The 56085-nt window shown below is 68.5% G+C and carries 56 protein-coding genes (1 of these 56 cut by a window edge); 29 read left to right on the top strand and 27 right to left on the bottom strand.

The features are described 5' to 3' along the window. On the top strand, positions 1–872 hold the 3' portion of the coding sequence (locus ACFSJG_RS13820; RefSeq protein ID WP_378485770.1) for an NtaA/DmoA family FMN-dependent monooxygenase. 463 nt of this gene lie to the left of the window's left edge; only the last 872 of its 1335 coding nucleotides appear in the window; its start codon lies beyond the left edge, outside the window; it ends in the stop codon at positions 870–872. 4 nt (positions 873–876) lie between these two features. Continuing rightward, a complete protein-coding gene (locus ACFSJG_RS13815; protein WP_378485769.1) occupies positions 877–2703 on the top strand; it encodes a flavin-containing monooxygenase in 1827 nt (608 codons plus the stop codon). Positions 2704–2780: 77 nt separating this feature from the next. Here the strand turns inward: ACFSJG_RS13815 and ACFSJG_RS13810 are convergent, their stop codons facing one another. The 6 genes from ACFSJG_RS13810 to ACFSJG_RS13785 form a co-directional block, all read right to left on the bottom strand. Then, a complete protein-coding gene (locus tag ACFSJG_RS13810) occupies positions 2781–3575 on the bottom strand; it encodes an IclR family transcriptional regulator (RefSeq protein ID WP_378485768.1) in 795 nt (264 codons plus the stop codon). 152 nt (positions 3576–3727) lie between these two features. Then, positions 3728–4384, bottom strand: a complete 657-nt coding sequence (locus ACFSJG_RS13805) for a 3,4-dihydroxy-2-butanone-4-phosphate synthase (RefSeq protein ID WP_378485767.1) — start codon at positions 4382–4384, stop codon at positions 3728–3730. Positions 4385–4388: 4 nt separating this feature from the next. Next, on the bottom strand, positions 4389–4688 hold the full coding sequence (locus ACFSJG_RS13800; protein ID WP_378485766.1) for a hypothetical protein: 300 nt from the start codon (positions 4686–4688) through the stop codon (positions 4389–4391). A gap of 20 nt (positions 4689–4708) precedes the next feature. Further along, entirely contained in the window at positions 4709–7117 is a 2409-nt protein-coding gene (locus ACFSJG_RS13795; RefSeq protein WP_378485765.1) for a CaiB/BaiF CoA transferase family protein, read from the bottom strand. Positions 7118–7184: 67 nt separating this feature from the next. After that, positions 7185–8162, bottom strand: coding sequence for an enoyl-CoA hydratase/isomerase family protein (locus tag ACFSJG_RS13790; protein WP_378485764.1), 978 nt, complete (start codon positions 8160–8162; stop codon positions 7185–7187). 469 nt (positions 8163–8631) lie between these two features. Then, positions 8632–9318 (bottom strand): TetR/AcrR family transcriptional regulator, encoded by a 687-nt coding sequence (locus ACFSJG_RS13785; RefSeq protein ID WP_378485763.1) that lies wholly within the window; start codon positions 9316–9318, stop codon positions 8632–8634. A 505-nt stretch (positions 9319–9823) separates the two neighbouring features. Here ACFSJG_RS13785 and ACFSJG_RS13780 point away from each other — a divergent pair. The 5 genes from ACFSJG_RS13780 (at position 9824) to ACFSJG_RS13760 (ending at position 15183) form a co-directional block, all read left to right on the top strand. Then, positions 9824–10690 carry an SDR family NAD(P)-dependent oxidoreductase gene (locus ACFSJG_RS13780; RefSeq protein WP_378485762.1) on the top strand — a complete coding sequence of 289 codons (867 nt, stop codon included), beginning with the start codon at positions 9824–9826 and terminating at the stop codon, positions 10688–10690. Beyond that, entirely contained in the window at positions 10687–11874 is a 1188-nt protein-coding gene (locus ACFSJG_RS13775; RefSeq protein WP_378485761.1) for an NAD(P)/FAD-dependent oxidoreductase, read from the top strand. Before ACFSJG_RS13780 ends, ACFSJG_RS13775 begins: the two co-directional genes overlap by 4 nt. 92 nt (positions 11875–11966) lie before the next feature. Beyond that, positions 11967–12161, top strand: coding sequence for a ferredoxin (locus ACFSJG_RS13770; protein WP_378485760.1), 195 nt, complete (start codon positions 11967–11969; stop codon positions 12159–12161). A 38-nt stretch (positions 12162–12199) separates the two neighbouring features. Then, positions 12200–13429 (top strand): cytochrome P450, encoded by a 1230-nt coding sequence (locus ACFSJG_RS13765; RefSeq protein WP_378485759.1) that lies wholly within the window; start codon positions 12200–12202, stop codon positions 13427–13429. Then, a complete protein-coding gene (locus ACFSJG_RS13760) occupies positions 13426–15183 on the top strand; it encodes an FAD-binding protein (RefSeq protein WP_378485758.1) in 1758 nt (585 codons plus the stop codon). The genes ACFSJG_RS13765 and ACFSJG_RS13760 overlap by 4 nt, the downstream gene beginning before the upstream one ends. 71 nt (positions 15184–15254) lie before the next feature. On the opposite strand, the gene ACFSJG_RS13755 is transcribed toward ACFSJG_RS13760, so the two are convergent. Continuing rightward, positions 15255–15872, bottom strand: a complete 618-nt coding sequence (locus ACFSJG_RS13755) for a maleylpyruvate isomerase family mycothiol-dependent enzyme (protein ID WP_378485757.1) — start codon at positions 15870–15872, stop codon at positions 15255–15257. Positions 15873–15934: 62 nt separating this feature from the next. On the opposite strand from ACFSJG_RS13755, the gene ACFSJG_RS13750 reads away from it, so the two are divergent. Beyond that, a complete protein-coding gene (locus ACFSJG_RS13750) occupies positions 15935–16591 on the top strand; it encodes a dihydrofolate reductase family protein (protein ID WP_378485756.1) in 657 nt (218 codons plus the stop codon). Here the strand turns inward: ACFSJG_RS13750 and ACFSJG_RS13745 are convergent. Genes ACFSJG_RS13745 through ACFSJG_RS13735 form a run of 3 tightly spaced genes read right to left on the bottom strand, consistent with a single transcriptional unit; the run spans position 16528 to position 20054 of the window. Then, positions 16528–18054: a bifunctional 3-(3-hydroxy-phenyl)propionate/3-hydroxycinnamic acid hydroxylase gene (locus ACFSJG_RS13745; RefSeq protein ID WP_378485988.1), complete on the bottom strand. Its 1527-nt coding sequence runs from the start codon at positions 18052–18054 to the stop codon at positions 16528–16530. The two genes, ACFSJG_RS13750 and ACFSJG_RS13745, sit on opposite strands and share 64 nt — an antisense overlap. Further along, positions 18054–18728, bottom strand: coding sequence for a YceI family protein (locus ACFSJG_RS13740; protein WP_378485755.1), 675 nt, complete (start codon positions 18726–18728; stop codon positions 18054–18056). Before ACFSJG_RS13740 ends, ACFSJG_RS13745 begins: the two co-directional genes overlap by 1 nt. 39 nt (positions 18729–18767) lie before the next feature. Next, a complete protein-coding gene (locus ACFSJG_RS13735; protein WP_378485754.1) occupies positions 18768–20054 on the bottom strand; it encodes a glycosyltransferase in 1287 nt (428 codons plus the stop codon). A 177-nt stretch (positions 20055–20231) separates the two neighbouring features. Between ACFSJG_RS13735 and ACFSJG_RS13730 the strand changes: the two genes are divergently transcribed. Further along, complete coding sequence (locus ACFSJG_RS13730; RefSeq protein WP_378485753.1) at positions 20232–21281, top strand: type III polyketide synthase; 1050 nt, start codon at positions 20232–20234, stop codon at positions 21279–21281. 217 nt (positions 21282–21498) lie between these two features. Beyond that, positions 21499–22581 (top strand): N-acetylmuramoyl-L-alanine amidase, encoded by a 1083-nt coding sequence (locus ACFSJG_RS13725; protein ID WP_378485752.1) that lies wholly within the window; start codon positions 21499–21501, stop codon positions 22579–22581. 70 nt (positions 22582–22651) lie between these two features. Here the strand turns inward: ACFSJG_RS13725 and ACFSJG_RS13720 are convergent, their stop codons facing one another. Further along, the gene (locus ACFSJG_RS13720) at positions 22652–23377 is read right to left on the bottom strand and encodes a hypothetical protein (RefSeq protein ID WP_378485751.1); all 726 of its coding nucleotides are present in this window, start codon (positions 23375–23377) and stop codon (positions 22652–22654) included. Positions 23378–23717: 340 nt separating this feature from the next. Here ACFSJG_RS13720 and ACFSJG_RS13715 point away from each other — a divergent pair, with 340 nt between their 5' ends. Next, positions 23718–24755, top strand: coding sequence for a CobW family GTP-binding protein (locus ACFSJG_RS13715; protein ID WP_378485750.1), 1038 nt, complete (start codon positions 23718–23720; stop codon positions 24753–24755). 98 nt (positions 24756–24853) lie between these two features. On the opposite strand, the gene ACFSJG_RS13710 is transcribed toward ACFSJG_RS13715, so the two are convergent. From ACFSJG_RS13710 to ACFSJG_RS13695, 4 genes are all read right to left on the bottom strand, one after another. After that, the gene (locus ACFSJG_RS13710; protein WP_378485749.1) at positions 24854–26431 is read right to left on the bottom strand and encodes a DEAD/DEAH box helicase; all 1578 of its coding nucleotides are present in this window, start codon (positions 26429–26431) and stop codon (positions 24854–24856) included. Positions 26432–26808: 377 nt separating this feature from the next. Beyond that, positions 26809–27222 carry a molybdenum cofactor biosynthesis protein MoaE gene (locus ACFSJG_RS13705; protein WP_378485748.1) on the bottom strand — a complete coding sequence of 138 codons (414 nt, stop codon included), beginning with the start codon at positions 27220–27222 and terminating at the stop codon, positions 26809–26811. Continuing rightward, a complete protein-coding gene (moaCB, locus tag ACFSJG_RS13700) occupies positions 27215–28159 on the bottom strand; it encodes a bifunctional molybdenum cofactor biosynthesis protein MoaC/MoaB (RefSeq protein WP_378485987.1) in 945 nt (314 codons plus the stop codon). The genes ACFSJG_RS13705 and moaCB overlap by 8 nt, the downstream gene beginning before the upstream one ends. Before the next feature lie 41 nt (positions 28160–28200). Continuing rightward, positions 28201–29385 (bottom strand): molybdopterin molybdotransferase MoeA, encoded by a 1185-nt coding sequence (locus tag ACFSJG_RS13695; RefSeq protein WP_378485747.1) that lies wholly within the window; start codon positions 29383–29385, stop codon positions 28201–28203. A gap of 144 nt (positions 29386–29529) precedes the next feature. Between ACFSJG_RS13695 and moaA the strand changes: the two genes are divergently transcribed. Continuing rightward, on the top strand, positions 29530–30585 hold the full coding sequence (gene moaA / locus ACFSJG_RS13690; protein ID WP_378485986.1) for a GTP 3',8-cyclase MoaA: 1056 nt from the start codon (positions 29530–29532) through the stop codon (positions 30583–30585). Next, entirely contained in the window at positions 30578–30871 is a 294-nt protein-coding gene (locus tag ACFSJG_RS13685) for a MoaD/ThiS family protein (RefSeq protein WP_378485746.1), read from the top strand. The genes moaA and ACFSJG_RS13685 overlap by 8 nt, the downstream gene beginning before the upstream one ends. Here the strand turns inward: ACFSJG_RS13685 and ACFSJG_RS13680 are convergent, their stop codons facing one another. Together ACFSJG_RS13680 and nadE are read right to left on the bottom strand one after the other, a co-directional pair. After that, a complete protein-coding gene (locus ACFSJG_RS13680) occupies positions 30872–31645 on the bottom strand; it encodes an SDR family oxidoreductase (protein WP_378485745.1) in 774 nt (257 codons plus the stop codon). It lies immediately after the preceding gene. A 4-nt stretch (positions 31646–31649) separates the two neighbouring features. Next, positions 31650–32489, bottom strand: coding sequence for an ammonia-dependent NAD(+) synthetase (nadE, locus tag ACFSJG_RS13675; protein WP_378485744.1), 840 nt, complete (start codon positions 32487–32489; stop codon positions 31650–31652). 52 nt (positions 32490–32541) lie between these two features. Here nadE and ACFSJG_RS13670 point away from each other — a divergent pair, with 52 nt between their 5' ends. Continuing rightward, positions 32542–33096, top strand: coding sequence for a nucleosidase (locus tag ACFSJG_RS13670; RefSeq protein ID WP_378485743.1), 555 nt, complete (start codon positions 32542–32544; stop codon positions 33094–33096). A 49-nt stretch (positions 33097–33145) separates the two neighbouring features. Here ACFSJG_RS13670 and ACFSJG_RS13665 read toward each other — a convergent pair whose 3' ends face one another. Beyond that, on the bottom strand, positions 33146–33928 hold the full coding sequence (locus ACFSJG_RS13665; protein WP_378485742.1) for an META domain-containing protein: 783 nt from the start codon (positions 33926–33928) through the stop codon (positions 33146–33148). A 36-nt stretch (positions 33929–33964) separates the two neighbouring features. Beyond that, positions 33965–34543, bottom strand: a complete 579-nt coding sequence (locus ACFSJG_RS13660) for a TetR/AcrR family transcriptional regulator (protein ID WP_378485985.1) — start codon at positions 34541–34543, stop codon at positions 33965–33967. A 115-nt stretch (positions 34544–34658) separates the two neighbouring features. Between ACFSJG_RS13660 and ACFSJG_RS13655 the strand changes: the two genes are divergently transcribed. Further along, positions 34659–35222: an NADPH-dependent FMN reductase gene (locus ACFSJG_RS13655; protein ID WP_378485741.1), complete on the top strand. Its 564-nt coding sequence runs from the start codon at positions 34659–34661 to the stop codon at positions 35220–35222. Between the two features lie 76 nt (positions 35223–35298). Here the strand turns inward: ACFSJG_RS13655 and ACFSJG_RS13650 are convergent, their stop codons facing one another. Then, the gene (locus ACFSJG_RS13650) at positions 35299–35787 is read right to left on the bottom strand and encodes an FBP domain-containing protein (RefSeq protein ID WP_378485984.1); all 489 of its coding nucleotides are present in this window, start codon (positions 35785–35787) and stop codon (positions 35299–35301) included. A gap of 92 nt (positions 35788–35879) precedes the next feature. After that, on the bottom strand, positions 35880–36173 hold the full coding sequence (locus ACFSJG_RS13645) for a hypothetical protein (protein WP_378485740.1): 294 nt from the start codon (positions 36171–36173) through the stop codon (positions 35880–35882). Positions 36174–36344: 171 nt separating this feature from the next. On the opposite strand from ACFSJG_RS13645, the gene ACFSJG_RS13640 reads away from it, so the two are divergent. Next, entirely contained in the window at positions 36345–37334 is a 990-nt protein-coding gene (locus ACFSJG_RS13640; RefSeq protein WP_378485739.1) for an AurF N-oxygenase family protein, read from the top strand. Between the two features lie 2 nt (positions 37335–37336). Here ACFSJG_RS13640 and ACFSJG_RS13635 read toward each other — a convergent pair whose 3' ends face one another. The 3 genes from ACFSJG_RS13635 to ACFSJG_RS13625 all read right to left on the bottom strand — a co-directional run bounded on the left by ACFSJG_RS13635 (position 37337) and on the right by ACFSJG_RS13625 (position 39521). Next, positions 37337–38065 carry a TetR/AcrR family transcriptional regulator gene (locus ACFSJG_RS13635; RefSeq protein ID WP_378485738.1) on the bottom strand — a complete coding sequence of 243 codons (729 nt, stop codon included), beginning with the start codon at positions 38063–38065 and terminating at the stop codon, positions 37337–37339. A 9-nt stretch (positions 38066–38074) separates the two neighbouring features. Next, positions 38075–38839: a putative protein N(5)-glutamine methyltransferase gene (locus tag ACFSJG_RS13630; protein ID WP_378485983.1), complete on the bottom strand. Its 765-nt coding sequence runs from the start codon at positions 38837–38839 to the stop codon at positions 38075–38077. Positions 38840–38954: 115 nt separating this feature from the next. Continuing rightward, on the bottom strand, positions 38955–39521 hold the full coding sequence (locus ACFSJG_RS13625; protein ID WP_378485737.1) for a TetR/AcrR family transcriptional regulator: 567 nt from the start codon (positions 39519–39521) through the stop codon (positions 38955–38957). Positions 39522–39646: 125 nt separating this feature from the next. Between ACFSJG_RS13625 and ACFSJG_RS13620 the strand changes: the two genes are divergently transcribed. The 5 genes from ACFSJG_RS13620 (at position 39647) to ACFSJG_RS13600 (ending at position 45371) form a co-directional block, all read left to right on the top strand. Next, on the top strand, positions 39647–40624 hold the full coding sequence (locus ACFSJG_RS13620; protein WP_378485736.1) for a phosphotriesterase family protein: 978 nt from the start codon (positions 39647–39649) through the stop codon (positions 40622–40624). Next, positions 40621–42267 (top strand): AMP-binding protein, encoded by a 1647-nt coding sequence (locus ACFSJG_RS13615; protein WP_378485735.1) that lies wholly within the window; start codon positions 40621–40623, stop codon positions 42265–42267. The genes ACFSJG_RS13620 and ACFSJG_RS13615 overlap by 4 nt, the downstream gene beginning before the upstream one ends. Before the next feature lie 152 nt (positions 42268–42419). Beyond that, entirely contained in the window at positions 42420–43802 is a 1383-nt protein-coding gene (locus ACFSJG_RS13610) for an MFS transporter (protein ID WP_378485734.1), read from the top strand. Between the two features lie 138 nt (positions 43803–43940). Then, on the top strand, positions 43941–44612 hold the full coding sequence (locus ACFSJG_RS13605; protein ID WP_378485733.1) for a TetR/AcrR family transcriptional regulator: 672 nt from the start codon (positions 43941–43943) through the stop codon (positions 44610–44612). A 111-nt stretch (positions 44613–44723) separates the two neighbouring features. Continuing rightward, a complete protein-coding gene (locus ACFSJG_RS13600; RefSeq protein ID WP_378485732.1) occupies positions 44724–45371 on the top strand; it encodes an HAD family hydrolase in 648 nt (215 codons plus the stop codon). A 51-nt stretch (positions 45372–45422) separates the two neighbouring features. Here the strand turns inward: ACFSJG_RS13600 and ACFSJG_RS13595 are convergent, their stop codons facing one another. Continuing rightward, positions 45423–46421, bottom strand: coding sequence for an NADP-dependent oxidoreductase (locus tag ACFSJG_RS13595; protein ID WP_378485731.1), 999 nt, complete (start codon positions 46419–46421; stop codon positions 45423–45425). Beyond that, entirely contained in the window at positions 46418–47917 is a 1500-nt protein-coding gene (locus ACFSJG_RS13590) for an AMP-binding protein (RefSeq protein WP_378485730.1), read from the bottom strand. Before ACFSJG_RS13590 ends, ACFSJG_RS13595 begins: the two co-directional genes overlap by 4 nt. Before the next feature lie 290 nt (positions 47918–48207). Between ACFSJG_RS13590 and ACFSJG_RS13585 the strand changes: the two genes are divergently transcribed. After that, the gene (locus ACFSJG_RS13585; RefSeq protein ID WP_378485982.1) at positions 48208–48825 is read left to right on the top strand and encodes a TetR/AcrR family transcriptional regulator; all 618 of its coding nucleotides are present in this window, start codon (positions 48208–48210) and stop codon (positions 48823–48825) included. A 44-nt stretch (positions 48826–48869) separates the two neighbouring features. Here the strand turns inward: ACFSJG_RS13585 and ACFSJG_RS13580 are convergent, their stop codons facing one another. Next, on the bottom strand, positions 48870–49346 hold the full coding sequence (locus ACFSJG_RS13580; protein ID WP_378485729.1) for a MaoC family dehydratase: 477 nt from the start codon (positions 49344–49346) through the stop codon (positions 48870–48872). Positions 49347–49521: 175 nt separating this feature from the next. Between ACFSJG_RS13580 and ACFSJG_RS13575 the strand changes: the two genes are divergently transcribed. From ACFSJG_RS13575 to ACFSJG_RS13545, 7 genes are all read left to right on the top strand, one after another. After that, positions 49522–50337, top strand: coding sequence for an SDR family oxidoreductase (locus ACFSJG_RS13575; protein ID WP_378485728.1), 816 nt, complete (start codon positions 49522–49524; stop codon positions 50335–50337). Between the two features lie 63 nt (positions 50338–50400). Beyond that, on the top strand, positions 50401–51627 hold the full coding sequence (locus tag ACFSJG_RS13570; RefSeq protein ID WP_378485727.1) for an acyl-CoA dehydrogenase family protein: 1227 nt from the start codon (positions 50401–50403) through the stop codon (positions 51625–51627). A gap of 3 nt (positions 51628–51630) precedes the next feature. Next, entirely contained in the window at positions 51631–52431 is an 801-nt protein-coding gene (locus ACFSJG_RS13565; RefSeq protein WP_378485726.1) for an SDR family oxidoreductase, read from the top strand. Between the two features lie 19 nt (positions 52432–52450). Then, positions 52451–53467 (top strand): phosphotransferase family protein, encoded by a 1017-nt coding sequence (locus ACFSJG_RS13560; protein WP_378485981.1) that lies wholly within the window; start codon positions 52451–52453, stop codon positions 53465–53467. Positions 53468–53508: 41 nt separating this feature from the next. After that, the gene (gene fabG / locus ACFSJG_RS13555; RefSeq protein ID WP_378485725.1) at positions 53509–54267 is read left to right on the top strand and encodes a 3-oxoacyl-ACP reductase FabG; all 759 of its coding nucleotides are present in this window, start codon (positions 53509–53511) and stop codon (positions 54265–54267) included. Positions 54268–54311: 44 nt separating this feature from the next. Further along, a complete protein-coding gene (locus ACFSJG_RS13550; RefSeq protein WP_378485724.1) occupies positions 54312–55304 on the top strand; it encodes an NADPH:quinone oxidoreductase family protein in 993 nt (330 codons plus the stop codon). Positions 55305–55339: 35 nt separating this feature from the next. Next, a partial coding sequence (locus ACFSJG_RS13545) for an SDR family oxidoreductase (RefSeq protein WP_378485723.1) occupies positions 55340–56085 on the top strand: 746 nt, incomplete at its 3' end.

Raw genomic sequence — 56085 nt, 5'->3', positions numbered from 1 at the left:
ACGAGTTCCTCGACGTGGTCAAGGGGTTGTGGGAGAACCGTGAGCTCCGCTTCGACCCCGACGGGATCCGGCGCTTCTACGCGGATCCGATCAACCACCAGGGCAAGCACTTCCAGGTGCTCGGTCCGCTCAACGTCGCCCCGAGCCAGCAACTGCGTCCGCTCATCGCGCAGGCGGGTGGCTCCGGACCGGGGATCCGGGTCGCAGCCAAGCACGCCGAGATGGTGTTCACGAACGCGAACACCTACGAGCAGGCCGCCGACTACCGCGCTCAGCTCGACGCAGCGCTCGTCGAGGCGGGACGGCCCGCGGGGACGGTTCCGGCGATCCCCGGCCTGATCCCGTTTCTGGGCCGGACCAAGGCGGAGGCGGAGGAGAAGCTGCGGGCGCTCGACGACCACGTGCCCTACGAGATCTACGCACCGTTCGCGTTGATCCAGTTCGGCCTCGAGTTCACCTTCGACAGCATCGACGACCCGTTCCCTCTCGACCAGATCCCGAAGCCCGAAGACGTGCAGGACACGATCAAGAGCACCTACGGAAACTACGTCGGGCTGTACACCTGGATCACCGACAACCCGGGTGTCACCGTGCGCGACGTCACCGCCCAGTCACTTGCCCGCGGAGGCGCACAGCACCGCAAGTTCGTCGGCTCGTACGACGAGTTCGTCGACGATCTCGCCGGCTGGCACGCCCAGGGCACGGTCGGCGGGTTCAACGTGATGTTCCCGTCCGGCGTCCTCGACATCCGTTCCTTCGTGGACGAGGTGATCCCGCGCCTGATCGATCGTGGAATCTATCGCGGCACACCCGATTCACGACCCTTACGGGAGCGGTTCGGCAGCGAGATCCGCCTCAAGGGAGAGAAGTGAGCAGATGACAGTTACCGTTCAGGATCCGGGTCCACAGCCCGATTCCTTCGACCCCGAATGGGTACGGGCGAAGCACGCCTTCGAGCGGGCGAAGCGACTCCGGACCGACGCGGTCGACCAGTTCATCGAGGTGACGGCCGAGTTCTCACACTACGCGGACGACCCGTACACCGCGTTCGCCGAGCGGGACCCGGTGTCCGACGAGGTCGAGGTGCTGATCATCGGTGCGGGACTGGGCAGCCTGCTGGCCGCCGTGCGGCTGCGCCAGGCCGGTTTCGAGGACATCCGGATCGTGGACAAGGCCGGTGACGTCGGCGGAACGTGGTACTGGAACCGCTATCCGGGCGCGCAGTGCGACATCGAGTCGTACATCTACCTGCCGCTGCTCGAGGAACTCGGCTACATCCCTTCGCGCCGCTACGCATTCGGGCCCGAGATCCGCAAGCACTGCATCGCCATCGCGAAGCAGTTCGACCTCTACCGCAACTCCCTGTTCCAGACCGCCGTGACAGGAATGGAGTGGAACGACGACACCCGCAGGTGGACGGTGTCGACGGATCGGGACGACGCGATCACGGCGAACATCGTTCTCGTGTCCCCGGGTCCGCTGAGCCGACCCAAACTGCCTGGCATTCCCGGGATCAACGAGTTCCGCGGCCACACCTTCCACACCAGTCGATGGGACTACTCGTACACCGGCGGTGACGAATCCGGCGAGCTCACGGAACTGGGCGACAAGACGGTCGGCATCATCGGGACCGGTGCCACCGCACTCCAGTGTGTTCCTCATCTGGGGAAGGGCGCTGGCAAGCTGTACGTCTTCCAACGGACGCCGGCTGCGGTGGACGCACGCGGGGACCGACCCACCGATCCGGACTGGGCGGCGAGCCTGCAACCGGGTTGGCAGCGGGAACGGATGGAGAACTTCACCCGGATGACCGCCGGTGCGGGCGCGAACGTCGACCTGGTCGACGACGGGTGGACACAGGTGTCCGACGAGCTGACCACTCCGGCGGTGATGCGGGAGTTCCAACGGCGCGGTGGGCAGATGACCCTGGAGGAGATCGGAGACTTCCTCTTCGAAGAGGACTACAAGTCCATGGAGAAGGTGCGGAACCGGATCGCCTCGATCGTGGAGGACCCGGACACCGCCGAGAAGTTGAAGCCCTGGTACAAGCGACTGTGCAAGCGCCTCAGCTTCCACGACTCCTACCTGCAGACGTTCAATCGCGACAACGTCGAACTCGTCGACACGAACGGCAAGGGCCTGGATCGGCTGACCGCCGACGGTGTGGTGGTCGGAGACGTCGAGTACAAGGTCGACGCCCTCGTGTTCGCAACGGGATTCGAGGTCGGAACGAGCTACACCAGGCGTTCCGGATTCGACATCGTCGGGCGCGGCAGTGTGCGACTGAGCGACAAGTGGGCGAAGGGCCCCCGGACCTTCCACGGCTTGCAGTCGCACGACTTCCCGAACTGCTTCTTCCTGGGCTACACCCAGACGGGAATCGCGCACAACTACGTCCACACCGCCGAGGAGCGGGCCCGTCACCTGGCCTACATCCTCACCGAATGGCGGGACAGGGGAGGCTCCCTCGTGGAGGCCGACCAGCAGGCCGAGGACGACTGGGTTCGGACGATGGCCGAGACCACCGAGATGGGCAAGCAGTTCTTCGCGGACTGCACCCCGAGTTACCTGGACTCGGAGGGCGACACCCACAACCCCGACAGCCTGCTCTCCGCCGGCTACGGAGGAGGTCCGGTGGCGTTCTTCGAACTCCTCGAGCAGTGGCGAGCCACCGGCAGCCTCGATGGTGTGACGATCGCGTGACACACGAGAGGGCTCCGTTCACGCACACCGAGCGTGAACGGAGCCCTCTGGGTGTGGATCCCGTGCGGTCGCGCGGCTCAGCAGGCGCTGCGGTTCGCGGTCAACCGCGCCGAAATCGTTTGTGCGGCATGGACGACCATGCGGGCAAGCGGCTCGATCGGGTTCTCGCGCCGGGTGGCGATGGAGATGCCGCCCACAGGCCCGTCCTGGCTACGGATGGCGGCGCCGACGCAGGCCAGACTCGCGTAGCACTCGCCGCGTTCGATGGCCAGCCCGTTCCGGCTCCGCACGCCGGCGAGTTCGTGGTGGAGCCGGGTCATGTCACGAATGCTGTGCGCGGTACGCACGACTGCGAACGAACCGGTGTACTGGTTGTCGACGTACTCGGGACTGAGATCGGCCAGCATGGCCTTCCCCACGGCAGTGCAGTGCGCAGGTACCCGACTGCCGACCTGAGACGCCGACTGCATGCCCTGTCTCCCGGCGAACATCTCGAGGAACTGGACGTCACCGCCCGCGAGCGTCGCGATGTGCACGCTGGCACCGGTACGCATGGCGAGGGACTGCGCGATGTCGGACGCCGCGGAACGCAATTCGTGCTGTGCAAGTTCACGTCCGCCGAGGGTCAGCGCTCGGCTGCCGAGGCTGTAGTGCGTCTTGGTGTGGGTTATCCAACCGCAGCGGACGAGTTGATCGAGGATCCGGTGCGCAGTGGAGCGCGGGAGTCCGGTGTGCTGGTTGACGTCGTCGAGGGTCAGTTGCGCCAGTGGCCGGTCGAAGGCCTCCATGATCAGGGTCACGCGCTCGACCATCGAGGGCGGCAGCGGCGTTGGCGTCTTCGTGGGTGCGGAGTCCGACAGCAGAGTGGTCATGTTCACCGTCCAAGGGAGAAGGCCCAGAGTTCTGGGTCGGCGGATGGGATCGCGATCGAGCGCGATGAGTGGGTTCGATCGAGCGTCGTCGTGGTGGAGTTCCGGATCCGCGACGGGGACTGTGTGGTTGGGGCTGTGCGCACGGTCACTCCTCACGCCGAGCGCGCTCGGGAGACCTGGGTGGAGCGCACGACGGCGAGGCCGTGGAAGGCTGCGAACTCCACGGACTCGCCACGGGTCGGCAGGCCGGTGGCGTGCCGACCGGAGTCGACCAGGGTGGCGAACACCGCGGCGTTGGAGCCGCTCATCTCGACCAGTGCCAGTGCGAGAGAGGCGGTGTCGTGCTGTGACGATCCATTCGCCACACGGACGGTGACGACGTGGCCGGGACGTGTGAAGTCCGATGCGATCGCGTCGGGTGACCCGAGTCGGTTGATCGTGCGGGTTCGATCCGCGGCCGATATCCCGGTTCCGACGCCGACCGCCGCGTCCACGGCGACACACTGCTGCGAGGACAGGCGGTCAGTGCCCGGTGCGACCGGGGGGATCTGCAGCCGGTGACAGACGGGATCCCGCAGTGCCACCTGGAGGAATCCCGATGTGTGCCTGACCAGGAAGGCCGTTCGCCGCATGGTCAGGCGGTCTGCCGCGCACACCAGATCACAGGTTGTGGGCGACCCTCCATCGTCACACACCATCACGATCTCGCCTGCGCGGAGACGGGTGACCGCCTCGTGGACCGCGCACGCGTCCTCACGGATTCGAGTCCGTGCGTGGAGCGCGACGTCGACGAGTGATCCGGCGGCCATCATGTCAGTCCGATGCCGGAAGGGGAGTGGCGGACTTGATCCCCAGCACCACACCGTCGATGGCCAACTCGCCCTCGCCCGGTTTCGTGCAGAGCAGCTCCACGGAGCCGTCGCCGGTGGTGTATCGCTTGCCGAGTTGGGTGGCGCCTGCCTTCGGGGGCAGGCCCGGTGCGGCCTTCGGATCCGCGTCGGTCATCGGCTGTCCGCCACAGGTGAGATCGAGGTCTGCGTCGCCCCATCGGATGACCACCACCGTCGTCGAGTCGACGGTGCTGAAGAGTGACTTTCCAGGTGTCGGTTTCATCGTGAACCTTTCCGATCCGTTTAGAAGGCCAGTTTCCGGCCGATGACCCTGTCGTTCTCGAGTTGTTCCAGCTGGTCGGTGGCGACCCCGATGCCGGCGAGGACCTCGGTGTTGTGCTCGCCGAGGAGCGGTGCCGGACGCATGTCGAACTGCTCGGACGTCGACGTGAACCGGACAGGCAGCGTCGTGTGCCGGGCGACGCCGTTCACCGGGTGATCGACCTGGGCGAAGAACTTCCTCGACTCCAGTTGTGCCAGTTCGGTCTGCCGATGCGGCTGCATCACCTTCGCGACGGGAACCCCTGCGTCCCACAGCACCTCGACGATGTCGTCGGCGCTGCGTTCCCGGCACCACTGCGCCAGCTTCTCGTCGACGAGATCGTGCTGCCTGCGTCGGCCCTCCGCCGACTCCAACACGGGATCGAGGGCCCAGTCGGGCGACCCGACGGCACCGCGCAGGGCGACCCACTGGGTGTCGGTGGCGACGGCGATCGCAACCCAGCAGTCGTCGCGACCGAACTCGTCGATGCCGGCCGACTGGTAGAGGTTCTGGGGTGCAGCGACCGGGCCCCGGTTGCCGTCGCGGTTGAGCATCTTCCCGTACGCCGAGAACTCGACGACCTGCTCCGCCGACACGTTCAGCGCGGCTTCGATCATGCTCGCCTCGACCAGGGTCCCTTCGCCCGTGCGATCGCGATGGGCGAGCGCGATGAGCAGACCGTTCAGTGCGTGGATTCCGGCGTTCGGGTCGCCGATGGAGTACGGCTCGACCGGATCCTGGTCGGGATGGCCGGTCAGCCAGGTCAGTCCGGACGCGTCCTCGATGACGTAGGCGAACGCGGCCTTGTCACGCCAGGGGCCGTCGAGTCCGAATCCCGGCATCCGGACCATGATGATGTCCGGGCGCAGCGCCTTGACCGACTCGTAGTCCATGCCGATCTGGTCCAGCACCCGCGGGGTGTAGTTCTCCACGAGGACGTCGCAGGTCTTCACGAGTTCCTTGAGCAACTCGCGACCGCGTTCGGTCTGGATGTTGAGCGTCACGCCCTTCTTGTTGGTGTTCAGCCCGGCGAAGATCGGGGACTTCTCCCACCAGCTGTCGTCCGTCATGGGAACACCCGCGATGAATCGGGTCATGTCGGGCCTGGTCGTGGACTCGACGTGGATGACCTCCGCACCGAGGGTGGCGAGGATGTGCGTACACGAGGGGCCGGCCCAGAAGGCGGTCATGTCGAGCACCCGCATACCCGCGAACGGCTTGCCGGCAGGCGGGGCCTCCCGTCGGTCGCGGTTCCGCACGGGGGCGGCGAGTTCCGCGGTCACGGCTGCGGTGTGTTCGCCGAGCCGGGGCGCCGGTTCGGGCTGGTGGAGTTCGAACGAGCTCATCCGGTAGGGATGGCCCGGCTGACTGAAGCCGTGTGTGGGGTTCTTGACGAAGGAGCCGCGCTCCTCGTGGTGCACCATGTCGGTGAGGTTCGCGCCGTTGCCGACGGCGGCGTTGGGAATCCGGAAGGTGGTCGCCGCCTCGCAGACCCCGTCGACCGTGCGAGCGCCGATCCACTCGTAGATCTGGGGCGCGAACTGTGCTGCACGAGTGGCGATCTCGAGCGGCTTGTCGTCCTCGATCCACTCCGGGTGACCGACCATGACGCACAGGTCGTTCCACTGCTGGGCGGTGGCACATCCCAGTGCCACCATTCCGTCCGAGGCCTGCGAGACACCGGGGACGAAGATCGACCGCTCCGACCGGAACGGGCGGTCGCGCAGTTCCTGGAAGGTGACGGAATGGTAGGTGAGACCCTGGATCTCGGTCTCGAGCATGGACAGGTCGACGAGCTCGCCCGCACCGCCGCGAAGCAGCGACGCGAGGGTCGCCGCCGACGCGTAGGCGCCGGCGAACCATTCGCCGATCCGTCCTCCCACGTGTACCGGTGCGCGATCGGGGGCTCCGCGACCGAGGCCGACGATCCCGCCCGACCACGCCTGCAGTGTGAACTCGGTCGCCGCGCGATCGCTCCACGGCCCCTCGAGACCGAACGGGGTGATGGCGGTGACCACGAGGTGCGGGTGGGCGGAGCGGATCGCCGACGGCGCGAAGGCGGGCAGACTCGCGAGCCGGGACTCCGGCGACCACACCACGGCGTCGGCGCTGTCGAGCAGGCGGTGGAGCAGCTCGATCCGGTCGGAGTCGTCGGGATCGACGACCAGGCTCTTCTTTGAGCATGCGAGATGGCTGAACAGGGCACCGTCGGTGCCGGTGTTCGCGGCGGAGCCGGATGCGGACCAGCCGCGAAGCGAATCCCCCTCCGGCGGCTCGACCGTCACGACCTCGGCACCGCCGTCCGCGAGAATCTTGGTGCAGTACGCGCCGGCGATCCCGTCCGACATGTCGACGACGAGGAAGTTGTCCAGAGGGGGTTGTTCGGACATCGGCAAACCTGGCCTTTCGAAAGTGATCTCGGAGTGTGTCGGATCCGGCTGGCTGTGTGCGGGGCGCTCAGGGGCGGCGTCTGCCCGACTTGCTGAGCCGGAAATCCGGAGGGAACTGGTCGTCGTTGCTCTTGACCGCGTTGTTGATGCCGGCCGAGAGGGTCTCCTCGTCCAGGCTGAGGTCCTCCGCATCCGGCATCGCGGTTCCGCCGAGCGATTCGAACAGGGCGGTGATCATGCTGCCCATGTACTCGCCCTGCTGCTGCTTCATCAGTTCGAAGAACACCTTCTGCATGAACACCGTGTCTGTGGGCCGGGTACGCGCACACGCCAGTGCGTACTTCTCGACCTCGGCCTCGAGCTCGTCGCGAGGGACCACCCGGTTGGCGAAGTTGCAGTCGTACATCTCCTGGGCGGTGAAGGGGCGACCGGTGAACACCATCTCCTGGAACTTCCGAATCCCCATGGTCTGCGCCCAGGTCCACATGCGTGGTCCGAACCCGATGTAGCGGAATGCCGGGTGCCCGAACAGGGTGTCGTCGCTCGCGATCACGAGGTCGGCGTCCGCCGCCTGGTAGAAGTGCCAGCCGTAGCAGTAGCCCTTCGTCTCGACGATGCTGATCTTCTTGAAGTCCTGCAGGCTGCGGCAGCCTGCAGCCGAGTTCGCGTACCACTGGGTGATCGAGGCACCGCGCCGGTACGACCCGGGTGGGGGGAAGTTGACGGCGTCGGCGTCGTCGATGCGCAATTCGCGCATCCGGCCGGAGGCGGTGGGGTCCATCTCCATTTCCATCGCCTCGGGCAGGTCCGCGCCGGAACCGAAATCGGACCCCACGCCGCGGATCACCACGACCTTGACGTCGTCGTCGATCTCGGCGCGGTGCAACAGATCCGCGTAGCGCAGACGGGCGTCGGCCGTGGGCGCGTTGAGGTGATCCGGACGGTTGAAGGTGATGGTCGCGATCTTCGTCTTCGGATCCTTGTCGTAGAGGATGATCTCCTCCGCCGACGGGCGATCGTCCTGGGTCACCGCGGTTTCTGTCATGTGGCTACCTCCGTGTCCATCAGGTGTCCGCCGACGGTGATGCTCGAGTCCGTTGCCGGAATCGGCGGGAAACCGTGATCAGTGCATCGAAATGATTTGGGGTGCAAGCAGTCTGGCGAGGATCGAGGAGGTCGTCGGCCGAGTGCGCCGATGCCGGCCGCTCGCGTCCGGATGGGCGCCGTCGAAGCTGGAGTCGGTGTGCGGCACGGGCCGTGCTGCCGGCCCTCGATCCTGGTGCCAAGTGAACCGCATCACAGTGGCAAAGTCAATCAACTGCTTGATTGATGGCCGAACGGGAGTGAAGACGCAGGTCAACACACCAGGCTCGCCTCGAATGCATGCGAGGCGAGCCTGGTGTGGGGATGCGGGAGGGTCGCGCAGTGCGGAGGTGAATCACCCACGGGGCGACGGTGCGCGGCATCGGAGATGCCCGCCGCGGTGCGGATCGGGTGGCGAGTGGGCTGTGGCGTCAGGCCGGCGTGACCGGTGCGGTCCACACTCCGACCAGCGCGTCGACGAGTCCGGTCGCCAGTTCGTTCCATGTCGACCTGATGGTCGGAACGCCGTCGGCCAAGGCTCGTTCGTGCTGCGCGCACATGTGAATGATGAGGAACAGTGCGCAATCCTGGCGCTCGGGCTGGATCTGCGCCGGGAGGAACGGAAGGCACGAGAGGAGGCCTTCCTGCAGTTCGTGCAGGGATTGCGAATCGCCCCAGGACTCCGCGAGCAGAATGCCTCTCAGTTCGGGGTCGCCGATGAGCTGTGCGCCGAATCGTGCGAACCAGGTGGGGGAGCCCAGTTCTTCGAAGCGCAGGGTGATCGGCAGGACCTGGCACTCGATCCAGTCGCGGACGTTGGTCGACCCCATCGCCTGCGCGACGACCTCGTTCCGCTTCGGTTCCACGCTCTCGTGAAAGCGGCGGACCAGTGCGCGAATGAGGTCGGTTCGGCTGCCGAAGTGATAGCCGACCACGGCGGTGTTCCCCTGACCTGCGGCTTCGGCGATCTGCCGGTTCGACACCGTGTAGATGCCGTTCTCGGCGAACAGGCGTTCGGCGGTGTCGAGAATGAGCTCCTGCGTTGCTTCCTTCTTGCGCTGACGCGTGGCCGGCCCCGCGACGTACCCCTCTTCGGGGGCGGTCGATGCAGTCGCCACGTGTCTGACCTCGCTCTTGTTCGCTGTGACTCGGTTCTGGCAGCCGGACGGCGCGCAAACCGCGGATCGGCCGCGTCCGTGCGCGTGCTGCCCGGTTCTTTGCCAGCCTACACGTGAATCAATCGATTGAGTGGATCGGGCCCGCAGGCCGGGACGATGCACGTCATGCGGGTCGATCGGGCGTCGAATCTCGGGTCCGCCCCGATTTTCGCCGCGTTGTGGTGGCTGCGCCCGTCGTCGGGTCATCGAGACACAGGTGCAGGCAGGAAAGTTTCAATCAATCGCTTGACAAGGTTGTGTGACGCTGCCACCCTGGGTGCCACAGTGAGACCTGGAACACACCCACGGGGGGTGTCGGGTCTCGCCCGCGAGCGAGGGTCGGTACGAACCGGCCACTCGACGGTTCTCAACGGTTTCGAATCCCGACTGCTGTCGCGACCAGGCCCGGTCCGCGAATTCTCCTGAACCCATCCGCATTTCACATCAGATTCGAAGGGCGCCGCACATGACCAACGAGTTGTCAGGGAAGATCGTCGTCGTCACCGGTGGTGCCTCGGGGCTCGGTCAGGGCATCGTCGAGAAGTTCGTGGCCGAGGGCGGCCGCGTCGTCATCGCCGACGTCGACGAGGAGGCCGGCCGCGCGCTGGCCGCCGCACTCGGCGATGCGGCCGAGTTCGTGCGTACCGACGTCGCGGTCCCGGCCGAGGTCGCGGCAGCCGTGGATCACGCGGCCGAGAAGTACGGACGGCTCGACGTCATGGTCAACAACGCAGGAGTCTCCGGGACGATGCACTCGAGCTTCCTGGACGACGACCTCGCCGATTTCGAGAGGGTGATGAGCGTCAACCTTCTCGGAGTCATGGCCGGTACGAAGTTCGCCGCGGTCCGGATGGCCGAGACGGGTGGCGGTTCGATCGTCAACATCTCGTCGATCGGCGGCATCCAGGCGGGCGCCGCGGTCATGACCTACCGGGCGTCGAAGGCCGCCGTCATCCACTTCACCAAGTCCGTCGCAATCGATCTGGCGCAGCACGACATTCGTGTCAACTGCATTGCGCCCGGCAGCATTCCGACGCCGCTGCTGGCCAAGTCCGCAGTGGCCATGGGGGCCGATGCGGACACGTTCATTGCGATGGTGCGCCAGATGATGGCCGCGAACCGGCCGCTGAAGCGTGACGGCTCGAGCGAGGACGTCGCGGACGCCGCCCTCTACTTCGCCTCCGACAGGTCCCGATACGTGACCGCGACCCTGTTGCCCGTCGACGGCGGCACCTCGGCCGGTCAGACCACACAGGTTCAACAGGGCGGAGGGCAGCAACAGAAGGCCGACGAGTCCGAACTCGTCGGTTCCGGTCAGAGCGGCGAGGCATGACGACGGAGACCGGTGTCCTCGTCGTCGGCGCTTCCGCGGCCGGCCTGTCGACCGCGGAAGCGCTGCGGCGCGGCGGATACGACGGAGAGATCACCATGATCGGCGCCGAGGTGCACGCGCCGTACGACCGGCCCCCGCTGTCGAAGCAGGTGCTCGCGGGCGACTGGGCTCCCGACCGTGCCGTGCTGCGCGCCGAGGACCACATCGACGGGCTCGGCATCACCGTCGCGCTCGGCGAGACCGCTCTCTCGCTCGACGCCCGGACCCGGACCGTGCGCACGTCCCGGCGTGAGATCTCGGCGGATCACGTCGTGATCGCCACGGGAGCCCATCCGCGTTCGCTGCCCGGTCAGCCTGTGATCGACGGTCTGCATTCGTTCCGCTTCGTCGACGATGCGACCGCACTGCGGGCCGACCTGCTGGAGGCCCGGCGACTGGTGGTGGTCGGGGACGGCGTCCTCGGCGCCGAGATCGCCGCAACGGCACACGAGATGGGTGTCGACGTCACCGTCGTGGGCCCGCAGGCGGGATTGATGGAATCGCAGCTCGGTGGCGGGATCTCGTCGGTGCTGACCGAACTCCACGCCGCGCAGGGGGTCGGTCTCCGCCTCGGCGAGGCGGTGGTCGGATTCGCCGAGTCGGGCGGCCGGGTCGGCGGGGTCGAACTCGCGACGGGGGAGACACTTCCCGCGGACGTGGTGGTCGTCGCCGTCGGCGCGGCACCCGTGACGGACTGGCTGCGGGACAGTGGACTCGACGTGGACGACGGCGTCCTGTGCGACAGCGCGTGCCGGGCCGCCGAGGGAATCTATGCGGCCGGGGACGTGGCGCGTGTGCGTGACGCGGTGACGGGCACCAGCCGCCGGCTGGAGAATCGAACCAACGCGACCGAGCACGGACTGACCGTCGCCGCCGAGATACTCGGGCAGCCCCGCGGTCCCGTCGGAGCCCCGTACTTCTGGACCGACCAGTTCGCGACGAAGATCCAGGTGCACGGCGTGATCCCGAGAGGCGCCGAGATGACCGTCGTGGAAGGCGATCTCGCGGCCGGACGATTCGTCGCCGCCCTGTCCATCGACGGAACCGTCGCCGCGATCGTCGGGTGGAACATGGCCAAGCAGTCGCGCCGACACGTCGGTCGGATCGGACACACGGTCCACGAGGACCAGGTGGGCGTCGGGTGACACCCGGCGACCGACGGGTCCGAATCCCAGGACCACGTGTGCGCCCGACAACTCTCGCCGCCGTCACAGCGGCTCCCGGCTAGGAGACATCCATGAAGATCACCATCGACCAGGGCAAGTGCATTGCGGCCGGCCAGTGTGTCGCTGCCGCGGACACGGTCTTCGACCAGAGGGACGACGACGGCATCGCGTTCCTCATCGACGAGGATCCGCCTGCCTCGGAAGCCGCCGACGTCAGGCACGCCGCCGCGGTGTGTCCTGCCATGGCCATCGTCGTCGAAGACTGACCCACTCCGTTCACAGCTGACCAGCGAAGGACACCCCGATGTCAGAAGCAGTCACCGAATCACTCACCGAGACACCCTACTTCCCGATGGAGCGCGATCCGCGGTGCCCCTTCGACCCGCCGGAGGGAACCAAGAAGCTCCGCGAGATCAACCCCGTCAGCCGGGTGGAGATCTGGGACGGCTCGAAGCCCTGGCTGATCACCGGACTGGAAGCGCAGAAGGAGCTGCTCGGTGATCCGCGCATCAGCGTCGACGAGAAGCTCCCCGGCTTCCCGCACTGGAACGAAGGTATGGCCGCGAACGTGGGCATCCGGCCCAAGTCGGTGTTCAACTCGGACGGCGAGGAGCACGCCCGGTTCCGCCGCATGATGACCCGCGCGTTCACCGTGAAGCGGGTGAAGGCGCTCCGTCCGTTCATCCAGCAGACGGTCGACGAGCTGATCGACGCGATGGTGGCGGGGCCGAAGCCCGCCGATCTCGTGGAGAAGCTCGCACTTCCGGTTCCGTCGATCGTCATCTGCCAGATGCTCGGCGTTCCCTACGAGAACCACGACTTCTTCCAGGAGAACTCCGTCCAGGCCGTCGACCGGTACGCCACGCCGGAACAGAACATGCAGGCATTCGCCAACATGTTCATGTTCATGCTCGAGATCGTCCAGAAGAAGATGGAGGATCCGGCCGACGACGTGCTCAGCGACTTCGCCGGGTACGCCAGGGACGGCGAGATCGACGCCGCGGAAGCCGCCCAGATGGGCCTGGGCATGCTCATCGCCGGACACGAGACGAGTGCGAACATGATCGCCCTCGGCACGCTGGCGCTGCTCGAGAACCCGGACCAGTTGGAGATGATCCGCGACGCGGAGGACGACACGGTCGTCGCCGACGCAGTCGAGGAACTGATGCGCTACCTGGGCATCATCCACAACGGTCAGCGCCGGATCGCACTCGAGGACATCGACATCTCCGGGCAGCACATCAAGGCCGGCGACGGCGTCATCATCGAGCTCAGCTCGTCCAACTGGGATCCGGCGGCATTCCCCGAGCCGGAGAGACTCGACATCACACGTTCGGCTCGCCTGCACACCGGCTTCGGGTTCGGTCCGCACCAGTGCATCGGCCAGCAGTTGGCGCGGGCCGAACTGCAGATCGTCTACAGCACCCTGCTCAAGCGACTGCCGGACCTTGCCGTCGCGATTCCGGCAGACCGTGTCGAGTTCAAGTCCGACCGCCTCGCGTACGGCGTCTACTCGCTGCCGGTGACCTGGTGAGCACGCGCGAAACCGGCACGGACGGCGACGAATCCGAGAACGGAGGCCAGGCCGGGACCGAATGGGACCACACCACCGACCTGCTCGTCGTCGGGTCGGGCGGCGGACTCGTCGGAGCTCTCCGCGCGTCCTCGCTCGGCCTCGACGTGGTCGTCGCCGAGAAGACGGACAAGGTGGGCGGCTCCACCGGTATGTCGGGTGGCGTCATCTGGCTGCCCGACAACCCGATGCTTGCCCGCGTCGGTGTCCCGGATTCGTACGACAAGGCCGTCGCGTACTTCGACACCGTCGCGGGCAAAGCCGAAGACTGCAGTCCCGCCTCCTCCACGGCCCGTCGTCGGGCGTATCTCGTGTCCGGGTCCGAGATGTTCACCTTCCTCGAGAACGAGGGAGTGGAGTTCATCCACTGCGAGGGCTACAGCGACTACTACTCGGGAGTCCGCGGGGTCGAAGGCGGGGTGGCACGGTCACGTTCGGTCGAGGCGACGGCCTTCGACACGCGGCAACTCGGTGAGTGGGCGCAGCGACTTCGTCCTCCGGTGGCAGGCAATCTCACGCTGTACACCTACGAGGCCGCGTACGTGTCGAGTCTGTTCACCCGCACGGGCGTCGCCCGGATGTCGCGGGTGATGGCGCGGACCGTGGCCGGAAGGCTGCGGGGGCGGAAGAACGTCACCAACGGCGCGGCGCTGATCGGTTACGTGCTCAAGGCGCTGCTGACGCGTGGTGTCCCCGTGTGGACGGAGACCGCATTCGTCGATCTCGTCGTCGAGGACGGCAAGGTGGTCGGCGCAGTTCTGGAACGGAACGGCAAGGAGATCCGCGTCCGCGCCCGGAAGGGTGTGCTGCTGTCGGCGGGCGGGTTCTCGCGCAACCAGACGATGCGTGAGGAGTTCTCGCGGGACCAGCCGGGCCGGGTCGAGTGGACGAGCGCGAACCCCGGTGACACCGGCGAGGCACTCCAGGTCGCGATGAAGCACGGCGCGGCAACCGACATGATGGACGAAGCGTGGTGGCTGCCCTCGTGGATCATGCCCGACGGCGTGCCGTCGATGTGCATCAGCGAACGCAGCAAGCCGGGGTCGATCATGGTCGATGCCCAGGGCAACCGGTACTTCAACGAGGCCGTCGCGTACCAGGAGGCCGGCCAGTCGATGTTCGCGCAGGAGAAGGCGGTCGGCGGCGCGCTGCCGTCGTGGCTGATCGTCGACTCCCGGCACCGGTCGCGGTACGTCTTCGGCGGGGCGCCTCCGGGGAAGACCCCCAAGGAGTGGGTCACCAGCGGAGCGATGAAGAAGGCGGACACCCTCGAGGACCTGGCACGTCAGTGCGGTGTCGATCCCACTGCTCTGGCCGCGACCGTCGATCGGTTCAACGGGTTCGCGGCGACGGGGGTGGACGAGGACTTCCACCGCGGCGAGGGCGACCACGAGAAGTACCAAGGTGATCCGTCCCGGAAGCCGAATCCGTGCCTGGGGCCCGTCGCGAAGCCGCCGTTCTATGCGGTTGCGATGTACCCGGGCGACATCGGAACCAACGGCGGGCTGCTCTGCGACGAACACGGGCGGGTGCTGACAGAGGCCGGTGCGCCGATCCCCGGCCTGTACGCCGCGGGCAACATCACCGCGTCGGTGATGGGGCGCAAGTACCTCGGTGCGGGTGCGACGATCGGTCCCTCGGTCGTGTTCTCGTTCATCGCCGCCGAGCACGCGTCGGACAGATCCGGCAGCGAGACGGCTCCGACCGCCGGGTAGCCACCGGTGGACCACTGCGCGCCCGCACGCGAACTCTCCGTGCGGGCGCGCAGTTCTCACGTCCGTCGGGATCAGGCCATGCGGGCCCGCAGCGTCGGGACCCCCGGACCGGACAGCTCGTCGAGCACGATCGGTCGCCCCACCATCGCCAGTGCCAGCGACTCTCCCGGGCCCGTGACCTCCGGTCCGCTTCCGTGGCGCCAGTCGAGGTCGGTCGCGACGAAGGTCAGGCCTCGGGTGAACCGAAAGGGGAAGGCGAACGGATCGGGGCGGCCCAGAAGGAGTCGGAGTCGCTCCGGGTCGATCGTGCGGGGGAGTCCGAGGGGGCGACGGATGTCCTGCTGGTGTACGACGTGGTCCGCCAGGGCGATTCGCGGCGCGTAGCGGGTGAACCAGCTCGACCGCGCGGACTCCGCGAGCCCCGCGACCAGGACGTCGGTCGGGACGTCTCGCTGCGATGCCACCCAGTGGTCGTTGAACGCGTCCGGCATCGGCCGGCGCAGGAACATTCGTGCGTAGCGGGCCTGCGTGACGGTGTCGAGGCTCAGGTGAGCGGCGACGTCGCGGACGGTCCAGCCTCCACACAGCGACGGCGTCCGCCACTGTTCCTCGTCGAGGCCCGCGAGCAGGCCCACCAGCTCGGCGCGTTCGGCCACGACGTGTTCACGTACTCCGGTGTGTCCCCCCATGCGGCGATGATAGACACATCAGCCGGCTCGGACCGGGCACGTTCGTCAAGGGGAGGCACATCATGTCGAAGGTCCGCATACACAATTTCACGATCTCGCTCGACGGTTTCGGCACAGGCGAGGGACTCACCTTCGACGCACCGTTCGGGCACGCAGGCGAGCGGTTGCACCAGTGGATGTTCGGGACCCGTTTCTGGCGGGCGATGGTCGGCGAGGACGGCGGATCCGAGGGAATCGACGATGCGTTCGCGCGGCGTCACGAGGTCGGGATCGGCGCGGAGATCATGGGCCGCGGGAAGTTCGGTCCGCAGACCGGTCCGTGGACCGATCTCGGCGCCGACGACGAGTGGCAGGGCTGGTGGGGCCCGAACCCGCCGTTCCACACGCCGGTGTTCGTCCTCACCCACCACCCGCGCCCGACCCTGGAGATGGAGGGCGGCAACGTCTTCCACTTCATCGACGCCACGCCGGAGGAGGCACTTGCTCGGGCGCGGGAGGCGGCCGGTGGGCTGGATGTCCGGATCGGCGGCGGGCCGACGGTCGTGCGGGACTTCCTCGCCGCAGGCCTCGTCGACCACTTGCACGTCGTGCAGGTGCCGGTTCTGCTCGGCAGGGGAGTGCGGCTCTGGGACGGGTTGGAGGACCTCGAGGACGCCTACGACGTCGAGTCGGTGGCCTCGCCGAGCGGCGTCACCCACCTGAACTTCACCCGCCGGTGACGTCCGCGGAAGACGCGGGGCTCGTGGAAACGGCCGCGGTCGTCGACGACGGCGAGTACCACCCGGTCGGGTCGGACCACCGCCGCCCGCAGGCGATGTCGCGCGAGCCAGGCTGCGGATGCGGGCAGGTCTCCCACGCTGATCCGTCGAGCGTCCACATCGTCGACGAGTGATGCGAACCCCGGGTCGTCGGAGGCTCCGAGCACGGCGAATCCGGAGCCGAGCAGATCGTCCGAACGGCGACCGTCCGCACCGATCCATTGTGGGAACGCAGCGCCGATCGGGGACCGCGAGAGTCGGCCCGCCAGTGCGCCCCCTCGGAGGCGAGGAGAGAGGACGCGGCGTGCGATCGGGTCGGGGTTCGGGAGTCGCGCGATTCCCCGTAGAACCGGGTGCAGCGCGCTCGGCGCAGCCATCACCCTGCCGACGACGACGGCGCCGAGCACCGCGCTGACGACATGGCCTCGCCGCTCGAGCTGGTAGGTGTCGAGGAGGTGCTCGTCGGCCCGTCCCGACAGCACCGCCGAGATCTTCCAGGCGAGGTTCACCGCGTCACGTTGGCCGGCGCCCAGGCCCTGACCGATGAACGGTGGTGTCAGATGCGCGGCGTCGCCGAGCAGGAACACCGGCCCGTGGCGCCAGGTGTCTGCGACGGCTGCTCGATGGGAGTAGACGGTGTGCCGCACCACGGTTGCATCGCCGTCGGGGAACCACGGTCCGAGTCTGGCGGCCGCCTCGTCGTCGGTGACCGGCACGGGGGCGGGAATCCGGAACTCCCAGCGGTAGCGGTGTTCGCCGATCCGCATGAAGGTTCCGGACTCGGCGCCTGCGCAGATCTGGTGGACGCCGGGCCACAGGGTCAGGTCGCGTTCGCAGCGGACGTCCACGACCAGCCAGTGCTGGTCGAAGCCGAGGTCCCGCATGCGGCTGCCGATCCGATCGCGCATCCCGCTGCCCGCCCCGTCGCACGCGAGTACGAAGCGTGTGGCGATGGTGCGTGATCCGTCACCCTGGGTTGTTCGAACGGTGACGTCGGCGCCGCCGTCGCCTCGCACCGAGGCTCCCGTGACCTCGTGGCCGGAGAGCAGCGTGATCTCCGGATGCCGGGTCTGGGCGGTTCGGAGCACCCACTCGAGGTCGGGTTGGTCGAACATGTTCGTCTCGGGCCACCCGTGCGTCCCGACCGCGCTGTCGCGGCGGAGTTCCAGCAGGGTGCGGAGGTGGCCGTCGACGAGGCGCAGTCCGAGTGCCGGCTCGCAGACGGCGGCGACCTCGTCGGCGACACCGGCGGCCTGCGCGATCCTCAGGACCTCGTCGTCCAGATGGACCGCACGCGGGAGGGGATACGGATCGGTGTGACGTTCGACGACCACGCACCGGACGCCCCGCCGCGTGAGCAGTGCCGCGGCGGTCAGGCCGGTCGGGCCGGCCCCGACGACGACGACATCGGTGGTTGCGGGGATCAGGACTTGCCCAGCACGATCGAGAACTGCACCTGGCCCGCATCCTCGACGACGATGTTCGGGAACGTCGTCGGCTTCTGCACCCCGTAGTCGGTCCAGGCGACATCGACGGCACCCGCCGTCTCGATGTTCTCGCCCGATCGGCGGATGTCGAAATTCGTTGTGACATCGCGGGTCTGACCGTGGAGGGTCAGCTTTCCGCTGACCGGGACGGACACGGTCGAACCGTCCTCCGGCACGACCGACAGGTCGACCGGCTCGGTCACCTCGAAGGTTGCGGTCGGGAACGACCCGGTGTTCATGATCATCATGTCGAACATGGCGTCCCGGCGCTCGCTGTCGGTCGCGATGCTCGCGACGTCGACCTCGACGACCCCCGCGCTGAGCGTCGAATCCTCCACTGTGGCAGTGCCGGTCACGTCCTGGGTCTGACCCCGCACGAACACGCGTTGACCGTTGAGTGTCTCCCAGACCTCGTACCCGGCCGCGGACTCCGGGGCGACCGTCCAGTTTCCGTCGAGGGAACCGGACCCGCCGGTCGCCGCCCCGCTGAGCCCGAGCGCGTCCGGCTGATCGCCGTGGAAGAACTTGGCGTACGCCCACGGCCCGACGCCGACCGCGATTACTGCAACCGCGAGTACCGCCCCGATGATCCACAACACACGTTTACGCATGGGCGGCAACATAACCCAGAACTCGCTCGCGATGGGGTGCTACGTTGACGCGGCAACTTCGCGAACCCGCCGGGATATCGACTTCGTCGCGTCGTGGCATGCGAGATCGTCGGCGAGTGCGCGCGCCCGTACCCCGTACCGGGTGTCCGCCAGGACCTCGGTCACCGCCCGTCGCACCGCGGCGGGGGAGGGTGATCCGCTCCGGATCCGTACGCCCGCTCCAGACCGCGCGACCCGCGCTCCGATCTCGGCCTTGTCCTCGGTGCTGCCCGCGACGACCAGCGGAACCCCGTGTGACAAGGCGAAATGCACGCCGCCCCAGCCGCCGTTGGTGACCATGACGTCGACGTGGGGGAGCAGTAGCGAGAACGGAACGAACTCGGTGACCACGACGTTCGCTGCGGTGCGCCGAAGCGAGTCGACCGGACGGCCGCCCGTGGCGACGACGACGAGAGTGTCCGAATCCGCCAGTGCGTCGACGGTCGGCTCGATCAGGGTGCCGAGGTCGTGGTTGTCGAGGGTGCCCTGTGTGACGAGGACAACAGGTCGATCGGTGCCGAGGCGATCCCACCAGGGCGGTGTCGGCCAGTCTCGCGGCGCCGCGGGGAGGATCGGGCCGACGAAGCTCAGGCGGTCGCCGACGTCCGTGCGCGGATACTCGAAAGCCGGTGTGGTCAGCACGAACACGTCATCGGCGTGCAGTGGCCAGTCCAGGAGGAAGCATGCCGGATCCTCGCCGATCACCTCTCTGGTGCGGCGTGTGGCGATCGCCTGGGCCCGGCGCATGACGATCGAGCGAGCCCCCGCGTTGAGGGCCCGATTCCGGACCCGACCGAGTGGTCCGGTCGACGGCGGAAGTCCGGGCCCGAAGGGTGCGGTGTCCACGCTCGTCGACATCAGCGGAGAAACGCAGACGGCGAACAACTTTGGGCGAACGTCCAGTTCGCTTCCGATCAGCGGCAGCGCACCCATGAACAGGTTCTCCGCGATCACCGTGTCGGCACCCTCGGCCTCGACGGCCTTGGCGACGGCGTGGTACTGGTCCGCGAGCAGGTTCGCGAACATCTGTTCGGCGTCGAAGAGGGACCGCAGGAACGCGGGCCTACGTTCACGCCCGGGGAACCGCTCACCCAGCTTGGTGTCGTCGTAGTCGCAGGTGGGAGGCAGTGCGTGGAACCGGAGCCCCGCTCGCAGCGCGCGGTCCTCGAACCGTGTTCCGGTGAGGATCGCGACGTCGGCGCCGTCCTCGGCGAGGCGAGAGCCGATGGCGAGCATCGGAGCGACGTGCCCGGTGAGGGGCGCGCTGCACAGGAGAATTCGGGCCACGGAGATCCTTTCGCGTGCTGATCGCCGTACGAGGTGGGGCGACCGCCGCTCAACGTACCGCTTGCGCGGACGTTTAGGGTCGGCTAACTTCTGGTACTCAAGGGTTCAATGACGCAGCCTTCGTTCCTGTCGTGCCCGCTATTCCTGTTTCTTCCAACACCTTTCGGAGCGTTGTCTGTGACCACCGCGTACATCAACCGCATCAGTACCGTCGTTCCCGAGCACGACGTCCACGACGCCTTCGTCGCGTTCGCGGATGCCTCCTTCACCGAGCGGCGCAAGCAGTTGCTGTTCCGGCGGATGGCCGACCGGTCGCAGATCTCGCATCGCTACGCGGGGATCGCGTCCCCATCCGATTTCTACGGCAACGATCCGAACTCGGTTGACACCGAGACCCGGATGATCGAGTTCGAGCGCAGTGCACCGGATCTCGCGGTTCGCGCCGTCGAGGGGCTCGAACTCGGGGACGCAGCGGCCGAGGTCACGCACCTCATCGTCATCACCTGCACCGGATTCTATTCTCCGGGTATTGATTTCGAGATCATCAAGCGATGCGGCGTCAACTCGTCGGTCGAACGCACTCAGGTCGGCTTCATGGGCTGCTTCGCAGGCATCAACGGACTCAAACTGGCCCACCACATCGTTCGGTCCGAGCCGAACGCGAAGGTGCTCGTCGTCAGTCTCGAGCTGTGTTCGCTGCACCTGCAACGATCGGAGTCTCTCGAGACGATGCTCTCTTTCCTCGTCTTCGGCGACGGCTGCGCGGCCGTTCTCGTCTCCGGTGAGGAGAAGGGGATCGCGATGGATTCCTTCAAGGCGGTCATGGTCCCCGAGACCCCCGAACTGATCACCTGGCGGATCGGCGACATCGGATTCGACATGGTGCTGTCGGGAAAGGTGCCCGGCACGCTGGGTCGTGCACTCGACGAACGCAATCTCAAGGAGATCCTCGCGGGCGGGTCCAAGGACGACATCGACATCTGGGCGGTCCACCCCGGTGGGCGGTCCATCCTGGATGCCGTCGAGGACGGCATCGGCCTCGAGCCCGAGGATCTGTCCGCATCGAGGTATGTGCTCGACAACTACGGCAACATGTCGTCGGCCACGATCCTGTTCGTCCTTGCCGAGATCATGAAGCGTGCGCAGGAGGGCGGACCCACCGGTGCGGGCTGCGCGATGGCCTTCGGCCCCGGACTCACCGCGGAGACGATGCTCTTCCACATCTGAGAGGCGCTGGTGCCGTGAGATCGATGGCGGTCGGGGATTCGGCCGTATCGAAGGTCACGGATCGTCATCGGTTGTCGGTTCGGAGGGGTCGAGGACTCCCGTGACTGCTGTGTCCAGTGGTTCACTTGATTCGCCTGTGACCTGAGGTGCTGAAGTGACACCTCGACCAGTCGGCCGAAAGGAGAGCGGCGCACCGGACAGGTGCTCCCATCTCGGGATGACCAAGAAGATTCTCACGGCGGGCCTCGCGGCGCTCGCGATGACCGCGGCACTCACACCGGTTGCCGGAGCGCAGCCGGCCGCCGCCGACCCCGCACCCGTCGCCGAAGGAGTGGCAGCGCCGACGCCCCTGGCCGGCCGGACCGTCTTCCTCGACCCCGGCCATCAGGGCACCGGGCACGACGAGGATCTGTCGCGCCAGGTCGACGACGGCCGCGGCGGTACCAAGGACTGCCAGACCACCGGGATGACGACTCTCGGTGGCGTTCCGGAACACACCATCACCTGGGACGTCGCGCAACTCGTCAAGGCGGGCCTGGAGAAGCTCGGGGCGACGGTCGAGCTGAGTCGACAGGACGACAGCGGGTGGGGTGGCTGCGTCGACGAGCGGGCACGCGCGGCGAACGCGTCCGGTGCCGATCTCGCCGTCAGCATCCACGCGGACTCCACCGCTGCCTCGCAGGGGCCGACGGCACACGGGTTCCACCTGATCGTGCCCACGCTGCCTGTCCCGGACGCCACTGTCGAGGAAGTCCAGTCGGAAGAGGGCAAGGCCGCGACGACCGCGATCCGGGACGCATATCGCGAGGCGGGTTTCACGCCCGCCAACTACGCGGGCGTAGTCGACGGCATCCAGTCCCGCTCCGACCTCGCCGGGCCGGCACTCACCACCGTCCCGCTGGCCTTCGTCGAGATGGGTAACGGGTCGAATCCGGACGACGCGGCCGTCCTGGAAAGCCAGGACGGCCGGCTCAAGCACGCTGTCGCGATCATCGTGGGGGCGGTCGACTACCTGATGGATGCGACGGGCACCGCACCGGCCGTGGGGCAGAGCGACACGACCGCGCCGAGCACCCAGGTGGCTCCGGACCCGGCCACCACCGCCGAGCCCGCGACGGACGAGTCGTCGCCGACGCAGGACCAGGACACGGCGCCTGCGACGGTCGTCGGGCAGGGCCTCGAGCTGTTGCGAACCCTGCTGTCGGCGTTCGACCTCGACATCGTGCAGGAACTCGCGAACGAGCAGGACCTCGGGGTGTTCGCCGACCTGCTGGAAACCCTGCTCGACCTTCTCGGCTGATCCGAGGCGACCGACGACACGAGGGCCGGACACCATCGCGGTGTCCGGCCCTCGTCGTCGGTTCCGGGGATCAGAATCCGGCGGCGCCGGCCATCAACGTGTCCGAGACCGGCTCGCTGGCCGCGAGCGAGCCCGCGTCGAGCAGCCCCTCCGACCCTGTGCCGGCAGACGACGTGTCGGCGGACGCGGTGTCAGCGGAGGCGGTGTCGGAGCTGGCAGCCGACGACGCGGCGTCGAGCAGGCCGCTGTCGCCGGCACTGGAGGCGGTGGCGAGCAGTCCGGTGCCGAGCAGGCCACCGAGAGCAAGCGACGCGACCGATCCGCTGATCTTCGCGGGCCCTGCGGGGACGTCGAACGCCATGAGCAGCGAGCGCTCGACGCAGCCGCCCGCGACGACGGAGATGACGGCTGCGGGGCCCTGTGCAATTGCGATCAGGCGCTTGCCTGCCACGGTGAGGAACGTGCCGACGTTCTTCGGGGTCATCTCGTCGGTCGTGGCACCGATCAGCATCCCGAGTCCGCACTCGCGCAGCCCGTCGACGGTCATCGTGCCGACAGCGGTCGCGATGGCGCCTGCGGCGTCCTCTTCGTTGGCGGCGCGCACGATGGTGTCGATGGCCATCGACCCGGTCGCGAACTCCTCCGCGGTGGGTTCCGTGGCAGCGGCCTCGGCGGGCACGGCCTCCGCGGCGGGCTGGACCGGTGCGGGCTCGACCGGCGCGTTCGCGGTGGCGACGCCGGCACCGAGGCCGATGGTCAATCCCAGTGCGCCGACCACGGCAGCAGTTCGCTTCATGAGGTTCTCTTTCACGGAAAGTGCGGTCCTGGATGCGTGAAGCATGCCGGAAGGACATGTAACGCGCCGTTATTACACCGAGATATTCATGTAGCCGCAACGTTTAGGTATGCCTGTGTGACGCGACAGCCTTTTCGTGCCCACTGTGATGAACAGCACAGTTCGATTGGTCGTGTACTGGGGATTTCCCGAGTATTTCCACCGAGTGAACTCTGGGCGACCACAGATCGCTGCGGAGGTCGGGGTGCGCGGCGTGCATCGCGTAATCGTCCGGCCGGTCCGCGTGTGTGACGCCGGAGGACCACTACGATGGACACCCGATCGAGCAGGGAGGTGCGGGGTGGCGAGGCGGTTGGTTCCGGTCGTGTTGGTGGCCGGGTTCCTCGGATCCGGTAAGACGAGCCTGCTCAATCACCTGCTTCGCGGAAACCACGGTGTCCGTATCGGTGTGATCGTCAACGACTTCGGATCGGTCGGCATCGACTCGATGCTGGTTGCCGGCCAGGTCGACTCCACCGTGTCCCTGAGCAACGGGTGCCTGTGCTGTGCAGTCGATGTCGAGGAGATGGACACGATGCTCGACCGCCTCACCCGGGCGGACATCGACGTGATCGTCGTCGAGGCGAGCGGGCTGGCCGAGCCGCGCACCCTCGTGCGCATGATCCTCGGCAGCGAGAACCCCCACATCGGGTACGGCGGGCTCGTGGTTCTCGTCGACGGCGCCGAGTTCGAGACCAATCGGACACGTCATCCCGAACTCGATCTGCACGTGCGCATGGCCGATCTCGTGGTCCTGAACAAGACCGACCTGTTGTCCGACGACGAGGCCGACACTGTCCGGAACCGAATCGGCGAGCTGGCCGAGCGCGCTCCCGTACTCACCACCACGCACGGCCGGATCGATCCGCGACTGCTGTTCGACGAGGTCGTCCGCGCCGACGACGAACCACGCCAGTTGCGGCTCGACGAACTGCTGCTCGAGCAGGAGGAGTGTCACGGCGAGGACGGGCACACCCACCTGCACGACGGGTACCGCAGCGTCACGTTCACCTCTGCGGCGCCGATGAACCCGCGGGCCCTCGCACGGTTCCTGGAGGAGCCGCCGCCCGGCCTGTACCGGGTGAAGGGATTCGTGTACTTCGGGATCGAGGGTCACACCGAGCGATACCTGGTGCAGACCGTCGGCCGGCACATCCGGTTCGACCAGGCACCCTGGGGCAGAGGCGCACGGCGACACACCGAACTCGTCCTGATCGGCGCCGACATCGACGGCGACGCGATCGCACGTGCCCTCGACGGGTGCGTCTCCGAGACATCCGGCGGTGACACCGGTCCCGAGGCGATGACCGCCGTCCACCGCTACGTCGTCGAGTCCTGACGGGGCGTGACGACGCCGCGGCCGGTGGAACGAGATCGAGCCCGCAGCGCGCTGGGCGCATGCGGGCTCGATCGGTTCAGGCGGTCACGCGGTGACGACTACGGGCGCGTCGCGCGACGGCGGCGCCGGTTGTCGCCACCGCGGGCGGTGTCGGTGCCGGGCGTCTCGCTGCTGTAGACGGTGACGGGAGCCGACGAGCGTCCGCGCGCCTGACCGGAGTTCGAGCGGCCGGCGGACGATCCGTTCCGGCCGTTCCCTCCGGTGCGGGCGCCGCTGCGCTCGCCGGTGCGGGCCGCGGCGTCGCGTCCCCGGCCGCCTCCGGCCGAACGGTTCGCGGAAATTCCTGTCCCGCTGCGCCTCTCGGTGCCCGACGTGGACGAATCCTGCTGCCGGCGCGATCCGCCGCCCTGGCCCCCGTTGCCACCGCGGCCACGCTGTCCGCCGCTGCGGCGACCGCCGCCCTGACCCGACGGCTGCGCCACCGGCTTCGGTGCGGGGACGACGTGGGGAGCGATCTCGCCGACCAGTTCGGTGACTGCGGTGGAGGTCGCGGTCACCTGCTGCGGCGTGACCGTGATCTTGGCTTTGCGCATCAACAGCGCGAGGTCCTTGCGCTGCTCGGGGAGGACGACGGTGACGACGTCGCCCGCGCTTCCCGCGCGTGCGGTTCGGCCCGAGCGGTGCAGGTATGCCTTGTGCTCGGCGGGGGGGTCGACGTGCACGACCAGCTCCACGTCGTCGACGTGGACACCGCGGGCGGCGACGTCGGTTGCGACCAGCACCCGGGCCTCACCGGACGAGAACGCGGACAGGTTGCGGTCGCGGGCGTTCTGCGAGAGGTTGCCGTGCAGGTCGACGGACGGGATGCCCGCCTCGGTGAGCTGCTTGGCGAGCTTGCGGGCCTGATGCTTGGTGCGCATGAACAGGATTCGGCGACCGGTTCCGGACGCCAGCTTGTGCACGAGATCCTTCTTGTCGGCCGCACCGGAGACGTCGAAGACGTGGTGCGTCATGGCCGCGACGGGCGAGTTCGCCTCGTCCACCGAGTGCAGCACCTCGTTGCGCAGGAACTTCTTGACGAGGACGTCGACCCCGTTGTCGAGGGTCGCCGAGAACAGCAGGCGCTGACCACCGGTGGGTGTGGCCTTGAGGATCCGGGTCACGCCGGGCAGGAAACCGAGGTCGGCCATGTGATCGGCCTCGTCGAGCACGGTGATCTCGACGGCGTCGAGGAAGACGAGGCGCTGCTTCATCAGGTCCTCGAGCCGCCCGGGGCAGGCCACGACGATGTCGACGCCGGCCTCGAGTGCCTTGACCTGGCGGTGCTGGGACACGCCTCCGAAGATGGTGGTCACGCGCAGCCCGGCTGCGGTGGCCAGCGGCTCGAGTGTCGCGGTGATCTGGGTTGCGAGCTCGCGGGTCGGGGCCAGGACGAGTCCGCGGGGCTGGCTCGCGCGACGCCTGGATGCGGTGGAGCCGGCGAGGCGCGCGGCCATCGGAATCGAGAAGGCGAGGGTCTTGCCGCTGCCGGTCTTGCCGCGGCCGAGGACGTCGCGGCCGGCGAGGGTGTCGGGAAGCGTGTCGACCTGGATAGGGAACGGCGCGCTGATTCCGGCGCCGGAGAGTGCTGTCACGAGGGGAGCGGGCACGCCGAGTTCGGCGAAGGTCGCTGTCATGTGTGTGCGAGTGCCTTTCGGGCATCGGGTTGCGCCGACCGGCACGGGACCGCGCGGGTCCGCGTGCGACATCGGCACAAGGGTGGCGAGATTGCCGGTGGGCAACATCGATCGCCGTAAGAAGAGTTCGTGCCTGGCACGTGAAAACCGATCCACGACGGCTGGCGCTGTGAAGCTCGCGCCGAGTGAGCTCAGCATAGCGGACCCTGCAGGGTGCCTGCCGTTGCCTGGGTCACACCCGCGTCGGCCGAGTTCGGGTCGGTGGAACGGGGCGCCGCGCCGCGCCACCCACCGTTCCCGTCCGGGGCTACCCCGGTCGGCCGGATTCGGTCACGCTGGCACTCAACGACATTGGCGAGCAATCCGCCGGGTGAGTCCTACAGTCCGACCCACTCGGTGACCCCGCCCGCGAAGTGCTGACGCTTCCAGATCGGGACCTCGGCCTTGATCCGCTCCACGAGGAGCGAGCACGCCGCGAACGCCTCGGCGCGATGAGGCGCCGCGACCGCGGCAACCAGAGCCAGGTCGCCGATCGTCAACGCACCGACCCGGTGCACCGCGGCCACCGGCAGTCCCGACTCCTCGGACACCTGCTCGCAACAGCGACGCAGGAACGCTTCCGCGTCGGGGTGCGCCGAGTACTCGAGGGCGGTGACGGACTGCCCCTCGTCGTGATTGCGCACCACGCCGGAGAACAGGACCACCGCGCCGTGTTCGGGACCGGCGACGGCGGCGTCGACCGCAGCCGGATCCAGGGGCTGGTCGGAGATGGCTGCCAGCAGTTCACTCATCGTGCATTCCTCCACCTGCGACCTGCGCGAGCAGGTGATCCAGAATCGGTTCGAGTACCGCTATTCCGTCCCGCACTCCGCCGGGGGATCCGGGCAGGTTCACCAGGACGGTACGGCCGACGAGCCCGGCGAGTCCCCGGCTCAGCGATGCGTGGGCGATCTTCTCGGTTCCCTTGCGGCGCATGGCCTCCGCGAGTCCGGGCAGCTCGCGGTCGAGCACGGCGGCGGTGGCCTCGGGGGTGCGGTCGCTGGGCGACGCGCCCGTACCGCCGGTCGTGACGACCAGCGCCGGGGCGCCGCGCAGCGCGTCCGCGAGACCGGCGTCGATATCGGCGTCCGCACACACGAGCGGCCCGCGGACGGCGAACCCGAGCCCGCCCAGCCACTCGGCGAGCGCCGGGCCGGTGGTGTCGGTGCGGGTTCCCGCGGCGCCGGCGGTCGAGGCGACCAGGACCACCGCGGATCGCTCCGGCGTCGGTTCGGATTCCGCTGCGGGTGTGGGGATCTCGTCCTCGCGCACCCAGTTCCCTCGTTTCCCGCCCGACTTCGTCAGCAATCGGACCCCGTTCAACACTGCCGCGGGATCCACCGCCTTCACCATGTCGTGCAATGTCAGACCGGCGACGGCGACGGCGGTCAGCGCCTCCATCTCCACGCCGGTCTGGCCCGTGGTCTTCGCGCGGGCCTCGATCGTGATGGCCGATTCGGTGAACCCGAACTCGACCTTCACCGACGACAGTGCGAGCTGATGGCACAGGGGAATCAGTTCCGACGTTCGCTTGGCGCCCGCGATCCCGGCGATCCGTGCGGTGGCGAGCACGTCGGCCTTGGGCATGTCGTCCGCCCGGACCAACGCGATCACCTCGGGCGTGGTCTGCAGTTCGCCCGCGGCGACCGCGATGCGGGTCGTGGTCGCCTTGGCGCTCACGTCGACCATCCGGGCCCGGCCCTCGTCGTCGAGGTGCGTCAGATCTCCGCTCACAGCTCCCACACCTGCACGTCGTCTCCTGTCTGCATCGTCGTCACGTCCTCCGGAATGTCGAGCAGCACGTCCGCACGGGCCAGCGCCGCCACCAGGTGTGAACCCGGACCCGACTCCAGTGTCACACCGCCGGGAACTCGCCGTCCGCGCAGGAACTGCCGCTTCCCCGAGGGGGACCGCACGGGCACCGTGAGCGTCGCACGGTCGGTGGGAACGGGCGCGAGCCCTGCGCACCGGCGCAGCTCGGCGCGGGCGAACACCTCGAAGGAGACCAGGGTGCTCACCGGGTTCCCGGGGAAGCTGAGCACCGGCACCCCGTCGACGGTGGTCAGACCCTGCGGGCCACCCGGTTGCATCGCCACGTGCCCGAACCAGCCACCGAGCGGCGTCAGGACCTCGCGGACCACCTCGAAATCGCCCATCGACACCCCACCGGAGGTGATGACGACGTCGGCGGCGTCGACGGCGCGCCCGAGCAGGTCGCGGAAACGGTCCGGGACGTCGGTGCTGTGGCCGACAAGGACTGCGTCGCCACCGTTGGCGCGGACCGCGGCGGCCAGCGCGACGGAGTTCGACTCGAAGATCTGCCCCGGTCCCAGCGAGCTGCCCGGTGGCATCAGTTCGGCGCCGGTCGCGATCACCGCGAACCGTGGGCGGCGACGGACCGGCACCTCGGCCAGGCCGACCGCCGCGAGCATCGCGAGATGCCGTGCCGTCAGGGTGGCGCCCGCCGCCAGCAGCAGGGTGCCGGCGGTGACGTCGCTGCCGCGGTCCCGGACGAACTCGCCGGACCGCCGGGAGGCGTGAATGCGCACGACGTCGCCGTCGGAGTCGGTGTCCTCGACGGGGACCACGCAGTCGGCGTCGAGGGGCACGGGGGCGCCGGTCATGATCTTGACTGCCGTGCCGGGTGTGAGCCGCTCGGGTCCGGCATCGCCCGCCGCCACGGTCGCTGTCACAGGAAGGGAGACCGGCGCTTCCAGTAGGGACGCGGCGGCGACCGCGTATCCGTCCATCTGGGAGTTCCGGAACACCGGCAGGTCGATCGGCGCACGGACGTCGTCGGCCAGGACCCTGCCCAGGGAGTCGGGCACCGCGACCGCCTCGCTCGCGGGCGTCAGCGCAGGGGAGAGCAACTGCCGGACGATCTCTGCGTGCTCATCGACGGATCTGCTGGTCATGGCCCTCCCGGTCGCGTGGAGACCCATCCTATGCGGCAGCCGACGAGGCTCCGACAGGGCGACCCGCACCGCGGATAACCTCCGCGTTACACGGACTCGGCATACTGGTGACATGTGGGAGGTGGGGATCCGATGACGGCGACCGTGCGGCCGGTGTCGATGGGCCTGCCCACCGTTCGTGGCCACGTCGAGGCCTCGGACCGCCCGGACACTCCCGATCTGGTCGACCGGTTCGGTCGCGTCGCCCGTGACCTGCGCGTCTCCATCACCGAGAAGTGCTCGTTGCGGTGCACCTACTGCATGCCCGCCGAGGGCCTGCCCGTCATCCCGCAGCAGCGACTGCTGTCCGCCTCCGAAATCGTCCGCCTGGTCACGATCGCGGTGCGTGACCTCGGTGTCCGCGAGGTGCGTTTCACCGGTGGCGAGCCACTGATGCGCCGCGACCTCGAGGACATCATCGGCGGCTGCGCGCGCGCCGTGCCGGGGACACCGCTGTCGATGACGACCAACGCGGTCGGCCTCGAGCACCGCGCCCAGGGTCTCGTCGATGCCGGGCTGTCCCGCGTGAACATCTCCCTCGACACCGTCGATCGCGACCACTTCGCCGAACTCACCCGGCGGGACAGGTTGCCCGCGGTGCTCGCCGGAATCCGCGCCGCGGCGCGCGCCGGGCTGACGCCGCTCAAGATCAACGCGGTCCTGATGCCCGAAACCCTCACCGGTGCAGTGGACCTCCTGCAGTGGTGCCTGGACGAGGGCGCGCACCTGCGGTTCATCGAGGAGATGCCGCTCGACGCAGATCAGGCATGGGACCGGACCACGATGGTCGATGCCCAGCACCTGCTCGACGTCCTCGGCGCGCGGTTCGCGCTCACGGAAGCCGGGCGTGAGGATCCGTCCGCGCCCGCCGAGGAGTGGCTCGTCGACGGCGGACCGGCGACCGTCGGCATCATCGCGTCCGTCACCCGGAACTTCTGCGAGGACTGCGACCGAACCCGTCTCACCGCCGAGGGAACGGTCCGGTCCTGCCTGTTCAGCGACAGCGAGATCGACCTGCGGGATGCGATGCGGGCAGGCGCGAGCGACGACGACATCGCGGCGCTGTGGCGCGGCGCGATGTGGACCAAGTGGGCCGGACACGGCATCGACGCGGACGGCTTCGCGCCGCCGCAACGCAGCATGGGAGCCATCGGTGGTTGAGACGGTCGGGAACGTGGCGGCGCGGACGGCACCGGAGACGGTGGTGGTGACCGTGCGCTACTTCGCGGCCGCCGCCGAGGCCGCCGGATGCGGCGAGGAGCAGCTGCCGCTCACCGAGGGGGTCACGCTCGGCCGGTTGCGTGCCGCGCTGATCGACCGGCACGGTCCGGCGATGGCGCGCGTGCTCGACGTCGCGGCCTACCTGCAGAACGACGAGCTGACCCGAGACCTCGACGACGCCGTCGCTTCCCGGGTCGACGTGCTTCCGCCTTTCGCGGGCGGCTGATCAGCTGCCGTTCGAGGCGAGCCACTCCTCGAAAGTGGTCGTGCCGTACCTGTTCTCGGGTGTCAGATTCCGACCCTCCCGCAGGAATCGGCCGACTGCGCCGGGGACCGGCAGTCCGACCACCACGGCTCGCGAAGCGGTGACCCGCTTCCACGTGTGCGCGAGGTCGCGCATCGACTCCGGTTCCGGACCGCCGATCTCGATTCGAGCGACGGGGGTCGGGGCCAGCGCCGCCTCGGTCAGCGCCCGGCCCACGTCCGCGGGAGCGATCGACTGGAACCGGGCACCCCGCACGGCGGGCAGTACCCCCACGCGGGCGGTGGCGGCGAACAGCGACCGCACCAGCGAGTGGAACTGGGTGCAGCGCACGACCGTGGTGTCCAGCCCGGACTGCGTGAAGATCCGTTCCTGTTCGACAAGCGCCTCGTAGTAGGCGAACTTCACCCTGTCGACGCCGACGATGGACAGCAACACCAGTCGTCGCACCCCGGCGTCGCGGGCCGCGGCGGTCAGGGTGCGGGCGCCGTCCGTGAAGACCGGGCGGGTGGCCCTGGTCTGTCCGTTCGCCGCGCTGACGACCACGTCGACGCCGGTGAGCGCCTCGGGCACGCCTGCGCCCGTCAACAGGTCGCCGGGAGTGTGGGTCGCTCCGCCGGGCAGGTCGGTGGGGGCGTGCCGGCTGAGCACTCGCACGGTGTGGCCACGGGATGCGAGTTCCGACACCGCGGCAGAACCCGCGGTACCGGTGCCCCCTACGACCAGAACGGTGGTCACGGCACTACTTCCACCAGTCGTCGAGCGGCGTGACCGGCACGGCGCGCTTGTGGCGGGTGTTCAGGAACATGGTCTCGATCCTCTCCGCGACGCGGGGGGTGACGTCGCGGCCTTCGAGGTAGTCGTCGATCTCCTCGTACCGCAGTCCGAGGGCCTCCTCGTCGGGCAGGGCCGGGCGGTCGTCCTCGAGATCGGCGGTGGGGACCTTCCGCCACGTGGAGTCCGGCGCACCGAGGTGCTGGAGCAGCGCCGCACCCTGCCTCTTGGACAGTCCGGTCAGCGGGGTCACGTCGACACCGCCGTCGCCGTACTTGGTGAAGAAGCCGGTGATCGCCTCCGCAGCGTGGTCGGTGCCGACCACGAGGTGCCCCAGTTCGCCCGCGATGGCGTACTGAACGACCATCCGCTCGCGGGCCTTGACGTTGCCGCGCACGTAGTCCCGCAGCTCGCCGATCGGTCCGAGCACCTCGACGAGACCGGCGGCGCTCTCCGCCGCGGCGGCATCCGCACCGGGCTTGATGTTCACGGTGATCGACCGGTCCGGCTGGATGAACTTCAGCGACACCTGCGCGTCGTGCTCGTCGGCCTGCACGCCGTACGGCAGACGGACCGCGACGAACTCGGCCTCGTGTCCCTCGGCCCGAAGCTCATCGGCGGCCAGCTGACACAGCCGCCCGGTCAGGGTGCTGTCCTGCCCGCCGCTGATGCCGAGGACGAATCCCTTCGCCGGCGTGGAACGCAGGTACGCCTTGAGGAAGTCGACGCGGGTCCGGACCTCGTCGGCCGGGTCGACGGTCGGCTTGGCGCCGAGTTCCTCCAGAATTCGCGCACGCAGTGTGGACATGCGCGTGACTCTAGCGAGGTGCCCGCTCCGGCGCGAAGGCTAGAGTCGCGCGGTGACCAACGCCCCTGTTCTCGTCGTCTCCGCCACCGCCGTCGAAGCCGCGCACGTGCCCGCGCGCTTCGGCGTGCTCCACACCGGAATCGGCAAGGTCGACGCTGCGATCGCGGTCACCGAGGCGCTCGCGGCGTATCCGGCCGGAGCGAGGCCCGTCGTCGTCAACGTCGGCACCGCCGGCGCGTTGCACGATCACCACGCCGGTCTGTACGTGCCGTCACGGGTCCTCAATCACGACCTCAGTGCCGAGGCACTGCGATCACTGGGTTACCCGGCGGTGGACGAAATCTCGCTGCCCGACGGGGACGGGTCGGTTCTGGCGACGGGAGACGTGTTCGTCTCCGACCCCGCTCGGCGCGCGGAGTTGTCCAGGCGCGCCGACCTGGTCGACATGGAGGGTTTCGCGATCGCCGCCGCCTGCGCCCGGATGGGTGCCGTGTGCCGGCTCGTCAAGCACGTCAGCGACAACGCCGACGAGTCCGCGATGGACTGGCCGGCCCAGGTCGACGCGAGCGCACGCGAACTCGGTGCCTGGCTCGACGCCCACTACTGACGTTCACGACGACCGGCGACCACCGCGCGCGGTGAACGCCGGTCGTCTCTCACCGAGCGCGCAGCCCCAGCCCGGTCCCGTTCGTGTTCATCAGCTGCAGACGGTCGGATTCGACTGTCGCGGTGGCGGTTCCGGTGAGCGTGGTCAGGACGGCCTGCTCGACCTCGGCGAGCTCGGGAACGCACGCGCGTCGCGTGGTCGCGAGAGGTCCGAAGGTGATCGTCTCGCCCGACACCTCGGCGCGGCCGGTGAACGAGTTGCATCCGGTGGAGCCCGTCACGGTGCCGTCGTCGGCGATCTGCAGGGTCGGTGCCGCCTTCTCGATCGCGAGCGAGGACGTCACCGCGGCGGGCGTGATCGTGGTGTCGACAACCCAGGTCGTCCCGGTGAGCGGGCGGTCGGGTTGGGCGATCCTCCGGTCGAGAAGTGTCACGGTCGACGCGTCGGTGCGCAGGGTGAGGGTGTCACCGTCGAGCTCCCACGCCGGCTTCGCGGCGAAGAAGGAGGCGAGCCACTGGTCCGAATCCGCGTTCTCGCCCATGCACGCCATCATCGTGGTGGCCAGTGGCCCGGTCACGATGGTGCCGCCCGAGAAGTCGGCGGTGCCCGTCGCCCTGTTGCATCCGGCCGTGCCCGCGATGCGGTCCGGTTCGGTGAACTCGACGGTCAGGGGTCCACCGCCGGGGATCTGGGCGCCGTCGACCGTGGTTGAGACGAACGTCCGGCCGAGCAGATCCGACTGGGGCGAATCGGACGCCGCGGAACCGGAGTCGGAGCAGGCGGCGAGGGCGAGGGCCGCGATCGCGAGCGCCGCGAGGCGAAGGGTGCGCATGACCGCAGATCGTAGTGATCGGCACGGGTGTTCGGATCACCTCGCGGTGATTCGGCGTACGAGATCCTCCCAGGCGTCGGCGATCCGGTCGATGGGCATGTGGAGGTCACGAACCTGGTGCAACACCAGGGACGCCTCCAGCGGCGCGAGCAGGCTCTGTGCGAGAAGGGTGAGGTCGCCGGGCGTGCCCGCCTGACCCATGAGGGTGCGGACGTGCACCAGGCTGACCTGGCGGGCCGGCCCGCCGAAGCGCAGTTCGGGAGAGTTCTCCACCGCGCGCAGGACGTCACCCTGCACCTCGACCATGGCCAGTCGGGCGCGACCGTAGGCGACGAGTCGCTCGATCGGGTCGGCGCCGGGTCCGAGCGGTGGCGGGCCGTGGAGGTAGGCCTGCTGGAGTTCGGACTCGGTGTGGTCGAGCAGGGCGTGCATGAGGCCGGACCGGCTGCCGAATCGGCGGAACACTGTGCCCTTGCCCACACCTGCGCGGGCCGCCACGGCGTCCATCGTGACTGCGTCCGCTCCGCGCTCGGCGACGAGGAGAGCGGCCGCATCCAGCAACAACGCCCGGTTGCGGGCGGCATCGCAGCGTTCGGCGCCGGAGTCGTCGGCCATCGGGACCGTGGTGGGGTGCACAGGACGATGGTAGTGCGGGAACAAAAGTGGACCACGGTCCGGTTAGAGTCGGAGTCGGAACGACCGGCCCCACGTACTTCGAAGGATCATCACCATGTCTCAGACTCGCGTTCTCGCCCTCGTCGGCAGCCTCCGTGCCGCCTCCGTCAACCGCCAGCTCGCCGAGACCGCGGCGCATGTCGCTCCCGAGGGCGCCGATGTCGTGATCTACGAGGGCCTCGGCGAGGTTCCGTTCTACAACGAGGACCTCGACAACGAGTCCGTTCCGGCTTCCGTGACCGCGCTGCGCACCGCAGCGAACGAGGCGGACGCACTGCTGCTCGTCACCCCCGAGTACAACGGCACCATCCCGGCCGTGCTCAAGAACGCGATCGACTGGATCTCGCGGCCCTACGGTGCGGGCGCGGTCAAGTCCAAGCCTGTCGCGGTCGTCAGCGCGTCGCCGTCCGGCAATGCCGCGCAGTGGGCTCACGAGGACACCCGCAAGGCGGTCCGTATTGCCGGCGGCGAGGTGCTCGAGGACGTCTCCATCTCCATCGGCGGCACCATCGACAAGTTCGGCGACAAGCACCCGAAGGAGAACGCCGAGGTCGCAGCACAGGTCGGTGGCGTCGTCGCCGGACTCGTCGCGGCAGCGGGCGAGCTCGTCAGCGCCTGATCCGATTCGTTCCCGGGCTCGGGCGGCGTGTGCCGCTCGGGCCCGAGTCGTCTCCGGGTTTCGGCGCCTCGAGAGATCAGGCGGACAGGCCGGTGACGAACGAGGTGATGTTCTCGCGAACCCGTTCGATGCGTTCCTCGATGCTCAGCGTCTCGCGGTAGCGGTTGCCGGCACTGGGTCGCCGCTTGTTCCGCGCGTACAGGGAGCACGCCAGATCGGTGCACATGTAGATCCCGATGCTGTTGCCCCGCCGCCCCGCCTCACCCGCCTTCTGAGCGGTCATCAACGACACCCCGCCCCCGGTGTGGGTGGTCTTGCAGATCGCGCACATCTGCGCCTTGCCCGTTCCTCCGGTCTCGTAGCGGAACGCGACGCCGGTGAGGTCGTTCCCGATCGGCACCACGATGTAGCAGCGGCCGCGCAGCGTCGGATCTCCCCAGCCGAGGAAGTCCAGGTCCTGCCAGGGGCGCTCGCCCAGATCACGCGGAATCGACAGCCGCTTGGCGTCGCCCTTCGAGCAGTTGACGAACGACGCCCGGATGTCGGCTTCGGTGACGGGCACCATCACGAGAACGGCTCCTTCGGCTGGGAAACGGTTACCACCTCCGACGGTACGGCGGCCGTCGTGGCCCGGCAACGGGATTTCCGGCGTCTGAGCTAACCCTCGTTCAGCGTGACGTGCATCAGTTCGGTGCGGGCGACGACGCGGTCCCGTTCGTCGGCGAGCGCGAGGCGGCGCTCGTCGTTCATGTAGCCGTCGAGCGCGGACTGCGACTCGAAGGTGAACACCTGGATCTCGAGGGGCTGATCTCCCGATCCGTCGGTGCGGCCGCGCTGGAGGACCCGACCGCCGTGCTCGGACACGAGTTCGAGGACCCGATCCTCGTACGCGATCAGGCCTTCATGCTGGCCGGGTCGCGCCCACAGCAGGCAGCACAGCGAAATGCTCACGCCGGAATCGTAGGCGCCGATCGTGCCGGCGTCGCGTAGGCACCCGTATGGGACCGTGAGTCCCACCAACACTTGCATGGGACCGCGAGTCCCAGTAAATTCGGCCGCACTGGTACACCGGTCGTTCCGGCCCTGAGCGGCGGACCGCCGGTCGGCGACAGAGGGGCTTCGATGGCGATGCGGTACAGCGGGATTCACGATTCGGACTACCGCGAGGCTCTGTTGACCCTGTCCGAGGGTTCGGTGCATCGGAGTTTCGACCCGTATCTCGACGTTCCCTGGGATGCGCCGGAATTCGCCATCGACCCCGACGACCCGCGGTGGGTACTCTCGCCGGCCCTCGACCCGCTCGGTGCGACGAGTTGGTACCGCGGACTGCCGCTCGACCGGCAGATCGAGATCGGGAAGTGGCGTCACGCGAACTCGATCAAGGTCGGAGCGGCGTTCGAGAGCATCCTGATCCGCGGAATGATGCAGTACATCATGCGGCTGCCCAACGGTTCGGCCGAGTTCCGCTACTGCCTCCACGAGATGACGGAGGAGTGCAACCACATCCAGATGTTCCAGGAACTCGTCAACCGGATCGGAGTCGACGTCCCGGGGATGCGCCCGGCGTTCCGGGCGCTCTCACCGTTCATCGGCGTCCTCGGCGGATTCGCGCCACTGGGCCTGTTCATCGGCATCCTCGGCGGTGAGGAGCCGATCGACAACTACCAGAAGGCGCTCATCCGCGACGGTGCGAACCTGCCGCCCGCCGTCCTGAGGACGATGCAGATCCACATCGCCGAGGAGGCCAGGCACATCTCGTTCGCGGGCGAGTTCCTGCGGGCGCACCTCGCGCACGCCGGTCCCGCGATGCGGGCCGCCGCCGGGGTGACGTTCCCCCTCGCGATGCGGTGGCTCGCCGGCGAGATCATGACGCCGCCGAAGTCCTTCGCCCGGACCTTCGACATCCCGCCGGAGGTGATGCGGGAGGCGTTCTGGCGCAGCGAGCACTCGCGGGCGATCCTCGCGGGGTACTTCGACGACATGCGCGCGCTCGCCGACGAACTGGGCCTGATGAACCGGACGACGAAGCGGTTGTGGAAGCGGCTCTCCATCGACGGTCGGCACAGCCGGTACCGCAGCGAGCCGGACCGCCGCACCCGCGCCGCGGCCTAGGTTCATCGCGCCGACAACTGTGCGATCAGGTCCGTCAGCTCCATCCGCGGATCGACCGACAGACCGACCGACCTGATCGCACCGTCGAGGACGTAGCGGGTGAGCGTGGTCAGTTCGTCGACGATCTGTTCCCTCGTTCGGGTGGGGTCGACGTCGTGCACCCAGTGCGTCAGGGTGCCCTCGACCATCGTGACCACCGCGAACGGCAGGGTGTCGAAGATGCCGTCACCGGTGTCCACACCGAGTTGGTCGGCGATCGAGGTGAGCACGTCCCGAGCGCGCTCGGACATCCGGAGTTTCAGGCTCGTCACCGCGTCGACGTCGGACGGGCCCTCGTGGGTCGGTCCGGTGCGGGCGAACTCGTCGAGTCGGGGGTGGTCGGCCATCCAGTCGGCCACGGCCCGGATGGTGCGCGCGATGATCTCTTCGATCGAGCCGTGCGAGGTGTCGAGACCCGCTTCGAGCGTGCGGGAGAAGTCGTCGATGAGGTGCGACCGGATCCTCCGGTCCAGATCCTCCCGCCCCTCGAACTGGCGGTACACGACGGATTTGGCGAGCCCCGCCCGCGCCGAGATCTGCCGGACCGAGACGTCGGTTCCCGCGGGTGCCTCCTCGATGAGCTCCACCGCGGCTCGCAGGATCCGGGATCGCCGCTCGGAATTGTGTTGCTCCCAGCGCGCCTCGTGGCCGCTCGTCTGCGAGTCCTCACGCAGGCCCGGATCGCTCGACATGAGCGGAGTCTAGCGACGCCCGGTCACGACGGTCGCGTCCAGTTCGGGGCAGTGCGCGACCGTCGGTGTGAGTCCGGCGCGCGCGAATGCGGCGGCGGTCAGAACGGCTTGCCGTTCACCGGTCTCGACGAGGAGCCGTCCGGTCGGTGCGAGCCAGGCGGGGGACTCGGCGGCGACCCGGCGGTGGACGTCGGCGCCGTCACGACCGCCGTCGAGTGCGAGGCGGGGTTCGTGCAGTCGCGCCTCGGGGGGCATGGTGGAGAGCGCATCTGTCGGTACGTAGGGGGCGTTCACGACGAGCACGTCGACCCGGCCGAGCAGTGTGCGGGGCAGTGCGTCGAACAGGTCTCCGAGGTGGACCGACCCGGGCTGGAGGTTCCGGCGGGCGCACGCGACGGCGACCGGGTCGACGTCGGCGGCGTGGAGCACGACGGGCCCGGATCCCCGCCCGGATGCGGCCTCGGCGGCGATCGCGGCCCCGACCGCACCGGACCCGCAGCACAGGTCGACCACCACCGCGTCGGGGTGGTCGAGTGCCGCGACGGCCCGGTCGACGAGGAATTCGGTGCGTCGCCGAGGCACGAAGACGCCCGGCGACACCGCGATCCGGAGCCCACAGAACTCGGCCCATCCGAGGACCTGCTCGAGCGGCCGGCCGGACACCCGGTCCCGGACCATCGCCGCGAGTTCGTGGTCGTGCGTCGCGGCGTCGACCAGCAACCGGGCCTCGTCTTCCGCGAACACGCATCCGGCCGCCCGCAGTGTGGCGGCGATGTCGGTGAGCGCGGGAGTGGACGTGGGTGGAACCTCGCTGTTCGGTGTGCGTCCGGTTCGGGGCCGCCCACCATGGTGGACCCGGGCGGCGCCCGGCGCATCCGATTTCGGCGTGTCAGCCCGGGCGGCGGGTGACGCCGAGGAGCAGGGCGACGAGGTCGAGGGCGGTGTCGATCTGGGCGGTCTCCCCTCCGAGCAGCGGCGCGTAGAGGTGGATGTCGCAGATCCGCACGATGGCCTCACCGAGGACGGCCGGTGACAGCGCGAGCGTCAGCGCACCCGACGCCTCCTCCCGTTCGAGCATCTCGGCCATGATGCGCGCGGACACCGCCTCGATGGACCCGGGCATGAGGGCCAGTCGGGTGAAGAGCAGTGGTTCGCGCTTGGTCAGCGCCCGCAGCGGGGGAGAGGCGTCCACGGTCCTCATGACGCGCTCGACGAAATCGAGGACGAAGTCGGCTCCGGTGCCCGTGGCGCGGTCGATCGCCCACCGGTAGGTGCGCTCCGTGGCCTCGCTCAGGACGGTGGCGAGCAGTTCCTCGCGGTTGCCGACCCATCGGTACAGGGTTGCGCGTCCGACTCCGAGTTCCTGTGCGAGACAGGACATGTCGAGTGGCTTCTCGTCGATGTAGATCCGGGTGGCTGCATCGATCGCGCGCCGGCGGTCGGCGACGGGTGGCATCAGGTCATCTCCTCACGTGCCGGACCATCATGCAATTCGAGGTGACGGTTGACGAGTCGGGGTACCTGAGACAGACTAGCGCACTGTCTCACCCAGAGTGATGTCAGTCACATCGAGGAGCTCTCATGGCCCAAGTTCAAACCGTTCGCGGACCCGTCGACGCCGCCGCTCTCGGCTCCACGCTCATGCACGAACACGTCTTCGTGCTCGGCGAGGAGATGCGGCAGAACTACGGCGACTACCCCAACCACTGGGACGAGGACGCCCGCGTCGCCGACGCCGTCGTGAAGCTCACTGCGTGCGCGGAGCGCGGGATCGACACGATCGTCGATCCCACCGTCATCGGCCTCGGCCGCTACATCCCGCGCATCCAGCGGATCAACGAGCGGGTCGACATCAACATCGTCGTCGCGACCGGGATCTACACCTACAACGACGTGCCGTTCCAGTTCCACTACACCGGCCCGGGCCTGCTCTTCGACGTGCCCGAACCGATGGTCGAGTTGTTCGTCAAGGACATCCGCGAGGGCATCGCCGACACCGGGGTCAGGGCGGCGTTCCTCAAGTGCGCCATCGAGGAGCAGGGTCTGACGCCGGGAGTCGAGCGCGTCATGCGGGCAGTCGGCCAGGCGCACGTCGAGACCGGTGTTCCGATCACGGTGCACACCAACCCGCACACCGAGTCCGGACTCGTCGCACAGAAGGTGCTCGAGTCCGAGGGGGTGGACCTGTCGAAGGTCGTGATCGGCCACTCCGGCGACTCCACCGACCTCGACTACCTCTGCTCCCTCGCGGACGCGGGCTCGTACCTCGGTATGGACCGGTTCGGACTCGACGTGCTGCTTCCGTTCGAGAACCGGGTCGACACCGTCGTCGAGCTCGTGCGTCGCGGCTACGCGGAGAAGATGGTGCTCGCGCACGACGCCGCCTGTTTCATCGACTGGTTCGAGGAGGGCGCCAAGGCGGCCGCTGTACCGAACTGGAACTTCACCCACATCAGCGACGACGTGATTCCGGCGCTCCTGGGGCGAGGCATCACCGAGCAGCAGATCGCGGTGATGATGGTCGACAATCCCCGCCGCTACTTCGAGCCCACCGCATGAGCGCATACGAGGAGCGAATCTGGTTGGCGCACTACCCGGCCGGAGTTCCGGCGGACGCACGCGTCGAGTTCGACACGGCCCTTGCGATGTTCCGGGCCACGCTCGTGCGGGAGCCCGAAGCGCCGGCGATCCACTACTTCGACGCCACCGTCACGTATCGGGATCTCGACGAGATGTCCGATGCCCTCGCGGTGGCGTTGGGGGAGCGGGGCATCGGCAAGGGTGACCGTGTCGCGCTCGTCCTGCAGAACGTGCCGCAGTTCCACGTCGCGGTTCTCGCGGCGTGGAAGCTCGGCGCCGTGGTGGTGCCGCTCAACCCGATGTACCGGGACCGCGAGTTGCGCGCCGTCCTCTCCGACAGTGGTGCCGCTGTCGTGATCTGTCTGGAGTCGGTGCGCGACGAGGTGGCGTCGGCGGCGGCAGGGGCCGGGATCGCCACCGTGATCACGACCTCCGAGCTCGCCTTCCGGACGAGGGACGAGCCACGCATCTTCGGGGACGGCGACCGTGCCGCCGATGCCGCCGACGACCTGCTCGACCTGATCGACCGGTTCCGTGGCCGGGCGCCGGCCGACGTCCCACTCACTGCAGGCGACCTGGCGTACCTGCCGTACACCTCGGGCACCACCGGTCCACCCAAGGGGTCGATGAACACCCACGCCAATGTCGTCTTCACGGCCCAGATCTACCGCGACTGGACGCGGCTCGGTCCGGAGTCGGTGGTGTACGCGGTGGCGCCGCTGTTCCACATCACCGGACTGATCGCGAACATCGCCGCGCCGCTGCTCGCCGGCGCCGCGACGATCCTGACGTGCCGGTTCCATCCGGTGGTGGCGGCCGAGGTGATCGCCGAACGCCGGGCGACCGCGACGATCGGCGCCATCACGGTGTTCATCGCCTGGACGAACAGTGCCGAGGTGACGGCCGAACAACTGTCGAGCCTGCGGTCGGTGTACTCCGGTGGTGCACCCGTCCCGCATGCGGCCCTGGCAGCGTTCCGGGAGAAGTTCGGGCACTACATCCACAACGGCTACGGGCTGACCGAGACGACGAGCCCGGCGATCGTCGTTCCGCACGGCGTGCAGGCGCCGGTCGATTCCGAATCGGGTGCGGTTTCCGTCGGGGTGCCGGTGTCGGGGACGGTCGCGTCGGTGGTCGACGAAGGGGGCGATGCGGTCCCTGTCGGGGAGATCGGCGAGATCGTGGTGTCCGGGCCGCAGGTGGCGGCGGGGTACTGGCACCGGCCCTACGAGACCGAACGCGCGATGCCGTCCGGCCGATTCCACACGGGCGACGTCGGTTTCATGGATTCCGGTGGCTGGTTCTACATCGTCGACCGGAAGAAGGACCAGATCAACGCGTCCGGGTTCAAGGTGTGGCCGCGCGAGGTCGAGGACGTGCTCTACGAGCATCCGGCGATCCGTGAGGCGGCCGTCGTCGGGGTGGTCGACGCGTATCGCGGGGAAACGGTCAAGGCGGTGGTCTCGCTCAAGTCGGGGCTGTCGACGAACGCCGCGGCGCTGCAGGAGTTCTGCCGCGATCGGCTCGCCGCCTACAAGTGCCCCCGGATCGTCGAGGTCCGTGACGACCTTCCGAAGACTGTGAGCGGCAAGATCCTTCGCCGCGCCCTGCGCGACGCCTGACGCGTTCCGACCACGCGGGGTGTGACCCCGGGCCACACAGAGAAGTGATTGACATCACAACCCTGGTCCGCGATAGTGGGCAAGCGCTCGCTTACCTGAAGTTGATGTCAAGTTTGAACAACCGTCCAGTGAACGAGATTCCAGGAGGATGGATGACCACATCCGCAGTCGACCCCAGTCGCAGAGCCACCGCCCGGTCCGCCCGGTCGAAGTCGGGTGCCAGTGCCCACCGCAAGCTGTTGTTCGCCGGCCTCGTCGGCAGCTCCATCGAGTGGTACGACTTCTTCCTCTACGGCACCGCGGCCGCGCTCGTGTTCCCGCATGTGTTCTTCCCGGATTCCTCGCCGCTCATGGCGACGCTGCTGTCCTTCAGCACGTTCTGGGCGGGATTCGTCGCGCGCCCGCTCGGTGGGCTCATCGCCGGCCACTACGGGGACAAGTTCGGGCGCAAGCCCGCCGTCGTCGTCTGTCTGCTCCTGATGGGACTGGCGACCTTCCTGATCGGATGTCTGCCCGGCGCGAACGCGATCGGGGTCGCGGCGCCGATCCTCCTGGTGGTGCTGCGCTTCGTTCAGGGGTTGGCGTGCGGTGGCCAGTGGGGCGGAATCGTCCTCCTGCTCACGGAGTCCGCGAGCCCCAAGAAGCGTGGGTTCTCGGGCACGTTCGGACAGATGGGCGTGTCGTTCGGTGTCGTGCTCGGCAACATCGCGTTCCTCAGCGCCACCGCGGCGATCTCGAACGACGCGTTCCTGTCGTGGGGCTGGCGCATTCCGTTCCTCGCGAGTGCGGTCCTGTTTCCCGTCGTGCTCTACATCCAGACGAAGGTCGAGGACAGCCCGGAATTCAAGGAACTCGAGGAGAAGGCGTCCGGCACGAAGGTCGTCGCCCAGGCGCCGCTGAAGCAGGCGCTCCAGGAGCACTGGCGCACGATCCTGCTCGGCTGTGGGCTGCTCGCTGCGACGAACGCACTGTTCTACATCTCGATCGCGGGTGTGCTCACCTACGCCACCGCCGAACTCGACATGAACCGGAACGACCTGCTGACGATCTCGATGCTCAGCTGCATCATCTCGGTTCCGGTGGTGGCGTTCTCGGGCTGGGTCTCGGACCGCATCGGTCGGCGGCCCATGATCATCGCGGGCGGCATCGCGATCGTGTTGTGGGCGTTCCCGTACTTCATGCTCGTCAACACCGCGAACCTGGGACTGTTCTTCCTCGCCGTCACGGTCGGCAGCATCTTCCAGTCGATGACCTACGGTCCGATCGCCGCGTACATGGGTGAGCTGTTCGCCCCGAACGTGCGGTACTCCGGTGCGTCACTCGCATACCAGCTCGCGGCGATCACCGTCAGTGGTGGAACGCCGTTCATCATGACTGCGCTGATCGCCCGAACCGGAACCACCACGCTCGTCGCGGTGTTCGTCGCACTGATGGGCCTGGTCACGGTTCTGTCGGCGTGGCGGCTGCGGGAGACCAACCCGGCCGAGGTGCGCAACGATCCGACTGCGGTCCCGGGTGCGCAACTCGTGCGCTGACGATCCCGCCCGACCCGCCGGAGAGACCGACGATGCCCGCCACCTCGCGTGGCGGGCATCGTCGTGCGTCCGGCCGGACGGCGCGTGTCGGCGGGTGGATGGGTGGGCGTGACCGGTGTCGTTGCTATAACTGTGGTCATGTCAGGTTCCACAGAGGAAGCCCACGAGGACGCGCCGCCGTCGATGGCGAACTCCGCGCTGCTTCGCGAACTTCCCGCCACCGAACGCGGGCAGCGCACCCGGTCGGCGCTGATCGCGGCCGCGCGCGCGGTCTTCGAGCGGGAGGGGTACCTCGACACCAGGCTCATCGACATCACCAAGGAGGCGAGTTGCTCCGCGGGGACGTTCTACACGTACTTCTCCAGCAAGGAGGAGATCTTCGCCGCGGTTCTCGAGCTCGCGCAAGAGGACATGATGCATCCCGGGATGCCGCACGTCGCCGACGAGGACGACCCCGCCGCGATCGTCGAGGCCAGCAACCGGGCCTACTTCGAGGCGTACCGGCGCAACGCGAAGCTGATGGGCCTGCTCGAGCAGGTCGCGAACGTGGACCCGGAGTTCCGTCGGCTGCGTCAGAAGCGCGGTGAGGCGTTCATCCGGCGCAATGCCCGCAGCATCGCGTCGCTGCAGTCCCGCGGCCTCGCGGATGCCGACATCGATCCGTTGCTCGCCTCGCGCGCGCTGTCCGGCATGATCAGCCGACTCGCGTTCGGCCACTTCGTCGTCGGTGACGGCGACGGTGATCTCGACGCGTTGATCGACACCGCGACGCGGCTGTGGGTCAACGCGCTCGTGATTCCTCGTAGCTGACGGGCCCGACCTTCGGCGCGTCCGTTCCGCCTCCGCGGCTATTCAATGTTGACGTCGGATTCAATTGTGCGGTTGAATCGAGGAGACGCCGACGAGAACGGATGATGCGCAATGACTTCCAGCACCGTGGACACCGGCCGCACGGCGGTCCTCGTCGACTTCGGGGGAGTGGTCACGACCAGCGTCCTCGACGCGTTCCGTTCGTTCGGATCCGACATCGGCGATCCCGACCTGCCGCTCACACTCCTCGCCCGCGACGAGGTCTCGCGAAGACTGCTGTCCGACCACGAGTCCGGACGGATCGACGTTGCCACCTTCGACGACGGATTCGCCGACCGCCTTCGCGCGCACGGGGTCGAGGTCGAGTCCGCCGGCCTGTCCGCACGGATGCAGTCGGGACTGCGTCGCGACGACGCCACGGTCGAGCTGCTCGGTGCACTGCGTGCGGGCGGGGTTCCGGTTGCCCTGGTGTCCAACGCATTCGGCCGCGACACCTACGCCGGATTCGACCTTGCCGAGCTCGCGGACGAGGTGGTGATCTCGTCCGAGATCGGGATCCGCAAGCCGTCGCGACAGATCTACCGGATCGCCTGCGAGCGCCTCGGCATTGCCCCCGAGCAGGCGGTGATGGTCGACGACCTGCAGCAAAACCTCGACGGCGCCGCCCGGCTCGGCATCGCCGGAGTCCTGCACACCTCCGGCGCCGACACCGCCGTCGAACTGCGCGACCGCTTCGGTTTCTCCGTCCCCGTGTGCTGACGCATTGTGCGCGCTTGTGGTAGCTCCCACTACCACAAGCGCGCACAGGGCCTACACCTCCAGGACGAGCTTGCCAGTGTTGGCGCCGTCGAAGAGCATGTTCAGCGTGCGGCCGAATGCCTCGATGCCGCCCGGCTCGACCTGTTCGCGTGTGATCAGGTCTCCGCGCCGGATCCAGTTCGACAGCGCCGCCTGCGCCTCGGGGAAACGGTCCGCGTAGTCGAACACGATGAGCCCGGCCATCGACGCCCGATTGACGAGCAACGACAGGTACCGCGACGGCCCGGGCTGCGGCTCCGTCGCGTTGTACCCGGAGATCGCCCCGCAGATCACGACCCGCGCGTGGGTCCGGAGCTGGGCGAGCGCCGAGTTCAGGATGTCGCCGCCGACGTTGTCGAAGAACACGTCGATTCCGTCCGGTGCGGCGGCGTGCAGCGCCCGACCGATCGACCCGGCGCGATAGTCGATCGCCGCGTCGAAGCCGAGCTCGTCGGTGAGCCAGGCACACTTCTCCGGGCCGCCGGCAATGCCGATCACGCGGCAGCCCAACAGCTTCGCGATCTGACCCGCGATGCTGCCCACCGCGCCGGCGGCCCCCGAGATCAGCACGGTGTCGCCGGGACGCAGGCGGCCGACGTCGACGAGCCCGAAGTAGGCAGTCATGCCCGGGAACCCGAGAGCGCCGAGCCACGTCGGGCCGGACGCCAGATCGAGGTCGACGACCGTGACGTCCGAGCCGTGGGAGAGCGCGTACTCGCAGGCGCCGAAGAGTCCGGCGACCGGCGTCCCGACGGGGAACCGGTCGTTGCGGGAGGAGTGGACCCGCCCGACAGCGTGCGCGCGCATGACGGCGCCGATGGCGACCGGCGGCACGTACGAGCGGACGTCGTCGAGCCAGCCGCGCATCGCCGGATCCACCGACACGTACTCGACCTTCACCACGAACTCGCCGTCGGCGGGCTCGGGAACGGGCTCGGAGGTGATCGACCACGTGCTGTCGTCGATGCGGCCGATGGGACGGGTGGCGAGGCGGACCTGACGGTTGTTCATGCGTGTGCCGCCCGCAGCTCGGCTCGGTCGATGTTGCGCTTGAGGATCTTGCCGGTCGATCCCTTGGGGAGTTGGTCCACGAATCGGACGATACGCGGGATCTTGTAGGCCGACAGCTTCTCTCTGCTCCAGGCGATCACGTCGTCGGCGGTCAGACCGGAGTCCGGTCGGCGCGCGACGACGGCGGCGACCTCCTCGCCGTAGTGGTCGTCGGGAACGCCGACGACGGCCGCCTCGACGATCTCGGGGTGCTGGTAGAGCACCTCCTCGACCTCTCCGGGATAGACGTTGTAGCCGCCGCGGATGATGAGGTCCTTCAGTCGATCCACGATGCGCAGATCCCCGTCCGCGTCGAACTCGCCGAGATCGCCCGTGCGGAACCAGCCGTCGTCGGTGAACGCGGCGGCGGTCGCGTCGGGACGGTTCCAGTAGCCCGACATCACGGTCTCACCCTTCACGTGCACCTCGCCGACGGTTCCGGCGGGGCAGGGTCGGCCGTCGTCGTCGCGGACCTCCACCCTGGTCCGGGGCACGGCTGCGCCGGTGTAGCCGATCTTGCCGCCGCGGTCGACGTCGTTGAACGTGCCGAGCGCGGTGGTCTCGGTGAGGCCGTAGCCCTCGAGAATGGCGCAGCCGAAGCGGGATACGAATGCGCGAGCGATCTCGCCGGGCAGCGAGGCGCCACCGGAGACGGCCACACGCAGGTGCGCGAAGTCGGTGGCATCGAGGTCGCCGGCGGCGTGGAGCATGGCGTTCCACATCGTCGGTACCCCGCACATGATCGTCAGGTCGTCGCGGCGCATCATCTCGATCATCCCGTCCGGGGTGAAGCGGCTCAGCAGCGACAGCGAACCACCGCCGGTGAAGGAGGCCATCATGACCGATGCCTGACCGAAGACGTGGAACAGCGGCAGGCCGGTTCCGGTGCGGTCGTTCGCGGTTCCGCCGCTCACGGCCGCACCGATCTCCCCTGCCGACAGCAGATTTCCGACGGTGAGTTGCGCGCCCTTCGGTCGGCCGGTGGTTCCGGAGGTGTAGAGGATCGTGGCGGTGTCGGCGCGCTCTCGTTCGACGACTCGCGGGATCGGATCGGCACCGGCCTCGGCCCCCGCGTCGAGGTGCCAGTGGGCAACCCCGACCGTCACGCACGCGTCGGCCACGGCAGGCCCGAGGCCGTGCCAGCCGATCGCGAGCGAGGCGCCGGAATCGGTGAGGTAGTACTCGATCTCAGCCGCCGTCGACATGGTGTTGACCGGAACGACGACGGCGCCGACGGCGGCGATCCCCATGTACGCCACCGCGAACTCGGGAACCGACGGTGCGACCAGCAGGACACGGTCGCCCGCGCCGATGCCTGCCGAGCGGAGTGCGCCCGCGTAGCGCAGGCAGCGGTCGCGCAGGCTCGCATAGGTCCAGGTGCCGTCGGGGGTGCGCAGTGCGATCGCCGTGTCGGACGCAGTGGCGTGGCGGGTGATCGGATCGAGCAGGTTGGGCATCGGCGTGCGCCTTCCGGATCGGGGTGGGGGAGTGATCACGTACGACTGTGGTCTGCGTCTCACCAGACCACACACCTGAAGTCGGCGTCAATATCGAAAATCGACCCGGCCCCTGTTGGCTGAACGTGACGTTCGGCTCGTTGGTACGCATGAACGTGGCGTTCAGCCGGGCAGGGGAGGGGCCTTGTTGAGGTGAAACGTCGAAGTTGACGCCAGATTCATGTATAAACGTGAGGGTGACGACGATTGTGTTCGGGGATGCCGGGGGTGGTGCGCCGCAGTCGCGCGAGATGCCCACTACCGCCCGTGGTGTGCGCACCAGGGCCGCGCTCGTCGTCGCGGCGCGGGTTGTGTTCGAGCGCGACGGCTATCTCGACGCCCGCCTCACCGACATCACGAAGCAGGCCGGCTGCGCCACGGGCACCTTCTACACCTACTTCGCCAACAAGGAAGAGGTGTTCGCGGCCGTCCTAGAAGAGGCCCGCAAGGACATGATGCATCCGGGCATGGATCGGGTCGACGACGAGGACGACCCCTACGCTGTGCTCGAGGCGAGCAACCGTGCGTATCTGACCGCGTACCAACGCAATGCGAAGCTCATGGGTCTGATGGAACAGGTGGCTCACGTCGATCCGGAATTCCGTCGCATCCGAACCGAACGTGCCGAGGCGTTCATCGAGCGCAACGCACGCGGCATCGCGGAGTTGCAGCGACGTTCCGTCGCGGATCCCGAAATCGACCCGATGACGGCGTCGCGTGCGCTCTCCGGCATGGTGAGCCGCATGGCCTACGGGGTGTTCGTTTCCGGTGAGGCTGCCGACGGCGGCCGCGAGTACGACCTCGACGAGCTGGTCGGCGCGCTCACCCGACTCTGGGCCAATGCGCTGAGGTTCCCCGGCCGACCCTGAGCTCCACCGTGTTCAGTGGAGCGGCCGGCCGGGGAACGTGCGGGTCAGGCTCCGGCGACGACTCGCGCGACGGACTCCGCGACCATGACGGGCTTGTCCGAGCCCTCCAGTTCGACGACCTGGGTCGTCGTCACCTGGATGCCTCCGGCGACCTCGTCGGCGGCGACCACGGTGACGCGCATGCGAATTCGCGATCCGACGGGGACGGGCGCGGGGAAGCGGACCTTGTTGTAGCCGTAGTTCAGGCCGTGTGCGAACCCGTCGAAGGCCAGTAGCCGACTCGACAGGAACGGTCCGAGCGACAGGCTGAACAGTCCGTGCGCGATGGTGCCGCCGAGGGGGCTGGAAGCGGCCTTCTCCACGTCGACGTGGATCCACTGGTGGTCGCCGGTTGCGTCCGCGAACGCGTTCACGCGGTCCTGGGTGACCTCGAACCAGTCGGTGGGGCCGAGCTCCCGGCCGACGAGATCACTGAGGTCCGCGGCCGTGCTCGGGCGGACGGGAAGGGTGGTTGTGTCCATGGTTCTCCTTGATGTCTGCAGGTCAAGGTCGTGGCGTCGCGTCTGGAGCGACGCAAGGTTGAATCTGACGCCGGATTCAACTATACATGGTGGGAGAGCTGCGTCACACGGAGCGGACGGCATCGCGCCGCCGCACCGGCGCGCGCATCATCGACACGGAAGTGGGGATTCGTCAGTGAAGGTTGCAGGCAAGGTTGCCGTCGTCACCGGTGGCGGCGGGGGAATCGGTGGGGCGATCGCCCAGGCGCTCGCCGCCGAGGGCGCGCGGGTCGTCGTGGCCGACCTCGATGCCGCGACGGCGCAGGCCGTCGCCGACAAGATCAATGCCGACCACCCCGGTTCCGCGGTCGCCGCCGGCGGCGACGTCTCCGGCACCGAGGTGATCCGCGGCCTGATCGAACTGGCGGAGAAGGGCTTCGGTCCCGTCGACATGTACTTCGCGAACGCGGGTATCACCGGTGCGCCCGGCCTCGACGCCGACGACGCGGCCTGGGACCTCTCGCTCGACGTCAACCTGCGTTCCCACATCCGCGCCGCGCAGCTGCTCGTGCCCGGATGGGTCGAGCGCGGCGACGGCTACTTCGTCAGCACCGCCTCCGCCGCGGGTCTGCTCACCCAGATCGGCGGGGCCACCTACGCCGTGACCAAGCACGCCGCCGTCGGGTTCGCGGAGTGGTTGTCCGTCACGTACGGGGACCAGGGCGTCAAGGTCAGCTGCCTGTGCCCGCAGGGCGTCAACACCAAGCTGCTGTTCCCCGACGAGGGTGCGGACGACGGACTGTCGGCCACCGCGATGAAGGCCGTCACCGAGGCAGGTGACGTCCTCGAGCCCGCGCAGGTCGCCGCCGACGTGCTCGCAGCGATCGACGACGAGCGGTTCCTGATCCTTCCGCACCCGAAGGTCCTCGACATGTACCGGCACAAGGGCGCCGACTACGACCGCTGGCTGCGCGGGATGCGCCGCTACCAGGCGTCGCTCCAGGGGAGCTGACGCCCCGACCCGGCTCCGTCGCGGCCCACGATCATTCGAATCCATTCCACCCCAGGAGTTCTCATGTCCCTGTTCGACATCTCGGAACGCGCCCAGCAGTTGCAGAAGGAACTGCTCGACTTCATGGACTCGCACGTCTACCCGGCCGAGGCCGTGTACGAGGAGCAGATGCGTGCGTCCGGTGACCCGCACTTCCAGCCGCCGATCCTCGAGGAACTCAAGGCCGAGGCCAAGAAGCGGGGTCTGTGGAACCTCTTCCACCCGCACCCCGGTACCGGCGCAGGCCTGACCAATCTCGAGTACGCCCCGCTCGCGGAGATCATGGGCCGCAGCCATATCGCGTCCGAGGCGTGCAACTGCAACGCCCCCGACACCGGCAACATGGAGGTCTTCGAGCTCTTCGGCACCGAGGAGCACAAGGAGCGGTACCTGAAGCCGCTCCTCGACGGCACGATGGCGTCGGCGTTCGCGATGACCGAACCCGCGGTCGCCAGCTCGGACGCCACGAACGTCGAGCTGTCGATGGTCAAGGACGGCGACGACTACGTCCTCAACGGCCGGAAGTGGTTCGCCTCCAACGCCCTGCACCAGAACTGCAAGGTGATGATCGTGATGGGCAAGACCGACCCGACCGCTGCGCCGCACCGCCAGCAGTCGATGATGGTCGTGCCCATCGACGCACCCGGCGTCACCGTCATGCGCGGGCTGCCGGTGTTCGGCTACCAGGACCGCGAGGGCCACGCGGAGATCGACTTCACGGACGTTCGGGTTCCCTCGAAGGACGTCCTCAAGGGCGAGGGCGAGGGCTTCGCGATCAGCCAGGCCCGCCTCGGACCCGGCCGCATCCACCACTGCATGCGTGCCATCGGCATGGCCGAGCGGGCACTGGAGCTGCTGTGCAAGCGCGCGCAGTCACGTGTGACGTTCGGCAAGCCCGTCGCCGACAACGCCAACATCCAGGACTGGATCGCGGAGGCGCGCATCGACATCGAGATGATCCGCCTGCTCACCCTCAAGGCCGCCCACCTGATGGACACGGTCGGCAACAAGGAGGCGCAGACCGAGATCGCCGCGATCAAGGTCGCCGCGCCCACCATCGCGCTCACGATCGTCGATCGAGCCATCCAGGTGCACGGCGGCGCAGGCGTCACCGACGACTTCCCGCTCGCGATGGCGTACGCGCACCTGCGGACCCTGCGTCTGGCCGACGGACCGGACGAGGTGCACAAGCGCGCCATCGCCCGCCGCGAACTGCGCCAGTACCGAGACCTGCGACCGGAAGGCGTCTGACACGTGGCGGACCAGCAGAACCGATCCGGCCTGGACCTGAGCGGCCGGACCGCCGTCGTCACCGGGGCGTCCCGAGGCATCGGCCTGGCGACGGCGCAGGCCCTCGCCGACGCCGGTGCCAACGTCGTGCTCACCTCCCGCAAACAGGAGTCCGCCGACGAGGCAGCCGCCCTGATTCGTGGCAGCGCGATCGGTGTCGGCGCGCACGCGGTCGAGGAGGACCAGGCACGCCGGGCGATCGACGTGACGCTCGAGAAGTTCGGCAGCATCGACATTCTCGTGAACAACGCGGGAACCAATCCGGCGTTCGGCCCGATGATCGCCCAGGATCACGGCCGGTTCACCAAGACGATGGACGTCAACCTGTGGGCGCCGCTGCTGTGGTCGCGCCTGGCGACCGAGGCGTGGATGGGTGAGCACGGCGGCAGCATCGTCAACACCGCATCCATCGGCGGTCTGGGGCACGAGGCCAACATCGGGCTGTACAACGTGTCCAAGGCGGCGCTGATCTACCTCACCAAGCAGCTGTCGCTGGAACTGGCACCGCGGATCCGGGTGAACGCGGTGGCGCCGGGTGTCGTGCGCACCAAGCTCGCCGAGGCGTTGTGGAAGGAACACGAGCAGCAGGTCGCCGGGGCGACCGCGCTGGCCCGCATCGGCGAGCCGGACGACGTCGCCTCCGCGATCGCGTTCCTCGCGTCGGACGCGGCCTCCTGGATCACCGGCGAGACCATGGTGATCGACGGCGGTCAGCGGCTCGGCGACGTCCGCGCCTACCACAGCGGGACGGCTGCCGGTGTCTGAGACTTCTCAGCGTGAGGTGATCGGGATCGACAGCCATGCCGCCACCCGCTGGTTCGGCGACCTCGGTGTCGCGTTCGCCGGCGACCTCACCTTTGACCGCATCGGTCTCGGGCAGTCGAATCTCACCTACCTGGTGACCGACGGAGAGGGGAGCCGGTGGGTGCTGCGGCGCCCACCGCTCGGCCACCTGCTCGCCTCGGCGCACGACGTGGCGCGGGAGGCACGGATCATGGCGGCGCTCGCCGACACCGACGTCCCCGCGCCCCGGATCCTCGGTGTCGCACAGGACCCGGCGGTGTCCGAGGTTCCGCTGGTGCTGATGGAGCACATCGACGGTCAGGTCGTCGACACCATGGAGATCGCGGAGTCGCTCACCCCGCAGCGGCGCCGGGAGATCGCCGAGTCGCTGCCCCGCACCCTCGCGAAGATCCACGCCGTCGACATCGACGAGGTAGGTCTGTCCGACCTGGCCAGTCACAAGCCGTACGCTGCGCGGCAGCTCAAGCGGTGGGCCGGGCAGTGGGAGCAGTCGAAGACGCGGGAGCTGCCCGAGCTCGACGACCTGACCCGGCGACTCGTCGCCGCGGTCCCCGAGCAGACCGAGCTGTCCCTCGTCCACGGCGACTTCCACCTGCGCAACGTGATCGTCTCCCGCGACACCGGTGTCGTGATCGGTGCGCTCGACTGGGAGTTGTCCACCCTCGGGGATCCGTTGGCGGACATGGGTTCCATGCTCGCGTACTGGCCCGAGCCCGGTGAGGACACCGGCGGCGACTTCCCGGCGTCGACACTCGACGGGTTCCCGGACCGGGCCGAGCTGGCGCGGATCTATCTCGACGAGACCGGACGCGACCCGCAGGCACTCAAGTTCTGGCACACCCTCGGGCTGTGGAAGCTGTCGATCATCGCCGAGGGCGTGATGCGGCGTGCACTCGACACTCCCGAGAACAAGGCCGCCGCGGGTACGCCCACGGTCGACAGGATCGACGCGATCGTGCGCAAGGCCCGCGAGATCGCCGACTCGGCCGGCATCTGACGCCGCCACCACAACAGGTATTCGACAGTGAGGACACGAGCATGACCCAGGAACGCAGGACCGCGATCGTCACCGGTGGGGCACGGGGCATCGGCGCCGCCGTCGCCAAGAAGCTCGCCGCCGACGGGTACGCGGTCGCGGTCGTCGACCTCGACGAGTCCGCGTGCGTGGCGACCGTCGACGCCATCGAGGCCGCGGGCGGTTCCGCACTGGCCGTGGGCGCGAACGTCGCCGACGAGGCCTCGGTGGCGGACGCGGTCGAACGGGTCGCCACCGAACTCGGCGCGCCGACCGTGCTGATCAACAACGCAGGCATCACCCGGGACAACCTGCTGTTCAAGATGAGCGTCGAGGATTGGGACTCGGTGATGAGCGTGCATCTGCGCGGATCGTTCCTGATGACCCGCGCCGTCCAGAAGTACATGGTGGACGCGAAGTTCGGACGCATCGTCAACCTGTCGAGCGTGTCCGCTCTCGGCAACCGTGGCCAGGCCAACTACTCGGCTGCCAAGGCAGGCATGCAGGGCTTCACCAAGACCCTCGCGATCGAACTCGGCCGCTACGGCGTCACCGCGAACGCGATCGCACCCGGATTCATCGAGACCGAGATGACCGCCGCCACCGCCGCCCGCGTCGGCGTCGACTTCGAGGACATGAAGAAGGCCGCCGCGGCGGAGATCCCCGTCGGCCGTGTCGGCCAGCCGGAGGACATTGCCAACACGGCATCGTTCCTCGCGAGCGAGGGCGCCGGCTTCGTCTCCGGCCAGGTCGTCTACGTCGCCGGCGGACCCCGGGACTGACCGCACCCGCCGCGAGCCACCACACCACCCCCAGGAGCTGAACGATGAAGGCATGGCGCGTCCATGAACTCGGTGAACCCCGCGACGTCCTCACCCTCGAGGACGTCGCCGACCCGACCGCGGGGGAGGGGCAGGTCCTCGTCCGGACGCTGGCGGCGCCGGCGAACTTCCCTGACGTCCTGCTCTGCCGCGGTGAGTACCAGATCAAGCCGCCGCTGCCGTTCACGCCGGGCGTGGAGCTGTGCGGAGAGGTCGTTGCCGTCGGGGCGGGTGTCACCCGAGCCGCCGTCGGCGACCGGGTCGTCGGTACCCCGGTCCTGCCCGGCGGGGCGTTCGCGGAGTACGCGATCCTGGACCAGGCCAACGTGTTTCCGGCCCCGCAGGCGCTCGACGACGCCGAGGCGGCCGCGCTGACGATCGGGTACCAGACGGCGTGGTTCGCGCTGCACCGGCGCACACAGATCGTCGCGGGAGACATCCTGCTGGTGCACGCCGCCGCAGGTGGTGTCGGCAGTGCGGCCGTGCAACTCGGCAAGGCCGCCGGTGCCACCGTCATCGGCGTCGTCGGCGGAGCGGAGAAGGCGGCCTACGCCAAGGAACTCGGCGCCGACCTCGTCGTCGACCGGCGGTCCGAGGACTTCGTCGACGCCGTCAAGGAGTTCACCGGTGGCCGCGGCGCCGACATCGTCTTCGATCCGGTCGGCGGTGACGCCTACACAGGCTCGACGAAGTGCATCGCGTTCGAGGGGCGGATCGTCGTCATCGGATTCGCCGGCGGCACCATTCCGCAGCCTGCCCTCAATCACGCACTGATCAAGAACTATTCGATCGTCGGACTGCACTGGGGCCTGTACCAGGCGAAGAACCGGGCCGTCATCGACGACTGCCACGCCGAACTGACCAGGCTCGCCGACGAGGGTCTGCTGCGCCCGCTCATCGGTGAGCGGCTCTCGCTCACCGGCGGCACCGACGTCGCCGACGGGGTCGGCCGCCTCGGCGACGGATCCACCGTCGGCCGCCTCGTCTTCATGCGCTGACGCGCCTCGACACCGCCGAATCCGAAGGGACATCAATGGGGAATCTGTTCGACGTCACGGGAAAGAACGTCGTCGTCACCGGCGGCACCCGCGGTATCGGGTCGATGATCGCGAAGGGCTTCGCCGAGGCGGGCGCGCATGTGATCATCTCCTCCCGCAAGGCGGACGCCTGCGCCGCCGCGGCCGCGGAACTGTCCGCGTTCGGTGACGTGGTCGCGCACCCCGCCGACCTCGGTACCGAGGAGGGCGTTGCCGATCTGGCGACGTTCGTCGCCGGCCGGTTCGACCGGGTCGACGTCCTCGTCAACAACGCGGGTGCCACCTGGGGTGCGCCGATCGACGAGTTCCCCGCCTCGGGCTTCGACAAGATCATGAACGTCAACGTCAAGTCGGTGTTCCTGCTGACGCAGCGGTTGCTGCCGCAGCTGCGGGCGGCGGCGAGCACGGAGGCGCCCGCCCGGGTGATCAACGTCGGATCGATCGACGGCATCGGGGTGTCTGGAACCGAGAACTTCTCGTACGGAGCGTCCAAGGCCGCGGTCCACATGCTCACCCGCAAGCTCGCTGCGACCCTGGCGAGCGAGCACATAACCGTCAATGCCATTGCGCCGGGACCGTTCCCGACCAAGATGATGGCATTCGTGCTGGACAACCCCGACGCACGCGCGGCGGTCGAGGGCAGCGTCCCACTCGGCCGGGTCGGCAGCCCCGACGACATCGCGGGCACCGCGATCTTCCTGTCGTCGCGAGCCGGCGCATACCTCACCGGGACGGTCATCCC

The sequence above is a fragment of the Rhodococcus gannanensis genome (assembly GCF_042681175.1).
Lineage (GTDB): Bacteria > Actinomycetota > Actinomycetes > Mycobacteriales > Mycobacteriaceae > Rhodococcus_G > Rhodococcus_G gannanensis.
Note: the sequence above shows the minus strand (reverse complement) of the source record. Positions and strands in the feature narration are given on the sequence as shown.

Coding starts and splice junctions, on each gene's coding strand:
- ACFSJG_RS13815 (WP_378485769.1), top strand. CDS start 877: ATGACAGTTACCGTTCAGGATCCGGGTCCACAGCCCGATTCCTTCGAC.
- ACFSJG_RS13810 (WP_378485768.1), bottom strand. CDS start 3,575: ATGACCACTCTGCTGTCGGACTCCGCACCCACGAAGACGCCAACGCCG.
- ACFSJG_RS13805 (WP_378485767.1), bottom strand. CDS start 4,384: ATGGCCGCCGGATCACTCGTCGACGTCGCGCTCCACGCACGGACTCGA.
- ACFSJG_RS13800 (WP_378485766.1), bottom strand. CDS start 4,688: ATGAAACCGACACCTGGAAAGTCACTCTTCAGCACCGTCGACTCGACG.
- ACFSJG_RS13795 (WP_378485765.1), bottom strand. CDS start 7,117: ATGTCCGAACAACCCCCTCTGGACAACTTCCTCGTCGTCGACATGTCG.
- ACFSJG_RS13790 (WP_378485764.1), bottom strand. CDS start 8,162: ATGACAGAAACCGCGGTGACCCAGGACGATCGCCCGTCGGCGGAGGAG.
- ACFSJG_RS13780 (WP_378485762.1), top strand. CDS start 9,824: ATGACCAACGAGTTGTCAGGGAAGATCGTCGTCGTCACCGGTGGTGCC.
- ACFSJG_RS13775 (WP_378485761.1), top strand. CDS start 10,687: ATGACGACGGAGACCGGTGTCCTCGTCGTCGGCGCTTCCGCGGCCGGC.
- ACFSJG_RS13770 (WP_378485760.1), top strand. CDS start 11,967: ATGAAGATCACCATCGACCAGGGCAAGTGCATTGCGGCCGGCCAGTGT.
- ACFSJG_RS13765 (WP_378485759.1), top strand. CDS start 12,200: ATGTCAGAAGCAGTCACCGAATCACTCACCGAGACACCCTACTTCCCG.
- ACFSJG_RS13755 (WP_378485757.1), bottom strand. CDS start 15,872: ATGGGGGGACACACCGGAGTACGTGAACACGTCGTGGCCGAACGCGCC.
- ACFSJG_RS13750 (WP_378485756.1), top strand. CDS start 15,935: ATGTCGAAGGTCCGCATACACAATTTCACGATCTCGCTCGACGGTTTC.
- ACFSJG_RS13740 (WP_378485755.1), bottom strand. CDS start 18,728: ATGCGTAAACGTGTGTTGTGGATCATCGGGGCGGTACTCGCGGTTGCA.
- ACFSJG_RS13725 (WP_378485752.1), top strand. CDS start 21,499: ATGACCAAGAAGATTCTCACGGCGGGCCTCGCGGCGCTCGCGATGACC.
- ACFSJG_RS13720 (WP_378485751.1), bottom strand. CDS start 23,377: ATGAAGCGAACTGCTGCCGTGGTCGGCGCACTGGGATTGACCATCGGC.
- ACFSJG_RS13710 (WP_378485749.1), bottom strand. CDS start 26,431: ATGACAGCGACCTTCGCCGAACTCGGCGTGCCCGCTCCCCTCGTGACA.
- ACFSJG_RS13705 (WP_378485748.1), bottom strand. CDS start 27,222: ATGAGTGAACTGCTGGCAGCCATCTCCGACCAGCCCCTGGATCCGGCT.
- moaCB (WP_378485987.1), bottom strand. CDS start 28,159: ATGGTCGACGTGAGCGCCAAGGCGACCACGACCCGCATCGCGGTCGCC.
- ACFSJG_RS13695 (WP_378485747.1), bottom strand. CDS start 29,385: ATGACCAGCAGATCCGTCGATGAGCACGCAGAGATCGTCCGGCAGTTG.
- nadE (WP_378485744.1), bottom strand. CDS start 32,489: ATGTCCACACTGCGTGCGCGAATTCTGGAGGAACTCGGCGCCAAGCCG.
- ACFSJG_RS13665 (WP_378485742.1), bottom strand. CDS start 33,928: ATGCGCACCCTTCGCCTCGCGGCGCTCGCGATCGCGGCCCTCGCCCTC.
- ACFSJG_RS13660 (WP_378485985.1), bottom strand. CDS start 34,543: ATGGCCGACGACTCCGGCGCCGAACGCTGCGATGCCGCCCGCAACCGG.
- ACFSJG_RS13655 (WP_378485741.1), top strand. CDS start 34,659: ATGTCTCAGACTCGCGTTCTCGCCCTCGTCGGCAGCCTCCGTGCCGCC.
- ACFSJG_RS13650 (WP_378485984.1), bottom strand. CDS start 35,787: ATGGTGCCCGTCACCGAAGCCGACATCCGGGCGTCGTTCGTCAACTGC.
- ACFSJG_RS13640 (WP_378485739.1), top strand. CDS start 36,345: ATGGCGATGCGGTACAGCGGGATTCACGATTCGGACTACCGCGAGGCT.
- ACFSJG_RS13635 (WP_378485738.1), bottom strand. CDS start 38,065: ATGTCGAGCGATCCGGGCCTGCGTGAGGACTCGCAGACGAGCGGCCAC.
- ACFSJG_RS13625 (WP_378485737.1), bottom strand. CDS start 39,521: ATGCCACCCGTCGCCGACCGCCGGCGCGCGATCGATGCAGCCACCCGG.
- ACFSJG_RS13620 (WP_378485736.1), top strand. CDS start 39,647: ATGGCCCAAGTTCAAACCGTTCGCGGACCCGTCGACGCCGCCGCTCTC.
- ACFSJG_RS13615 (WP_378485735.1), top strand. CDS start 40,621: ATGAGCGCATACGAGGAGCGAATCTGGTTGGCGCACTACCCGGCCGGA.
- ACFSJG_RS13610 (WP_378485734.1), top strand. CDS start 42,420: ATGACCACATCCGCAGTCGACCCCAGTCGCAGAGCCACCGCCCGGTCC.
- ACFSJG_RS13605 (WP_378485733.1), top strand. CDS start 43,941: ATGTCAGGTTCCACAGAGGAAGCCCACGAGGACGCGCCGCCGTCGATG.
- ACFSJG_RS13600 (WP_378485732.1), top strand. CDS start 44,724: ATGACTTCCAGCACCGTGGACACCGGCCGCACGGCGGTCCTCGTCGAC.
- ACFSJG_RS13595 (WP_378485731.1), bottom strand. CDS start 46,421: ATGAACAACCGTCAGGTCCGCCTCGCCACCCGTCCCATCGGCCGCATC.
- ACFSJG_RS13590 (WP_378485730.1), bottom strand. CDS start 47,917: ATGCCCAACCTGCTCGATCCGATCACCCGCCACGCCACTGCGTCCGAC.
- ACFSJG_RS13585 (WP_378485982.1), top strand. CDS start 48,208: ATGCCCACTACCGCCCGTGGTGTGCGCACCAGGGCCGCGCTCGTCGTC.
- ACFSJG_RS13580 (WP_378485729.1), bottom strand. CDS start 49,346: ATGGACACAACCACCCTTCCCGTCCGCCCGAGCACGGCCGCGGACCTC.
- ACFSJG_RS13570 (WP_378485727.1), top strand. CDS start 50,401: ATGTCCCTGTTCGACATCTCGGAACGCGCCCAGCAGTTGCAGAAGGAA.
- fabG (WP_378485725.1), top strand. CDS start 53,509: ATGACCCAGGAACGCAGGACCGCGATCGTCACCGGTGGGGCACGGGGC.
- ACFSJG_RS13550 (WP_378485724.1), top strand. CDS start 54,312: ATGAAGGCATGGCGCGTCCATGAACTCGGTGAACCCCGCGACGTCCTC.